Source organism: Paraburkholderia fungorum (assembly GCF_046027605.1).
GTDB lineage: Bacteria > Pseudomonadota > Gammaproteobacteria > Burkholderiales > Burkholderiaceae > Paraburkholderia > Paraburkholderia fungorum_F.
This window is the reverse complement of sequence record NZ_JAQQEF010000029.1, coordinates 1-57,671: the sequence shown is the minus strand read 5'-3', so window position 1 is coordinate 57,671 and position 57,671 is coordinate 1. Positions and strand designations below refer to the sequence as shown.

The window sequence follows — 57,671 nt, the reverse complement described above, 5'->3', positions numbered from 1 at the left end:
ATCCTTTACGCGCAGTCTGGCCGCCTGGTCGGACACGTCTTTTAAACGACGCCCACAATTCACCGGCAACGCTTATCCAGCCGCACTGCATCCGGAGGAACGGCGGTTGCTGGGTTCTCCGTACATCGAACCGGTAAAGGAGAAACATCATGCTCAACCAGACACAAAGCCAAGGCGGCATGCGCCAGGGCCAGGGTGCCCATATCATCGGCAAGGGCAGCGCGAGCGCCGACGGTCCCGGTCCGGACGTGATGGCGGCAGCCACGCTCGACGGCAACAAGGTGATCAGCAGCGATGGTGAGGACATCGGCAAGGTCAAGGACATCATGCTCGACGTCGGCTCGGGCCGCATTGCGTATGTGGTGTTGTCGAGCGGCGGCTTTCTCGGCATTGGCGACAAGCTGCTGGCGATCCCGTGGAGCGCCTTGACGCTCGATACGCAGCAGAAGTGCTTCGTTCTCGATATGACGGCCGAGCGCGTGAAGAACGCACCGGGGTTCGACAAGGACCACTGGCCTGCCATGGCGGACCAGACATGGGCCACGTCAGTCCATCAGTACTACGGCAGCGAGCCGTACTGGGGACGCGACCGGTATGATCGCCGCGATGACCTGGGCGTCGGCGACATTCCAGCGGGGTCGTCGGATGCGCCCGAAGCCGGCGGACTGAAGTTGTAATCCTGACCGCGCGCTGCACAGGCGAGGCGGGATATCCGCTTCGTTGCCTGCAGCGTCGAGCCGCGCCTGCGAAATGCGCCGGCAGACCGCTAAAGCGGCAGCCGGCGCATTTCGCTTTGAGCAGACGATTGAAGGAGCGATTGACCAGGCTACGCAAGGAAGCCTTGGAAGCCGAAGCGAACAGCCACGCGGCCGAGGCAAAGTCATCGCGAGCACGACGTCGAGCATGACGTAATAGGGAGGCGAAAGCATGGCCACCAGAAAAACCGGCAAATCGAAACGCCCTGCCACACGCGGCAAGTCGGGACGTCCACCGCGTCAACGGCATGCCCAGGCGCACGCCGCGCATCGCGCGAAGGCCACGAGCCAAAGCAACGCGAAGCGTCCAAAAAAGTGGTCTCATCACGTGATGGAAACCAGCGATGCGATGGACATCGAGCACGATATATTCAAAACTGGCAGCGCGGAGTCGATCGCGAAATCGCTCAAGCAGTCTTCGACGCATAGCCGCCGCCGCAAGGGCACGCCGTTCCAGTCTGCGATGTCGATGCTGAACTTCTACATCAATCGCGCCGGCAGGAATCTGCCGAAGACGCGCCGCGACACCTTGCAACAGGCCAAACGCAAGTTGCGCCAAGCGTTCGGACGCGCGCCCTGAAGGGGCGCGTGGGGTTGATAAATTCGGGCAAGCGCCCTCACCCGGCCGAGCATGCGTCGTCGTTCGCATGCAGGCCTTGACCGGACGTCCATGCACGAAACACTGTGGTTTCTCATCGTCGGCGCCGTGCTCGTTTTCATGGGCGTGGCGGCGACCACCCTCCGGCGGCTGCCCCTTAGCGCCGCGATGTTCTACCTCGCCATCGGCTATGCGCTCGGACCCCCCGGCCTCGACCTCTTGCGCCTCGATATCGTCGCCGAAGCACATCTGCTGCGAATCATCACCGAAGTCGCGCTGCTGGTCTCGCTGTTCGCCATCGGCCTGCGTTTGCGGCTCGGCGTATTCGAAAAGCTCTGGACCGTGCCCCTGCGTCTCGGTTTCCTCGCGATGCTAGCGACCATCCCGCTGCTCACGCTGTTCGGCGTGTACGTGTTGCATCTCGGCTGGGGGCCGTCCCTCGTGCTCGCGGCGATCCTCGCGCCGACCGATCCCGTGCTGGCCCACGACGTCCAGGTCCACAATCCCGGCGATCATGACCTGCTGCGCTTCGCGCTTTCCGGCGAAGGCGGCGTGAACGACGGCATCGCCCTTCCCTTCGCGATGCTCGGTCTCGCGATCTGCGCGGCGCCCGCCGCCCCGGTCGGCGAGGTGCTGACCTTCGGCCTCGCCGGCAGCATCGTCTGGGGCATGGCGGGCGCGATCGCGATCGGTAGCCTGCTCGGCTGGGCCACCACGCATGCGGTCGCCTGGTTGCGCACGCATCATGCGCAGGCGCTCGGACTCGAGGGCTTCTTCGCGCTGGGGCTGATCGAACTTTCGTTCGGCGCCGCGCAACTCGCGCATACCTATGGCTTTCTCGCGGTATTCGCCGCGGGCGTCGCGATGCGCCGCGTCGAGCATCGCGCGAGCGGCGGCGTATCGGCTCGCCAGGCGATCGGCACGGTCGATTCCGAAGACGTCGACGCGACCGCGGCGCACCCGGGCAAAGCGCACGCGTATATGACGGAATCGGTGATGGGCTTCACGATCGAACTCGAACGCATCGCCGAAGTCGCGGTCATGGCGATGGTCGGCAATGTGCTCGCCACGCTGCAAGTCCCGCTTTTCACGTGGCAAACGGTCGCGCTGACCGTTGCGCTGTTCGTGGTCGTGCGGCCGGTGTCGGTGGAATTGTCTCTGCTGGGTTCGAGCGCAACGTCCACGCAGCGGCGTTTGATGAGCTGGTTCGGGATTCGCGGCATCGGCTCGTTTTACTACCTGGCGTATGCGCTCGAACATGGGAAGGCGTCCGATATCACCCCATTGGTGCCGCTCACGCTGGCGGTCGTCGCGGCTTCAGTCGTGATTCATGGTGTCTCGGCGACGCCGCTGATGAACTGGTATCACCGGCTGCGTAGCGGCGAACGCTAGCGCCCGGCAGCCGATCGTGCCGGCTGGCGTCGCCACTCAATCGTAAATTGGAGCCGCTAGAATACGGGACCTTCATGCCGCAACAGCCCCCTTCCTCATTCGATGACCGCTCCCGACGATCCACGGCGCGCCGCCAGGACAAGCGCCGCTAACTCGCTATTTGGTTTTCTCAAGACGCTGCCGTTGCGCGACCGCCTGCTCGAAGGCAGCGTGATGGCCGCGCAGGCCGTGGCCGGCGGAAGCCTTGCATTCGTGATCGGCCGCTGGCTGCATACCGAACAAGCGTTCTGGGCGGCGATTACGGCGATCGCGGTCAGCCAGCATAGCTACATCGACACGCGCAACCTCTCGCGCGATCAGTTTATCGGCGCGATGGTCGGGGCCGTTTGCGGCCTCATCGGCGCGACGTTGGGCGGCGGCTATCTGGCGGCGTACGCGGCCACGGTCGGCGCGGCAATCCTGATTTGCTGGGTCGTGAACGTGGGTAGCGCGGCGCGGCTGGGCGGCATCACCGCGACGATCATGCTGCTGGTGCCGGACGTCGGTTCGCCGTGGGACCGGGCCCTGCTGCGCCTCGGTGAAGTGACGCTGGGCACCGTCTGCGCGTTGCTCGTGACCTTGATCATGTCGTGGATCGAGAAACGCTGGTTCGGCAGACCCGACGCGGCTTAACGGCATCGCTGATCGTTCGCTCGCGGTTGACGCCGGTAACGTCCAGGCGTCACCCCGACGCTCTGCTGAAACGCCTTGCCGAACGCGGCTTCCGATTGGTACCCCACGGCTTCCCCGATCTCCGCGGCGCTACGTTGCGTGCGCAACAACAGATCGCAAGCGATCGTCATGCGGATCTGCATGAGGAAATCCATCACCGTCATGCCCGCGCGCTCGTTGAAGTGGCGCGCGTACGTCGCGCGGGACATCGCCGCGAGTTCACCGAGTTCGGCGATGGTCCAGGCCCGCTCGGGGGCGCCCAGCATGCCTTGTACTGAAGCACCCAGACGCGCGTCGGCCAGCAGCGCCAACACGCCCGAGCCGGATGCATGCTGTTCGCCATGCACGCGCAAGGCCATCGCGAAGAGCGCCTGACTCAAGGCCGTGACGATTGCGAGCGCGCCGGGCTGACGGTGTTGCGCTTCGTCGCGCATCAATGCAATCAACGTCTGCAATGCACCGAGCGATTGCACGCCGCCGAGCGACACATGGAACGGATCAGGCAGCGCATTGAGCAGCAAAGCCGAGGAACCGGGTGCGTAGACAAAGCGGCCGCATAGGAGATCGAGATCGGGGCGCTCATCCGCGCGACTGTCATTGCGGCGCACAGGCAGCATGCCGTCATGATCTGACGCTAGCGGTGCGGTAACGGCCCCGCGGCCCACGTCGCGCACCCGATGCGCCGCGCCGCGCGGAAACAGCAGGAAATCTCCGGCGTTGAGCGTAAGACGCGCGCCGCCCGCGGGTTCGACGACACACGCACCGCCGAGCACCAGATGAAAAGGCGCAATACCCGCCTCCAGCCGCGCATGGTCGATATCGAAGCCGCCCATGAGCAGACAGCGCAGGTCGAGGCTCGCCTGCAGCCGGGCAACGTCGATCAATCGGCTAAGGGTATCCATGAGACGATCGCGCTAAAAGTTGAGCGAAGCGAGTATTCAGGATATCGCGGCACAGCGCAATACTTTGTCCAACGGCACCGGCACCCGCCGGGCCGCGGCAAACAAAGGAGCACTGTCATGTTGAACTGGATCGATTACCGCAAGGAACTGTTCGGCCGCATCGGCGAGATCGCCAAATTGTCGCCGGATACCGCGAGGGGCTATCAGGCGCTGTCGAACGCGGGCCAGAAGGCCGACCTGCTCGGCGCGAAAACGCGCGAGCTGATTTCGCTCGCGGTGGCCGTGACGTTGCGATGCGACGGCTGTATCACCGTGCACACCGCCGAAGCGCTGAAACACGGCGCGACACGCGAAGAGATCGCCGAAGCGCTGGGCGTGGCGGTCGCCGTGAACGCGGGCGCCACGATGGTCTACTCGGCCCGCACGATGGACGCTGTCGCCGCTTATCAGGCGGACAGCAAGCCGGCGGCGTGAAGGAAGTTAGTCTGGGCGAAGCGGCGCGGCGGCACACGGACCGCCCCGCTTGAACGCCGCACCACAGCGTACGCATCTAACCCGTCGCATGCCGCCCGCCATGGTAGTTGCCCTGCACGAGGCAGCCCACTGCGCAAGATCACTGCCCCATCCATTGCCGCTAGCTCCAAGGCAGATCGCGCTGGCGGCGATCTCAACCTAGCGCTGTACCGGATGACGCGCCTCTTCAAGCTGTTTACGGCGCCCCTCACCCTGACGCTCCAGCATCCAGCCCGGATACTCCGCAGGCAGCGTGCTGACCTTGTCGAGCTTCGCCAGCTCGTCGGCGGTGAACGCTACGCCGGTGGCAGCGATGTTGTCGTCGAGTTGCTCGACTTTCTTCGCCCCGACGATCACCGAGGTCACCACGCGTTGATGCAACAGCCACGCGAGCGCGATCTGCGCCACCGACACGTTCTTCGCCTCGGCAATGTCGCGCATCACGTCGATACAGTCATAAGCGCGCTCGCGATTGACCGGCGGAAAATCGAACGTCGTACGACGGCTGCCCGCCTCGCCCTGCTGCTCGCGCCCATATTTGCCGCTCAGCAAGCCGCCGGCGAGCGGACTCCACACCATCAGTCCAAGACCTTCGCTCTGCAGCATCGGCACGAGTTCGCGTTCGAGGTCGCGGCCCGCCAGCGTGTAATACGCCTGTAGGGTTTCAAAGCGCGCGAGGCCGAGGCGCTCCGCAATGCCTAGCGCCTTCACGATCTGCCACGCGGCCCAGTTCGACACGCCGACATAACGCACATGGCCATGCTGCACCAGCGTATCGAGCGCGCGCACGGTTTCTTCGATCGGCGTGGCCGGATCGAAACCGTGGATCTGATAGAGATCGACGTGATCGAGTTGCAGGCGCTTCAGGCTCGCCTTGACACCGTCGATGATGTGATAGCGCGAGGCGCCGCGCGCGTTCGGGAACGCGGCCGTCGGGCCGAATACCTTGGTTGCGACCACCACCTTGTCGCGCGGCACTTTGAGGTTCTTCAGCGCCTGTCCCGTGATCTGTTCCGACAGGCCCTCGGCATAGACGTCGGCCGTGTCGATGAAATTGATGCCTGCGTCGAGCGCCCGGCCGACCAGCCGCTCCGCGTCCGCCTGCTGCAGATCGCCGATCTGTTTCCACATGCCCTCGCCACCGCCGAAGGTCATCGTGCCCATACATAGTTCTGAAACAAACACACCGGTACGGCCTAGCTGGTTGTAACGCATCGTCGAGACTCCGTCATCGATTCGTGGGGGAATGAGCCCTACAGAGTACTGCAGTTGGCGAGATCAGGCAGGCCGCCGCTCGCGTCTGCACGAAGGACCTGACGAAGGTTTCAAGCTCCTTGCGATTCAGATAGTGAGCATAGCAATTTGCCGGCCCGGGGAAATCACCCGTTTCGATCGGAGAGCAAGGCGTTGTGCGGCTCTCCGCAAAGCGTCGTCCGTCCACCACAGATTCGTAAGATGCGTCCGTGCCCATTTGGAAAGTTTTCGTAAGACGTGTATAAGTCGGACCAGTCCGCTCGTATGGTGTAGTACCTTCATTAAGGACCACGCGTATGAAGAAGACGTTTGGAATCGGCTTGGGCAGCGTCGTGCTGTTGTCCAAAGCACTCACCCCTTCCGCAATGGCCGCGTGCAGCAATACCGCACCGCCGAGCAATACGACAGTCACGTGCACCGGCAGCGGTCTCGCCGCCGTCATCGCGCAGACCAGCAGTACCGGCGTGACGATCAATGCCGACAGCACCGCTTCAGGCACTTTCGTGCACAACGCCAATCCGGTCGTCTTCAGCGTGAATCAGAACAGCGCAATCAACAGCAGCGGCAACTTCACGCTGACGGGCGGCGGCGGTTCGGGCACGGTGCGCGGCGCGGTGCTGCTCGGCGTGGGCAACGCGAATCAGCTCACCAATGCGAGCGGCGGCGTCATCACCACGAGCGGCGCCTTCAACGACGGCATGGCCGCCAACGGCAGCGGCAACACCCTGACCAATCGCGGCTCGATTACCACCAGCGGCCCCAATGCGTACGGCATGACAGCGGCGTGGGGACAAACCAATGTCGGCCAGTCGAACAATGCGTTGATCAACAGCGGCACGGTGACGACCTCGGGCAGCAACGCGCGCGCGGCATCGATTCTGGGCGGCAACGGCAGCATCAACAACAGCGGCACGCTGTCCACCTCGGGCGCGGCCAGTCCAACCGCTTATATGCAAGGCAATAACGATCAGCTGATCAACAGCGGCACGATCAGCGCGAGCGGCAGCGGCTCGGATGCGGTGTTTTCGAACACGGCGGGATCGAGCTTCGTGGCGACGATCCAGAACCTCGCGGGCGGCAGCATCATCAGCCAGAACGGCTCCGGCATCCGCACGCTCAACGGCAACAGCACGATTATCAATGCGGGGCTCGTGCAGAGCGGCATCGGTACGGCCATCACCATGGGCAACGGCAACGATGCGTTGATTCTGCAAACCGGCTCCGTGATCAATGGCGCAGCCGACGGCGGAGCCGGATCGAATACGGTGACCTTGCAAGGCTCGGGCACGGCGTCGAACGCGTTCACCAACTTTCAGACCCTGCAGATGCAAGGTGCGCTGTGGAACTGGACCGGCAGCGGCACCTTCACGCTCGCGCATGTCCAGACCGGCACGCTCGATCTCACCGGCACGCTCGGCGCGAGCGCGGCGGCGCTGGTCGATAGCGGCGCGACCCTGCAGGCGAACGCGCAGAACCTGCCCGCCAACGTGACCGACAACGGACTCGTGCGGTTTGCTCAGGACAACGCGGGCACTTACACGGGATCGATCGGCGGCACGGGCGCAGTCGATAAAACCGGCGCCGGTGTGTTGACGCTTGCGCCGGCGGCGGCGAACGGCAACACCTACTCAGGTGGCACGACCATCGATCAAGGCACGATCGCCGTCGGCGCGGACAACGCGCTCGGTGCGAACACAGGCGGCCTGACGTTCAACGGCGGCGCGCTGCAATTAACGACGAGCTTCGACCTCGCCGGCACGCGTGCGATCACGTTGGCAGCGGGCGGCGGGACGATCGATACGCAATCGTTCGACACCGCGCTCGCCCAGGCAGTGAGCGGAACCGGCGCGTTGACGAAAGCTGGCAGCGGCAGCTTGCTGATGACCGGTGTGAGCAGTTATACCGGACCCACCACGGTCGCGGAGGGCACCCTCGCGATCGGCGATGCGGCCCATGCGAATGCCGCGCTGACGGGCGGCGGCGCCACCACGGTGGCGGCGGGCGCGACGTTCGGCGGCTATGGCAGCGTAACGGGCGCAGTGACGAACAACGGCACGCTCGCCGTAGCGAACGCGTTGCCGTCGTTTGCAAGCGAAGGGACCGGCGCGTTCTCGATCAACGGCTCGCTAGTGAATGCCGGACTCGTGCAGATCGGCGGGCCTGCCGCCGCGGGAGTGGGCAACCAGTTGAACGTGACGGGCAACTATGCCGGACAGAACGGCACCATCGGGCTGAACACCGTCGTCGCCGGCGACGGCGCGGCGTCCGATCGCCTCGTGCTGAGCGGCGGAACGGCCACCGGCTCGACGCGCCTGCAAGTCACGAACGTCGGCGGCCAGGGTGCGCAAACGGTAATGGACGGCATTCAGCTGATTCAGGCGACCAACGGCGCCACGACCGACTCCAGCGCCTTCACGCTCGCCGCACCCGTGAAAGCCGGCGCGTACTCCTACTATCTCGCCAAAGGCGGGGTCAGCAGCGGCACCACGGACAACTGGTATCTGCGCAATACGGTTGCGCCGCTGCCGCCCGGGGTGACGTCCACACCGCCCGGCACCCCGGGCTCGCCGGCCACTCCGCCGGGCACACCCGGCACACCCGGCACGCCCGGCACGACACCCGGCACGCCCGGCGAACCTCCCGCTGCCGTGGCGGGCGTCCCGCTCGCAGCGGCCGGCACGCCGCCCTTACCGGCCGCGCCGGCCGCCGGCTCGGCCGCTACGCCGCTCTATCGCGTCGAGGTGCCGGTCTACGCCGCGGCGCCTGGCGTCGCGCGTGAACTCGGCCTGATGCAGATCGACACGTTTCATGACCGGCAAGGCGACCAGGCTTTGCTGAGCGACAGCGGCACGCTGCCGGCAGCATGGGGTCGCGTGTGGGGCGGCCACAGCGTGCTGAGCCAGGACGGTGGGGCGAGTCCGCAATTCGACGGCTCCGTGTATGGCATTCAGGCCGGCCAGGATCTTTACGCCGATCACAGCGCGAGCGGCCAGCGCAATCACTACGGTTTGTTCGTCGGTTTCGCGCGGGCCACGGGCGACGTCGACGGTTTCGCGCTCGGCATGCCCAATCTCGCCGTGGGCCACCTCGCGATCAATGCGTATAGCCTCGGCGGCTACTGGACGCATATCGGTCCGAGCGGCTGGTACACGGACGCCGTGCTGATGGGCAGTTCGTTGACCGTCGATCCGGTCTCGCGCGACGGCATCGGCGCGACGACGCACGGCAACGCGGTGACCGGTTCGCTCGAAGGCGGCCTGCCGATTCCGCTCGGCGCGGGGCTCACGCTCGAACCGCAAGCGCAACTCGTGTGGCAGCATCTGGCGCTGTCCGATTTCAACGATGGCGTCTCGAGCGTCGGCTTCAATAGCGGCAATACTTTCGTCGGACGAATCGGCGCGCGTCTGCAAGGCCAGTTCGATGCGTTCGCGACGCAATGGCGGCCTTATGTGCGCGTCAGCTTCTTGCGCACATTCGGCTCCGACGACAAAGTCACCTTCGGCGGCGGGACCGTGATTCCGGGCAGCGTCGGACAAACCGCGGCGCAGCTCGGCGCGGGCGTGGTCGGTCAATTCAGCAGGTCGGGCAGCGTGTTCGCGACGCTCGGCTGGGTGACGAACCTCGGCGGTGCGCACCAGAGAACGGTGACGGGCGATGCGGGGGTGCGCTGGGTCTGGTAGTCTGGATATCGCTCGACGCGTCCCCATCTATGCAAGCATGACTCCGGCCTCGACATCCGCCACCGCCTTGGGGGCGCATCCAGATTCTTCGGCTTTCGATCCGGCATTGCCGGCTGCTCGCAATGCCGCTGTGAGCCCCCTCGCGGCCAACGCGCTGCGCGACTTCCATCCCGCGGTTGCCGGCTGGTTCCTGAAGACCTTCCCCGCTCCCACTGACGCACAGGCCGCCGCCTGGCCGCAGATTCGCAGCGGGCGCTCAACTCTTGTCGCCGCGCCGACCGGTTCGGGCAAGACGCTCACGGCCTTCCTCTCCGCGCTCGACGATCTGGTGCAGCAAGGCCTCGCCAAGGGTGGTGCGTTGCCCGACGAAACGCTGGTGGTCTACGTCTCGCCGCTGAAAGCGCTCTCCAACGACATCCGCCTCAATCTGCAGGTGCCATTGCAGGGCATCGCCGCGGAACTCGACGCGCGCGGCCTGCCGCCGCTCGACATCCGCACCGCCGTGCGCACCGGCGACACCTCACAGCAGGAGCGCAACGCGCTAAAAAAGCGCGCGCCGCATATTCTCGTCACCACGCCGGAATCGCTGTACGTATTGCTCGGTTCGGACTCCGGCCGCCGCATGCTGTCGACGGTGCGCACGGTGATCGTCGATGAAATTCATGCGCTCGCCGGCAGCAAGCGCGGCAGTCATCTGGCGCTCAGCCTCGAACGGCTCGACGCGCTGTGTCAGCGGCGCTTGCCACGAATCGGCCTCTCCGCCACGCAAAAACCCGTCAGCGCGGTCGCACGCTTTCTGGTGGGCGGCGCCAGCATCGAGAGCAGCGTGCCCGCGGACTGCGCGATCATCGACGTGGGTCACATCCGCGAGCGCGATCTCGCGCTGGAGATTCCGCCGGTGCCGCTCGAAGCGGTCATGCCCAACGAGGTGTGGGAGCGCGTCTACGACCGCCTCGCCGAACTGGTCGCGCTGCATCGCACCACGCTGATTTTCGTCAACACGCGCCGCATGGCCGAGCGCGCCGCACGCCATCTGACCGAACGGCTCGGCAAGGAAGCGGTCGCCGCGCATCACGGCAGTCTCGCCAAGGAACATCGTTTCAACGCTGAACAGCGTCTGAAACGCGGTGACCTGCGCGTGCTGATCGCCACTGCCTCGCTGGAACTGGGCATCGATATCGGTGACGTCGATCTGGTCTGCCAGATGGGTTCGCCGCGCGCGATCGCGCCGTTCCTGCAACGGGTGGGGCGCTCGGGCCACCAGGTCGGCGGCATGCCGAAGGGGCGATTGTTTCCGGCTTCGCGCGACGATCTGATCGAATGCGCGGCGCTGCTCGACTGCGTGAGGCGGGGCGAACTCGACGCGCTGCGGATTCCGCGCGCGCCGCTCGATGTGCTCGCGCAACAGATCGTCGCGGAAGTATCGAGCGCCGAGTGGGACGAAGAGGCGCTGTTCGAGATGATGCGACGCGCGGCACCCTACGCCGATCTGGAGCGCGAGCAATACGACAGTGTGCTGCGCATGCTCGCCGAAGGCTATACGAGCCGCAACGGTCCGCGCGGCGCCTATATTCATCGCGACGTGGTGAGCGGCACCTTGCGCGGGCGGCGCGGCGGCAAACTCGTTGCCGTCACTTCTGGCGGCACGATTCCCGAGAACGCCGACTACGCGGTGGTGCTCGAGCCGCAGGCGATCAATATCGGCACCGTCAACGAGGATTTCGCGGTCGAGAGTCTGGCCGGCGATGTGTTTCAACTGGGCAATGCGTCGTACCGGATTCTGCGTATCGAGAGCGGCCGCGTGCGGGTCGAGGACGCGCAGGGGCAGCCGCCGAATATTCCGTTCTGGCTTGGCGAGGCACCGGGGCGCAGCGATGAATTGTCGTTCGGCGTGGCGCGCTTGCGAGAGCAGATTGGGCGTCTGCTCAACGGGCAGGAGGCCGATACCGACACCGATACCGATGCCGATACCGATATCGACACCGGCACCGACACCGACACCGAAGTCATGCCCGCGCGTCTCCAACGCGCAATCGACTGGCTCATCGACACCCTGGGCCTGGACGAAGCCGCCGCCCGCCAGATCGTCGACTATCTCGCCCGCGCACGCGCCGCGCTGAGCGTACTGCCTTCGCAAAACACGCTCGTGATGGAGCGTTTCTTCGACGAATCGGGCGGCACGCAGCTGGTGATCCATGCGCCGTTCGGCAGCCGCGTGAACCGTGCATGGGGCCTCGCGTTGCGCAAGCGCTTTTGCCGGACCTTCAACTTCGAACTGCAAGCAGCCGCGACGGAAGACGCGATCGTGTTGTCGCTGACTGGCAGCCATTCGTTCGTCCTCGACGAAGTCTGGCGTTACCTGCATTCGAACAGCGCCGAACATGTGCTGATCCAGGCGCTGCTCGACGCGCCGCTGTTCGGCGTGCGCTGGCGCTGGAACGCGACTACCGCGCTCGGCCTGCCGCGTTATACCGGCGGGCGCAAGACGCCGCCGCAATTGCAGCGCATGCGCAGCGAGGATCTGCTGACGAGCGTGTTTCCCGAGCAGGCCGCGTGTCTGGAGAACGTCGTCGGCGAGCGCGAGTTGCCGCATCATCCGTTAGTGGACCAGACCGTCGACGACTGCCTGCACGAAGCGATGGACAGCGAAGGCTGGATTGCGTTGCTGCGCCGTGTCGAACAGGGCGACGTGCAACTGGTCGCCCGCGACCTGCCGGCGCCCTCGCCGCTTGCCGCCGAAATTCTCAACGCCAAGCCTTACGCCTATCTCGACGACGCCCCGATCGAAGAGCGCCGCACGCAAGCCGTGCTGAATCGCCGCTGGACCGATCCGTCCAGTGCCGACGACCTCGGCGCGCTCGATGCCGACGCGATCGACAGCGTGCGCGACGAAGCATGGCCGCAGGCGCGCGGCGTCGACGAGATGCATGAGGCGCTCACGGGCCTTGCCTGCATCACCGAGGCCGAAGCGCGCCATAGCGAAGGCTGGCCGGCATGGCTTGCGTCGCTCGCCGAATCGGGCCGTGCAACGCTTCTGCGGCTTGCGGCGGACGACGCGCTGTGGCTGCCCGTCGAGCGTCTGACCTGTTTCCAGGCGCTCTACCCCGACGCTGTGTTCGAACCGCCGCTGAACGCACCGAAGGGCTATACGGACACGTGGAGCACCGACGACGCACTGCTCGACGTGCTGCGCGCCCGGCTGACCGGCTTCGGCCCGCTGCCCGTGCGCGTGATCGCAGAGGCGCTGAAGTTGCCGGCAGCATCGATCGAACCCGCGCTGACGCGTCTCGAAGCGGAAGGCTACGTGATGCGCGGCCGCTTCTCGCCGGGCGCCACCGAGGAAGAATGGTGCGAGCGTCATTTGCTGGCGCGGATCCACCGTTACACGGTGAAACGCCTGCGGCGCGAAATCGAGCCGGTGGAACGGCACGACTTCATGCGCTTTCTGTTCGAGTGGCAGCATCTGACACCGGACACCCGCAGCGAAGGACGTGACGCGTTGGCCGCCGTACTCGAGCAAATGGAGGGTTTTCAGGCCGCGGCGGGTGCATGGGAAGAAGACATCCTGCCGGCGCGCGTGAAGGCGTACGCAAACGTTTCGCTGGACGAACTATGCCGCGCCGGCAAGATCGTCTGGACCCGTCTGACCGAGCGGGCACGCGGTGCCGCCGGACCGGTGCGCAGCACGCCGATCGTGCTTTTGCCGCGTGCTCAGGTGCGCGTATGGCGCGCGCTGCTCGACCCGTCGAAACAACCGGAGCTATCGGCTCGCGCACAAAGCGTCCATGACACATTAGCGCAACATGGCGCGATGTTCTTCGACGAATTGCTGACTGAAGTCGGCGGCTTGCGCATGGAACTGGAGAGCGCGCTGGGCGAACTGGTTGCCGCGGGCCTCGTGAATTCCGACAGTTTCGCAGGCTTGCGGGCGTTGCTGAAGCCGGTCGCCAAACGCAGTGCCTATTCGAGCAGCCGGCGCGTCAGGTCGAGTGCGTTGATCGGCGGCATGGACGACGCAGGACGCTGGGCGCTCATCAAACGGCCGGCGAAAGCAGAATCCGCTAGCCGCAACGGTGACGACAACGGCAGCGAAAACGGCGGCAGGCCCGCGCTCACCGTCAACGGACGGCGTGCGCCGCTCGCACCGGAGATACTCGAACACATCGCGATGACGCTGCTACGCCGCTACGGTGTGGTGTTCTGGCGCCTGCTCGAACGCGAAGCCGAATGGCTGCCGCCATGGCGCGATCTGTTGCGGGTCTTTCAGCGACTCGAAGCGCGGGGCCAGGTGCGTGGCGGGCGCTTCGTCAACGGGCTCGCTGGCGAGCAATTTGCGTTGTCCGAGGCGATCCCCTTGCTGCGCGAAGTGCGCCGGCATGCGCACGACAGTGTCTGGGTGTGTGTCTCGGCGACCGATCCGCTCAATCTCGCCGGCACCTTGCTGACCGGTGACAAGGTACCGTCGGTGGCCGGCAACCGCCTGCTGTTTCGCGACGGTATCGTGGTCGCCACACTCGTTGGCGGCGACTTTAATTTTCTGCCCACGCTCGGCACCGACACGGAAGCAAAGACCGAGGCCCGTTTGCGGCTCGCGAGACGTTATTGATCGAGCCACGCAGGCCCGTCAAAACGGGTTGGCCTTGTCAGCGATCTGATCGCCTGTGCTGAACGGCCTGTCGAATTTCAATCCCGTCGGCAAAAGCAAAAAAGCACGCTTGTGCTGTATCGAGTAAAACCCGCGTCATCCACCCGCAATATAAAAGCGGGCACAAGCCACACCTGGGTGAGCCCCCGAATAAATGCTTAAAGCCGGCGGCCATTGCAACCGTTAATGTTTACAGGCCCGAACGCCAGCCGCTTAGCTACAATGGGGGCAGTCTTTTAAGTATGATGAAGACTGTTTGCCGCCATCCCGCCTTCACGACGGACTCATCGGCACACACGCCCGGGGATCTCATGAACGACGACCAACACGATCAGGTGCTTTTTGCGCAGTTCGGCACAAGCAGCCCTTGCTGGCGTCTGTCGAACGACAGCAACGCACTGGAACTCACGCCCGTCACCGGCGAGGTGCCCGCCAATGTCGCCATTCCTCTGAATCCCCAACAGGCTTCGCAAATCCGTTGCCTGACCGGCGTCACCTCGCATCTCATCCTCGACGTGCGGCTGTTCGGCGAACCTCTGCGCCTGCATCTCGTCGGTAAAAAGCTCGCCAGCAATACGTGGGCCGGTACCGCCTCGGCTTATGACGACACCGAGTCCGTCGCGCGCGATCTGGTCCACGGTCTTTCGTTCGCCGAACAGGTTGTCTCCGAAGTCAATTCGGTCGTGGTCATCGTCGACAGGCACGGCCGTATACAGCGCTTCAACCGTCTCGCCGAGGAACTCACCGGCGTCAAGGAAGAAGACATCGTCGGCCGCAATGTGTGGGCGCTGTTCATGACCACCGAATCCGGCGCGGCGTCGAGCCAGAACATCACGGGGTTCTTCAATCGCGGCGTCTCGTACGAAGTCGAGCGGCGCGTCAAGACCATCCATGGCGAGCGGCTCTTCCTGTTTCGCAACAAGTTCGTTCACAGCGGCAGCGGCGTAGAAGAGCAATTTCTGATCTGCTCGGGCACCGACATTACCGAAGAGCGGCTCGCGCAGGAAAGGCTTACCGAACTGGCGAACACCGATTCGCTCACCGGCCTTGCCAATCGCAACGCGATCCAGGACAAGATCCGTACTGCAATCGAAGAAGCCGGCCCGGACGAATCGGTCGGCGTGCTGTTCCTCGATCTCGACAACTTCAAAAAGGTCAACGACCACTACGGCCACGTGTTCGGCGACCGGCTGATCCGCGATGTGTCGGCGGCCATCCGCACCTGCCTGAACGAAGACGATGCGCTCGCGCGCCTCGGCGGCGACGAATTCATCGTGCTCGCCGCCAAAGGCACCGCTCACGACCTCGAAGTCACCGCGCAGCGCATTCTCGAACGTTTGCGCACGCCGTTCAGCCTGGGGCTCGTCGAGGTCTACACCGGCTGCTCGATCGGCATCGCGCGCTATCCGGAACACGGCGACAGCCTCGAATCGCTGATCCGTTCCGCGGACACGGCCATGTACGTCGCCAAAGATGAAGGCAAGCGCACCTATCGCGTGTTCTCGCCCGACATGAACCGCAAGGTCGCCGAGTACATGTGGCTCGATACCAACCTGCGGCGCGGCCTCGAGGAAGGCCAGTTGACCCTGCACTATCAACCCAAGCTCGTACTCGCCACCGGTGCCGTGCAGGGCGCGGAGGCGCTGGTCCGCTGGAATTCGCCGGAGCGCGGCCAGATCATGCCGGCCGAATTCATCCGTTATGCCGAAGAATCCGGGCTGATCGGCGTGCTCGGCCGCTGGGTCATGGAAACGGCGGCGCGGCAGGCGGCCAAATGGAAAGCGGACGGCTACAACCTGCGCATCGCGATCAACGTGTCGGCACGGCAACTGGTCGATACCGCCGTGGTGCGGCATTTCAGCGAAGCGCTGCAGAGCGCGAACCTCGATCCGTGTCTGGTCGACCTCGAACTCACCGAGAGTTGCCTGATCGAGGACGAAGCGGCTGCGATCGATCTGATCAAGCAATTCCGCCAGCTGGGCGCTCAGGTTCATCTGGACGACTTCGGCACCGGCTACTCGTCGCTCTCGCAATTGGGCCGTATTCCGCTCGACGTCATCAAGCTCGACCGCAGTTTCGTCCGTTCGATCAATGCCGACACTAAAGCGCAAGCCCTGGTGCGCTCGATGGTGGCGGTCGCGCAGGAACTGGATTTCAAGGTGGTCGCCGAGGGGATCGAAACCGAGTCCGAAGAAGTGTTCATGAAGGGACTGGGCGTGGATTACGTGCAGGGCTTTCTGTACGGTCAGGCCATGCCGGCCGCCGAATTCGAGCGCTGGTTGCAGGATAGGCAGAAGCTCAGACTGATTGCCTGAGGTTTGACGCGCCGCGCAGGAAGGCCGCTCGGTGGGCGCCCCCGCGGGAAGTCTCCCAGGGAGCGCCGCTCACGCGCGATCGTGTTGGGCGCCGGAGCGATTCAGGCGAAATTGGCCGCGCTGGCGCTCGCCTGGCGCAGGTTCGACGTCCGGCGGTTTTGCAGCATCACCAGCCGCTCCATGAAGGCGAGGTCCTTTTCCTCGATCGTGAAGGCTGCGTCCACCCAGTCCTCGGTGATTTCCATCAATTCGGCCCGCGAGAGCTGCAGCACGCGCTGGCGCGCCCGCAGCATCGCGCGGATGCCGTTCATCTTCGGCCGGAGTGTGTCGATAAAGGTGCGCGTCGCCATATAGGCATCGCCCGGTTCGAACAGCTGGTCGACCAGCCCCTTGCCGAAGTGCCACTCTGCCGTATGCGATTCCCCCACGCCGATCAATTCCTCGGCCAGACGCATGCCCGCCTTGCGCGCGACCAGTGAATAACCGCCCATGCCCGGGAACAGGTTGAACGCGATTTCCGGAAAACCCATCCGCGCGTCGGTCTGCGCCAGCAGGAAATGATGTGCGAGCGCCGCCTCGAACCCGCCTCCCAGCGCCGTGCCCTCCACCATCGCGATCGAAATTGCCCCCGTATCGAAGCCGCGAGCCGCGCCATGCACACAATCGACACAGGCGCGCGCGTACGCCAGCAGCGCCTGGCGCTTACCGGAGCGGATCGTGTCGGCGAAGAAATCGAGGTCGCCGCCGACGTTGAACATGGTCGGGATCAACGAACCGGTCACCCAGAAGTCGATCGGCAAGCCTGACTCTCGCGCTGCCTGCGCGAGAGTCAGAATGTCGTGCACCAGATCGAGATTGAAACAGGGACGCGGCTGTGCCCGCAGCATCATCCACATGATGTTGCGGCCTTCTTCATAGTAAGCGGAGACTTGCGACAAATTGCCGGCTTCGAGAAACGGACGGCAGGCGTGGTGATTATGCAAGTTCATTTTGATCGGTCCTTTTAGGGTTAAACACTGGTATTGCAATGCGAGCCTAAAGCAGACCGGAATAGGATGGGAGCGGGGTAACCAACAGATGAATGCAACACGCGCGTGAAGCCCCGGCTGGCGGCGCTCTGCGGGGAGGAGAACGGCGTACGGAAAGATCCCGGCGGTGCAAACGGTTGCGCACCGGAGATGGGCGAAATTAACCCGCAAAAGGAACATACCGCCGCTATAAATTAGCGCACGAACAAAGCGGGAATTTCTTGCCGGATTGGAAAGAGAAAGAATAGCCCTGGATTAGGCAATGCAATCGAAATATGACTTGCAGATGATTGTTTTTCTATTTGTGGGCTAACAGACGGAATATGCAAATTGAATAATTAAATGCAGGCGCGGCAAAGCGCCCGCTATTCGCACGCAATGAAGGCTATTGCAACTTCGCGGACCATCGCTCGGCCTGCTCCGCGCTCATGCCGACGGCCAATGCCGCCGCGCGGATCTGCGCCCACGTAGCCGGGTCGACGGGAACGCCTTCGGCCTCGCGTTGCGCGCGCATCATCCGCTCGGGTTCGCCGGGCTCATAGATACGCTCCGCGCCGGCCGCAAGCGGCGAAGCCTTCACCCAGTCGATGAACGCATCGGCCTCGGCTTGCGCGGCGGGTGCGTCGAACGCGGCCGGGTCGACGATCACCGAGAGCATGCAGTTGATGATCGCGTTGGTCGTGCCGAGCGTGTCCGTATGCGTGGTGAAGCCACCGGAGAGCGCACCGGCGAAAATCTCGCACATTGCCGCGAGCCCGAAACCCTTGTGACCACCGAACGGCGTCAACGAGCCGAACGGCGCTTCGTGCATGACTTTAGGGTCGAGCGTCGGAAAGCCCTCGTGATCGATCAGCGCGCCGGGCGGCACATGCTTGCCCTGGTTATAGGCGACGCGCGTTTTGCCGTACGCCACGGTGCTGGTCGCGAAGTCGAGCACGAGCGGCGGCTTGCCGGGCCGCGGATACGCTGCGCAAAATGGATTCGTACCGATGCGGCGATCCGCGCCCCCAAACGGCGCGACCAGCGGATCGCCCGCCACATTGACGAAATGGAAGGAGACCAGGCCGGCGCGCGCGCATTGTTCGGCCCAGTGCCCGATGCGCCCGATATGGTGCGCGCTGCGCAAGCCGACCGCGCAGATGCCGAGGCGTTTCGCGCGCTCGATGCCCTGCTCCATCGCCTCGAACGCGACAACCTGACCGAAGCCTCTCGCGCCTTCGACGGTCAGGACGGCGCCCGCGTCTTTCACGATCTGCGCGTGCAGGTTCAGTTGCAGTTGCTCATCGGCCAACGACGCCACATAGCGCGGAATCATCCCCACGCCATGCGAATCGTGACCGGTCAGATTCGCCGCGACCAGATGATCGGCAACCAGGCCGGCTTCGCGCGGCGTGCTGCCCGCCTGCTCCCAGATCGCCCGTACGTAGGCATGCAGTTGATCGGCCGGAATCCGGGGCGAAGTGGGTTCAGCAGTCGGGTTGTCGGTCATTCACAGTGCCGGCGTGAGTGGAAAGGTCAAGGCGCGATCAACACGGGATCAAATCAGGATCAAGGCGCGGCGGCGATCACCTGGGCAACGGCTGCGGTCAGCTTCTTGCCGTACGGCACGTGCAGGAACTCGTTGGGTCCGTGCGCATTCGACTTCGGCCCGAGTACGCCGCACACCATGAACTGCGACTTCGGGAAGCCCGACTTCAGTACGTTCATCAACGGGATCGTGCCGCCCTGTCCCATGTAGGCAACGTCCGCGCCGTAATGCGCGCGCGACGCGTCGTTGAGCGCCGTGGCGAGCCACGGTGCGAGATCGGGCGCGCTCCAGCCGCTCGCCGCGCCGGCGTCCGGCTTGAACGTCACCCTGGCGTTATACGGCGGGTCGAGTTCGAGCAGCGCCTTCAGCTCGGCGACGGCCTTTTCCGCTTCGATCAGCGGTGGCAGGCGCAGCGACAGCTTGAACGCCGTGCGCGGACGCAGCACGTTGCCCGCGTCGGCGAGCGCGGGTAAGCCGGCCGCGCCGGTCACCGACAGCGACGGACGCCACGTCGAGTTGAGCAGCGCCTCCTGTGGATCGGTGGTGGTGGGCAGCACCTGACGGCCGTCCTGCCCGCAGGCCCACGGCAGCTTCTTCCAGACGTCGTCGCCGAGAATCTGGGCGGTGGCTTCCGCTTCGCGCAGACGTTCCGCCGGGATCTGGACGTGGAACCCCTTCGGCAGCAGCGTGCCATTGGCGGAATCTTCGAGACGGTCGAACAGTTGCCGCATGATGCGGAAACTCGACGGCGCAATTCCGCCGTAACCGCCCGAGTGAATACCTTCGTCGAGCACCTGGACTTCGAGGTCGCCGGCAACCAGACCGCGCAGCGAGGTGGTGAGCCAGAGTTGATCGTAATTGCCCGCACCCGAGTCGAGACATACGACGAGACCGACTTTGCCCAGCCGCTCGCGTAATGCGTCGACGTACGGCAGCAGATCGTAGCTGCCCGATTCCTCGCAGGTTTCGATCAGGCCGACACAACGCGGACGTTCGACACCTTGCGCGTCCAGCGCGGCCAGTGCCGTGAGGCTTGCGTAGATCGCGTAGCCGTCGTCGGCCCCGCCGCGGCCGTACAGCTTGTCGTTTTCGAGCTTCGGCGTCCAGGGGCCGAGGTCGTTGCGCCAGCCGTCGAACTCAGGCTGCTTGTCGAGGTGGCCGTACAGCACGATGGTTTCCTCGCTGCCCGAACGGGTCGCGGCCGTTTCGAAGAAAATCACCGGCGTGCGGCCCGGCAGACGAATCACTTCGAGTTTCAGGCCGCGCACCGGCTGCTGCTCGGCCCATTGCGCCGCGTCGGTGATCACGCGTTCGAGATAGCCGTGCTTGACCCACTCGGGATCGAACGCCGGACTCTTGGCCGGCACCGCGATGTAGTCCGTGAGCGCGGGCACGATCTCGTCGTTCCATTTGCGGTCTACGAACTCGCGTAGCGTGTCCTGGTTGATGCGCTGCGTCTGCTGGGTCGTATCGTCGGAGATCATGATGGCGGTCCGTGGCGGTTCTGTTCAGTCGAAACGTCCATGATAGTCCCGATGCGCGATCGGCTGAACCCCTTGCCGTGCATTGCGCGCCGAGCACGACGCTGGGCGCCGCGTCGTGAGGCGCGCAGCTGGAGGGTTGCGGGGTTTCGTTGCGGAGACTTCTCTGCACGATTTCAAAGCGATATCGCACATCGAATCTGCGCGAGAAAAACAATCGAGCGACAATCGCGGCATAGATCGCGTCCTGGGGAGCCGTACTATGAGTGGCGTCGTCATACTTCAGGCCATCGCCGCGGTGTTCGCGCTGGCACTGTATTTTCTGCCGAGCATTCTCGCGGACCGGCGCAAGCGCCATGACGTGCTGACGCTGGCACTCTTCAATGCGTGCCTCGGCTGGACGGGTTTTGGCTGGCTGCTCGCGCTCTACTGGTCGTTGCAGCCGAACCCGCCGAAGAACGTAGCCGGCGAAGTGGTAGAGACGCGGAAGATCGTGCGGATGCGAGCGTTTTCGTCAGCGCTTCTGGTGCGTGTGCAAAGGCGTGCAACGGCGCGTGAGCGCGGGGAGAAATAATCGGGCCGCAAATCGGGCCCCGGGTCGAGCCGCAAATCAGGCCGCGCGGCCCATTCTGCCCCACAGCACCGAGCCGGCGGGAATCGAGCGGGGCTCGGCCCGCACACTATCGTGCGCGAACATTTCGCGGCGCAATTCACCGTGTTCGTCAAACCATTCGCAAATCAGCCAATCGCCAGGATTGAGCGCTACCGGACCTGCGTAAGTCACGGTCATGCGCGAGCCGCCTTCCTTCAATGTGACGACGTCGCCGACATTGAAGTGTGCGGCTGGCGGTGTGTCGAATTCGTCAATGGTCGCGGTCAGCATATTCAACCCCCTACGGAACCCGTTGAACGGAATTAAGTTATCGCATCGTGCTTTGCAACATTGAACCAGCGAAGGAAAACTCTAAAAAGTTTGCCAAGATTAACAATCGAAATTAACCACCGCAAGCGCTTTTTATTGATACCGTTTTCATCGGCGATGGAATAAGTTTCCTTGCCGGGAAAGTGAGGGGTAAAACCGGATACGCCGCTCAGAATGGCGCCAATCCCCCGCCCAGCGGCCCTGCGCGCAAGCAAAATTTACGGTGGCAAGACTCATCCGCAAGTAGAAAATGCACTCCGCATTTGTCATACCAAAACTTGCCGAAGACAAAGTCGGATCAGGGTTTATTCTGACCGCTGGCAAAAGGAATTACCTGTGAACGGAAAACTCATCGGTAAATGCCGATCTCCAAAACCGGCTTTGTTTAAAGTGCATAATAATTTTCCGCAACCGCCGTTGAAAACGGGCCATTGAAAACGATTTCCAGGCCACTATTTTTCAAACCGGCTGTGCGGCCCGGCGCAATGCCAATTGTTGATGACGCACCAATAGCACGCTCAATCCGATACACACGAACATCAGACACGCGTTGATCGCGAGGCTGAACTGGAATGCGTGCGCGTACGCATCTGGCGTCACGCGGCCGCCAATCACGCCGAAGAACGCACCGCTGATGGCCGCCGTGCCGAACGCCGAGCCGATTTGCAAGGTCGACGACACGACGCCCGAGGCCAGCCCCGCCTTTTCCGGCACGACTTCCTGAAGCACGATGCGCATGATCGACGGTAGCAGCAGGCCGTGACCGACGCCCGCGCACACCAGTCCGCAATAGAACAGCAGGTCGGGCGAGACGGCATGGGTCGCGGACCAGCCGGTCACCGTGAAGCCGACCGTCATCATCGAGAAGCCCAACGCCAGCACATGGCTGCCGATGCGTTTGACCACCGCGGGCGAGCTCAGCGGCCCGATCACGAAGCCGATCGCGAACGGCATGATGGCCATGCCCGAGGCGAGCGGCGTCCAGTGCAAACCGGTTTGCAGGAAAATCCCGTAGGTCAGGAAAAACGCACTGTTGCAGTAGAACAGGAACGCGAGCACAAGGCCGAGCGCAAAAGCCGGATTGCGGAACAATTGCAGATCCACCAGCGGGTGGCCGCCGCCGCGCTCGACGCGCCGTTCGGTGGCCACGAACAGCGCGAACGCGGGAACGGCAAGCGCGAACATCACGAAGGTCCACACCGGCCAGCCGGCTTCGCGGCCATGTGTCATCGGATAGATGACGAGCATCAACACCATCGAGAGCAACGCGACGCCCTTCAGGTCGATGCCGGTGCTCGTGGCCGGCTGATTTTCCGGCACGAACTTCCAGGTGCCGATAAACGCCACGATGCCGATCGGAATATTGATCAGAAAGATGATGCGCCAGTCGAGCCCGAACGGATGGTAGGTGATCAGCGCGCCGCCGCCGAGCTGGCCGACGATCGACGAAAGCCCGAACACGAAACCGTACAGACTCATGACCTTGGTCTGCCGATGCAGCGGCACGACCGCGCGGATGGTCGCGAGCACTTGCGGCGCCATGACCGCGGCAGCGATGCCCTGCACGATCCGCGAGATCACCAGCATGTGGCCGCTGGTGGCGAAGCCGCACAACGCCGAGGCAACCACGAACGCCGCCATCCCCGTCATGAACATGCGACGCCGGCCGAACAGGTCGCCCAGGCGCCCGCCCGTGATCAGCAGCACGGCGTACGCGGATGCGTAGGCGGACACCACCAGTTGCAACTGCGCGTCTGTGGCGTTCAGCCCAGTGTGAATGGACGGCAACGCGAGGTTGACGATGAAATAGTCCAGCGGCGCAAGGAAGGCGCCCACGAACAGCACGGCGAGCGCCAACCCCGGGCGCTCGAAGCCGGCCGCAGCCTTCCCGGCAGCAGCGGCCGCGCCGGCGGCCACCGCACCGACGCCAGGGCAGACGGCCGCGCCCGCACTATGGGCCGCGGGCCGCGCCGCCGGTTCACCGAATGCCGCTGGAGCGGGCTTGATCACTTCGCTATTCATGACTGACCGTTCAAAAATTAGGCAAAAAAATTAGACGAGCGCGCGCATGGTGACGTCCACGATGCCGATCAGCGCATCTTCCTGATGCGCCACCCGCCCCAATACGCGCAGCCCTTGCATCACGCACAGCAGGAAATCGCCAACGGCTTTTTCGTCCAGCGTGGAACTGAAGGCGCCGCTCGCCTGCCCGCGAATCACCGATGCTGCCAGCAAAGTCGCCATGCGGCGCTGAATGGCCGCAACGCGGATGCGCAGTTCCTCGTCGTCGGGTTGCATTTCGAGCGTGGTGTTGGTGATGAAGCAGCTACGCTCGCCGGTCAGCGCGCAGGCAACCCGCGCGTAATGCAGCAACGCGTTGCGCAGTGCCTGTTCCACCGGCACCGGCGCGTTCAGCCGCTCGGCGAGCCGCGCGACCGAACCTTCGGCGTAGTGATCGAGCGCGGCGAGCATGATGCCGTGCTTGTCGCCGAATACGCCGTACAGGCTGCCGCGCAACAGGCCAGTGGCCTTGCAGAGGTCGTCGATCGAGGTGGCGTGGTAGCCGTGATTCCAGAAAACCTGGCTCGCGCTCGCCAATACCGTATCCGTGTCGAACTCGCGCGGGCGGCCCCGAGGGCACACCTCACCGGCTTTTTTCGCGGATTGCTTCGAATTGGCTGATTGCTTCATGTGACGGATATTATGACTAACCGTTCAATAAAGCAAGGCGGGATTTCGTCGACTACGCGTGGGAACCGTCTCGGCGCGGCTTCTGCCACTTGTGCGCGGCGCACGTGAAGCGCCGGCTGATCTCATTGCCGCCAGCGATTTCTTCGTCGCCGGTAGTTACTGAATAGAAAATGCGCGGCAAAAAATCGGGAACATGAATGGCGACGAATAGGACATGACAGCCGGCGGCCTGGCTACCCCTGCCAGCCGGCCCTGCATGGAGTCTGCAGTGGATGAATTGCTCGCTCAGCTTTCGAGCTTCGCATCCATCGTGATGGTGGCGTTCAACACCTTGGAAACCGGGCAGTTCGCCTTGGCGTCCGCAGTGGCCTTCTCAAACGCGGCCTTGTCGCCGCCGGGGATTTTCACGGCCACATCGAGATGCACCGCGGTGATCGCGAACCCCCCGCCGTCCTTATCGAGCGTGACGGCTGCCGTGGTGGCGATACGTTCCGGCGTGATGCCCGCCTTGCCCAGTTCGGCCGACAGCGCCATCGAGAAACAACCCGCGTGCGCAGCCGCAATCAGCTCTTCCGGATTCGTGCCGATGCCGTCCGCGAAGCGTGTCGCAAACGAGTACTGAGTGTCCTTGAGGACGCCGCTGTCGGTGGAAATCGAGCCCTTGCCGTCTTGCAGGCCGCCTTGCCAGACTGCTGATCCCTTGCGCTTCATCGCTCTCTCCTTGTTTGCCCTGCTTCGCGCCGCTGCACAACCGCCACACAACCGCCGCTCCACTCTGGTTAACGCTGATGACACCGTTGACGCTGATGACACTGTTGACGCCGCCCGCAACGGTCCAGCCCGGGTATTTGCGGTATCGGCATCGGTTGTGAGTCCCCTCAGAGGACTTCCTTCAGGACGTATCGCGCGGCGCTGCAGGCGCGGGATGAACCGAACCTCATCATAGGCGCTTCCGTGTGCCAGTGTCGTGACGATGCCGGGAGTCTTCGCAAAAGACACCGGCACCACCGGAAACCGCCAGCGCCGCCTGCTACTCGGCGAATGGCAGGCTCTGCTGCCCCACCGCCCGCATGTCAAACACGTTCAGCGTCATCGCGACCAGCGCGTAGTAGCCGAGCAAGCCCACCAGATTGATCACCACCTGATGACCGAAGCGCTCAACCGCCTTTGTATAGGTCACATCCGACACGCGCTTCGTGTCATACAGTTCGCTCGCGAAGGCATGGATCAACGCATCATCGGCATCTGCGAAGTTTGGGCGCTGACCCAGGCGGATCGCCTCGGCGTCAGCTTCAGTCACGCCGGCTTCCAACGCGATCGGATAGTGGATATACCACTCGGCCTGTGCCTGCCAGCGCGCCGCAGTCACCAGAATCGCCAGCTCCGACAAGCGCAGCGGCAAGCCCGTGCGATAGCGGCAAAACGCGCCGAGACGCTGCGCCTGCTGCGCCAATTCCGGGCTATGAATCCAGCCCAGAAACGGCCCGTTCAGGTTGCCGCGCGGGCCGGACAGGATCTCGTCGAGCACGGTCTTCTGTTCGGGCGTGGCGTCGGACAGTTCGAAGTGAGGCAGACGCTGGGTCATCGCAAATCTCGCAGGAATGGAAAGGGTCTCAGACGGCGGCGAACGCACCTTCGATCGCATCGGCAAGATCGGCGATCATGTGCTGCTGGCGCCGATCGGCTGGTAGCCGGCGCCGAGCCCCTTCGCAATCGTCAGCAGGTCCGGCGCGATGCCGTCTTCCTCGCAGGCGTGCAGATAGCCCGTGCGGCCCATGCCCGACATGATCTCGTCGAGAATCAGCAGCACGCCGTAGCGATCGCAGACCGCGCGGATCTTGCGGAAATACTCGCGTACCGGTGGCACCGCGCCGGCCGTTGCGCCCACCACCGTTTCCGCGACGAACGCGGCCACCGTGGCGGCGCCGAGTTCGAGGATCTTCTGTTCGAGTTCGTCGGCCAGACGCTGTGCGAACTGCTCCTCGGTTTCGTCGGCGCGCTGCTCGCGGTACGCGTAACAGGGGCTCACGTGATGCGCTTCGATCAGGATCGGCAGGAACGGCTCGCGCCGCCACGCATTGCCGCCGATCGCCAGCGCCCCCAGCGTGTTGCCGTGATCTCAAACAGTGCGCCATGAAGCAAACGGCACGTCGATACGCCGAAGCAAATATCTGCCCCGCTCAGACGACAAACATCAAGGCACGTACGCGCCCTTGTCATGCAGCGATTGCTCGGCGATGCCGAGTTGCTCGACGGCATCCGCCCCTTCCAGCGCGAGCAGATGTGCGACCAGTGATTCGGAAATCGCCGTGGCCGCCACCAACGAAGGAAAAAACGACGGGCTTTCGTGCGAAAAGATCAGCACCTTGTCGGCATTCAGCGCGATTGGAGAGACCGCGCTATCCGTGATCGCGATCAGCTTGCTGCCCTTTTCCAGAGCGGCTTCGGCCACGCGCGCGGCTTCGATCGAATACGGCGCGAAACTGATGACGATGGTGGCGCTGTCACGCTCGAGCGTGCGCAGCTGCATCTCCAGCGTGCCGGCCTCGCCGTTGAGCAACGACACCGACGAACGAAACAGCCGGTAACCGTAGACAAGACCGAACGCGACTGCATAACAGGAGCGAAAGCCTGCGACATGGACATGCGGCGAGCGCCGCAACAGGCGCGCGGCTTCCACGATCATGCGACCGTTATGCGCGGCAGTGACTTCGAGATTGTGTTGTTGCGCGACCAGCAGATCGTTGGCCAGCGCATCTTTCGATTTGACGAGCGAACGGGCGCGGCTGGTGAGCGGCTCGGGCCGCGTACGCACGCGCGCAACGAACAGATTGCGTAATTCATTCCAGCCGGGGAAGCCCAATTGCTGCGACAGACGCACCAGCGAGGCCGGCTGCACCTGCGCCCGCTCGGCTACTTTGCGCATGGACGAGACCGCGACTTCGTCGGGATGATCGAGCAGGAATCCTGCTCCCATCTGGAACTGCGGACTCAGTTCGGAGAAGCGCGCCCGGATCAGGGCGGCGAGCTGGTCAAAACTGTCTGGCATGCGATATACCGGGCGAACGGTCGATAAGGATGACAACAAATGTTACCACCCGGTGTATCGCATCCAACAGAACTTCCGGCATGTGGTGAGGCGTTCCGCAACCTGGCGCTCAAATGCAAAGTGCCTGAGAGAGAGCAGACGCCTTCGTTCGTCGGGGTGCGTCAGTAAGTCAGTACGCGGCAGTCACGACGCCGCTGCCGCCAATGCCACGACCACCGATGCGCGCACCTTCGCCGCCACCACCGATGTTCGCCAAAGAAGCGAGCGCGCCCGCAGCGCCGCCAAACTCGACCATCAACGCGACTTCGAACGGGCCACGGGCGCCCCGCCGTCGAAGAGGGCCGTACGCTGTATGATGTCGCGAACGAAAATGCACAGATTCGGGGCCGCTTCGACGAAGCAAACCTGCGAGCATTGACCGACCCCGCGAATTAGTTCGGCGCTGCTGCTCATATGGCGCGCTCGGTCACGAACGGGATAGTCGTATAAGGTCACCGCTGGCTGGGGCGGCCTCCCGTCGGACGGCAGCATGCCGGTGACGGCTTCGACGTGTCATGCCTCAGGACCAATATCAGGAACATCAATGAAGCTATACGGCAGACGTAGTTCTATAAACGTACAGAAGGTTTTGTGGTGTCTCGGCGAGCTGGGTGCAATTGAGGGACGCGACTACGAACGTATTGATGCGGGTCTCGACTTCGGGGTTGTCAACACCGCCGAGTACCTTGCGCTCAATCCGAATGGGCTGGTGCCAACTTTGGTCGACGGCGACTTTGTGCTGTGGGAGTCAAATGCCATCGTCCGATACCTCGCCAGCGCAGCTGGCAACGAAGCACTGCTTCCAGTCGAGCTTAAAAAGCGTGCAGGCGTCGAGCGCTGGATGGACTGGCAGCTTGCAACCCTGTGGGCGACGCTCCGCGTTGCTTTCCTGGGCCTCACGCGGACCCCCGAGCCCCAGCGCAACAATGACGTGATACGGAAAGCGCACTCGGACGCAGGGCGTATGCTGGCAATCCTGGATAAGGTCTTGAGTGCTCAGGCATACATTGCCGGCGCGGAGTTCACGGTGGCGGATATCGGAATCTGCCTTTCCGCCCACCGCTGGTTTTCGCTTGCGGACAACTTCGGACAAGTGTTGGAACCGGCCCCCCTGCCACCGTCCGTCATCGAATGGCACCGCAACCTCTCGTCACGCCAGGCGTTCAAAGATGCGGTAAGCAGTCAAAGGAAATAGCCAGGTTGGCATGTTGGGGTCGTTCCGCACGTGATTATCAAAGCGGTGGCGAAATTCAACACAATCGTGACGCAATGAGTTACGCCGCCAACCTGTGCTCGCAGTAAGGCCGGTCCCTGTCATCAAGTATCGCGTACATTGCCGCCAAGTCCGATGCATCCGGATTGAGCCAGGCATCTATGTTTTCCAGCTGGATGGGAACAATGCGGCGGTCGTGACCGGCCGCCGCGACTTTCGGTGGCGGCTCGTCGGTAATAGCCGGGGGGGTTCAAGGGTAAAACGCGGCGATCGTCTACTTTATCAAGGTCGGAAAGTCCGGCGAATGTGCGACCTTCTAAATCAGGCCCTGCACTGCTGGCGTCAATGCCTGCGCTGTTTGATTGCAGGCTGTTTCCAGCCAGTGCCGCAACCGCAACCAAACTCAAAAGCGATTTCATCTTTTTGTTTCCCCGTTTGTCATGTTTTTTCACCAACCGCATTTATCCGCAAATATCATTGCACCACGGCGACTTGCAACAAGTTATTCCCAAGGACCTGCCACCATTCCTTAAACCATCTATGGCGTCGACCGTTTCGCTAGACAACGGTCCGGTTTGTCTTGTCGAATAACCTCGCAGCTCGTCTTTGCGGCAGATGGAGATGAGACTTGAGGATTGCGGTGAGTGTTCGACACGATGAACGCTCGCGCCGAGACCATCCGTGAAAAGCGAAGTTTCAGCGGGGCATGGGATCGACTGCAGCTTTGCCTCATCCCATGCCGCACGTTCTTTGCGTTCCCGTTGCCACCAAGAGCACCGAAAACAAGACCCTCGGAAACGAAGTCTACTGAAGACGGGCAACAATCACTGCTTGAATAAGGGCAACACTGGCGGAGCATACGCAGTGAGTCGGCAAACCAAAGACGACGGCCCAAATTTGCAAGCATGCAGACTGGACGACCATATTTGGAACCGGTAGTCTGAGCCTACGGGATGACGTAGTTTGGCTATGCTGGTCCTTACCGACATCGTGGAGCCGCCGACATGGAAGTGAACACGGAAACGCTTGTTGAAATGCTACGAGAAGTTGAGGCCGACGACCCAATCGACTACGCCGACCTTCCGTTTGGAGAGCAGGAACTTAGACTCCTCGTCATGAGTTCGCTCGTCGAGCGTCACCATCTGGTAGAAGCTGGCATGTCTGGCTCCGACATCCATGCGCTGTACCTGCTGAGCACCGCCAAGCTCGTTCTGGAAAACACGGTGCTCCACGCGAGGCTGCTTTTACTTCAGGGACAACAGGTTGACGTACAGTCACTGCTAGCCCCGTTCACTCTCAAGGGCAAGCTTTAGGCCGTGTGTCTCCGGTGGCACCGGCATACCTGCCAGAATTCTCCGCGCCAAGATTTCTGCGTTACTAGGGTCGACTGCGTGCCGCCCCACGTGCGGCAAGGATGCCTCCCAGCGCGCCACCCAGATGGCTTTGCCAAGATACGCCTGGGTATATTGGCATCAGGCCGAAGAGCATGGTTAGCCCGTAACTCGCAGCTACGAATAGCGCCACTAGCATCGCGAGAATGTGCCGCGTGTAATAGCCTCGCGCGACGAGGTAGCCAGCGTAACCGAACACCAGCCCGCTCGCGCCGATGTGTACTGTGTAAGGAGCGCCGAGCAGCCACGCGCACAATCCTGCACCAAGCATCGCACCGGTTGTCGCCTGCCAAAAGTTCGCGATGCGCGGCCACATGCACAGCCAGCCCAAAATGAGTAGTCCACCCGTGTTGGCTACCAGGTGCATCAGGCTTGCGTGCAGCCATGGGGCGAGCAGAATACCCTGCAGCCCGCTGAGCGTGCGCGGCACCACCCCATGCCGATTTAATTGCAGGAACGGCAGCGCAGCGGACAAAAGAAAGACCACCCACATGGAGCCGACAAAGGCGGCGAGAAGGAGAACGCGTGCCTTGAGCTGCGCGAAGAGCGAGTCAGCGGTGGAAGTGGTGCCAGCGAGCCGTATCGAATCTTGCGGCATTACCAGTTGCTCCGTATACGATTTTGATATCGTGGCATGGTCGCGACGTGCGCGCCTTAGCCTTTACGCTGCCGCCGTTCGCCCCGGAGGCTCGTCTGACGATGGTGCGTAACGGTCGTGGCTGCCGATAATGACTCGATGCAGAAGTTAATGAACGCCTCGACTTTCGCAGCTCGATGGCGCCGGGATGGAAAGAGCGCATACAGCGGAAATCTTTCGTCCGACCAGTCCGGGAAGATATCCACGAGCAAGCCGTCGCGCATCATCTGCTCGACGCCAATCTCCATCACCTGCGCGATGCCAGCGCCGGCGATACACGCGCCCAGCATGGTTTCCACATCCGACACGAGGAGCCTCCCCTCTGCGGGTATCTCCGCGACCTTCTTGCCCCGATGAAACTCCCACTCAAAGGGCTTGGCCGTCACCGGGTTATAAAACATGATTCGTTGATGTTCTTTCACATCCTCCGGATTGCCGGGCTTCCCGTGCTCAGCCACATACCGTGGAGACGCGACCGTAATGATGCGTGTGTCGAGCAGCTTCCGCGCAATCAGTGTTCCCATGGGCGGGGGGCCAAAGCGCACCGCGAGGTCAAACCCATCTGCCACGAGGTCACCCACGTCGTCGCGCATGATGAGTTCGAGCGAAAGGTCGGGATGGTGTGCCAGAAAATCTGGCAATCCTGACGCCAGCACCGTCCTTGAAAAGAACGGGTCGACGTTAACACGAAGCTTTCCTTGCACAACGTTCGCTGAACCCGACGCCGCCGAAGCCGCCTCCTCGATACCTGTCAGATGCGGGCCAACTGCGTCATATAGACGCCTCCCTTCGTCGGTCAGCGTCTGCGAGCGCGTCGTACGGTCAAGCAGCCGCACGCCTACCCGCTTCTCGAGGCGTGAAACAGCGCGGCTAACGCCCGACGGCGACAATCCGAGAGCGTCTGCCGCGCGCACGAAACTGCCACTCTCCGCGACTGCGGCGAGTACGGTGATGCCAGAAAACAGCCGACCATCAAATGTCATTCTCTCTCCGAGGCGCGTGTCATTCAGATAGTTTAGTCACGAGTGATTTGAACAGCACGTACTTTATTCAACAATCAAAAAATGAGAGATTGTCTGCCTGAACGCTGCGGCGGCTTTCGCTGCAGACCTGAACCAGCTTGGGAGTGCATCAATGGAAGCTTTGAAGACACAGGGCATTGAACTGCCGCGCCTCGGATTCGGCACGTACCGTATGCCCGGTGGAGATTGCCAGCCGGTAGTTGAGAGCGCCCTGGAGCTCGGTTATCGGCACATCGACACTGCCGAGATGTATCAGAACGAGGAAGCTGTAGGCGCCGCAATTGCTGCCTCGGGCCTTGCGCGGAAACAACTGCATCTGACGACCAAGGTATGGCACGAGAACCTCAAGCCGGAGTCCCTCCGTCGCGCACTGGACGTCAGCCTTGGAAAGCTTGGTGTCGACTATGTCGACCTGTACATGGTGCATTGGCCGTCGCGTGACATGGACCTCGGCGCCGTCATGGAAACAATGCAGGGTTTTCTGCAGAACGGCACCGTTCGCTCAATCGGTGTGTGCAATTTCAACGTGACGATGCTGCGAAAAGCCATCGAGGAAATCGGCGCGCCCATCGCCTGCCACCAGATTGAATACCACGCGTTCCTGGACCAGTCGAAAATGCTGAGCTACCTGCGCGAGAAAGGCATCCCGCTCGTCGCCTATGCCCCGCTTGCACAAGGCAGGGCAGCAAGCGACCCTGTACTTCAGGGAATCGGCGTCAAGCATGGCGTGACCGCTGCCCACGTTGCTCTTGCGTGGCTTCTGGAACAGGACGGGGTCGCCGTTATTCCTAAGGCTCAACGCCGGGAAAGTCAAAAATCCAATCTCGACGCGCTGGCGGTGAAACTCGACGATGATGACCGGCACGCTATTGCGGTATTGCCGAAGAACCACCGTTTCGTCACTCCGCCGTTCGCGCCGGAATGGGACGCGTAACCATTGTCTTCGCGTAGCAGGTAGTCCATCTGCTAGTCATCACCGCAGCGCTAGCGCGCAATCGATGATGATTCGTCGACATCCGTTCAACAGAATTTCAGACCCTTTCGTGAACGGCCGTCTATTACGCGACTCAATTGCAACTCACGCGAAACACCCGGCACGTGCGTCGCTGGGTATCTGACTCGGACGTGAGGCGGAGAACGCGCCGGAGTCGCCGGCCAGTCGATGCCACCACAAGACCCTCGAAGCAGCTGCTTCGAGGGTCTTGTAGACATCAGGTTGCTTCGTCCGGTCGCCACTGAAATCAAGTAGCGTATAGCCGCACTATGCGCCGAGTCGTTTTCACGTGACAGAGATGTCGCCGATGCCAGCTTGACCCGCATGCCGAAATCCGGCTGACCAGCTAGATTGGCCTGCGAGGCGTCGATGCTGGAGCCTTGGCATGCTGGTCAAAATTATGTTGGCGTCGACACGAAAACAGAGCAAGTCAAGCCGTGCCCGTCGACTGCAAGCCATACGCGTAAAATCCTGGAACCGGCGAAATGCCGGCCGCAGTTGGCCAAAATCACTGTTTTCCACTCGCCTGCACATGTCGGGGAGTCCTGTGCCGGCGAACCGAACCCGCGAACCTAAATGCCTCCGGCACAAACGCCGCACGCTATATGCGACATGACCGACCTCTTTACTACCCAACCTCGCGCGCCGCTTGCCGAGCAGCTCCGCCCCGATTCGCTCAACGATGTCGTGGGACAGTCTCATCTGCTTGGCCCGGGCAAGCCCCTTCGGCTCGCGCTCGACTCCAAAAGGCTGCACTCTTTCATCCTATGGGGACCGCCCGGCGTCGGTAAGACGACGATTGCGCGGCTTGCCGCGAACGCGTTCGACTATGAATTCATCGCTGAATCCGCGGTCGCCGCCGGCGTCAAGGAACTAAGGGAGGCTGCCACGCGTGCCCAGCAGGTGCTGGACCAACATGGCCGCTCAACCGTCCTGTTCCTCGACGAAATTCATCGTCTCAACAAGAGCCAGCAGGACGCATTGCTGCCACACGTGGAGGTCGGCCGGCTGACCCTCATCGGTGCTACCACGGAAAATCCCAGTTTCGAGGTCAACAGCGCCCTGCTGTCTCGTGCGCAGGTGTATGTGTTAAAGCCGCTGTCCGACGGGGAGCTGCGGCAGTTGTTTGCGCGAGCCCGCCGTCTGTTGGGAGAGCTGGTGTTTGAGGAGCCCGCGCTCGAAGCTGTCATCGGATTTGCGGATGGCGACGGCCGAAAGTTCCTGAACCTCCTTGAGCAGCTCGCCAATGCTGCAGTGGCGGCGGGAGTAATGTGCATTGATAGTAGCTTCGTCAGCACCGCGTCTGCCGCGACCACCCGGCGTTTCGACAAAGGCGGCGAGGAATTCTACGACCAGATTTCGGCGCTTATCAAATCTGCCCGCGGCTCCGACCCGGATGCGGCCCTGTACTGGATGGCCCGGATGATTGACGGCGGCGTCGACGTTCGTTATCTCGCGCGCCGCATCATCGTACTGGCAAGCGAGGAGGTAGGTAACGCAGACCCAAGAGCGTTGCAGGTTGCGGTGAACGCGGCTGAGGCCTATGAGCGGCTTGGCTCACCCGAAGGCGAACTTGCACTGGCGCAAGCCCTTGTGTACGTCGCGGTCGCGCCCAAGTCGAACGCCGTCAGCATGGCGTGGCATCAGGCGTTGTCATTCGTGCGCAGCGACCGCACACGCCCGGTACCGCTGCACCTGCGCAATGCACCAACCCAGCTCATGAAGGAGCTCGGCTACAAGAAGGACTACCGCTACGCGCACGACGAACCGGATGCGTACGCAGCGGGAGAGAACTACTTCCCGGAAGATATACCTGAGCAGCGATGGTATCAGCCAGTGCCGCGTGGCCTCGAAATCAGAATTGGCGACAAGCTTGACCATTTGCGCGAGCTCAACGAGCAGGCGCGCAAGGCAGAAAAGGGCTAGACGCGGCTTCTTGGACCCACCAAATCCGCGGGGCTTAGATGCAGCGGCTGCTGTCTCGGACCCGTCACGGCTTCCGATTGACTGAAGTATTGCATTCAGAATGTTCATGCGTATGACTTGACGCCAAGAACGAACTCTATTGTTATTATGTTTGAGTGTGACGATGGAACCCAGCCTTCAACCCCGCGTACGTCCGGCAATATGCGTCGTTGAGGTGTGAGCATGCCATAACTGCTGAAGATGGAAATGGAATGGGAAAGAGTCCTTACATCCTCCAACGCATCGAAAGCGAAATCGTCCATCTCGAACTGGTTTTCAGCGCGAACGCGGCGGATTGGTTATTCTCTCGAACCTATTGGCACCGGCGCGTGCTCCAGGCATTAGCGACTCGTACCGGTGCAAGCGGAACGACTTCAGAGACTGCTTGACAGCATCCCCGGCTCGTAAGCTGTCAGCCCCCTACACCCCGGCTTTCGCTGCGGTTCGACGGGCCAGCCTCCTTGCGTTCATACACCCACGATGCCGTGTGTCTGTTGACCCCTGAGCGAACGTGAAATGGCACCGGCGTTATCACGATCGGCCTCGGCGCCGCAGCACGATGATGGGGCGCTGGCGGCGGGGCGAGCGACGCAAGGCTCGGGCACTACGCACGCGAGGTTTACGCTTGATTGTCTTCCGCATTGGAAATGGGCCTTCGCATTCCACCCCCTGCGTTTGGCATCACAGTAGAGATTGCGTGCTTGAATATCATCTGGTGACCGGAAACAGACTTCAGGAGAACTACGTACGAATCGAACGACGCGACCTGACCGCTCAATCTGATTCCGTTAATCAGGTAAACGCTTGCGGGAGTATTTTCCTTGAGTAGCGACTGCAGGAATTCGTCTTGAATTGAGGCTTGATTTGACATGTTGTTCTCCGCCGTCGGTCGCACCTTGGGACATTGTACGCTTACACCTTCAGTGAACGAGTGAGATGTTTTTGGCGATTTCGGCTGCTAGCAGCCCCCGGCACGTGCTCTCCGGTTTCACACCGGAAATCTGTGCGTGGACTCCGATGGCTCGGTACAACAGCCAATGTTGGCTATTGTCGTGTTCTGGCCGACGACGAATTGGCGTGGCAAGCCGCGGCGGCCAGTTGATAGACTAGGCGGCTGGAGCCGCATTCGCCGGCTGCAGCATGGGGGCGCCCGTCCCAATGCGTCTGCGCGACGAGCAGTGCAGTGCTCATAACGGCGCGAGATGGTTAGCGTCGGTCCGACACGCATCAGGTTCCGGCACATTCCGGTTCCGCTCGCGCTGGCAGCAACCGGGAGCAAGGTGAGGCACGACCGTTGCGTCAGACAAGTAAATGCGTGAGCCTGCTGAGCCATGTCCACTGTTCTACTCGTTGACGATGACCTCGATAACCTCTGGGCGCTTCAGTTGGCCCTGGAAAGCGGCGGGCATCACGTCGTGCTCGCGCAAAGCGGGGCGGAAGCGTTGCACAAAGTTCTGCACGAAATGCCACGGCTCATCGTCACCGACTGGCAGATGCCCGAAATGGACGGAGATGAATTGTGCCGACGCGTGAGATGTCAACCCGCACTCGCTCATCTGCCAATAGTCATGCTGTCGGCCATGCCCGAACCCCACGGGCCGCCCTGCTGGTCGGCGTTTTTTCGCAAGCCCGCAGACCTCGCCATGCTACTGCGCACGGTTGACGCGTTTGTAGCTGAGCGCCTGGCGGCGGTCTCTGCGCAGCCTTACGCCGAGGACCGAGCGGCTTCCCGGTGGCGGCCTGTCAATCCGCGCTGCTGGCCCTAGCGCTCTCCGTTCGACCGGTCCCGGAATTGCGAGCGCGCTTGAGGCCAGGGCCGGCCGCGCTCTCCAATTATTCTTCAACCGCTGCCGCCTGAACCCGGATTGGTGGCCGACGCCGGCATGGCGGCGCCGGACTTCTTATGCATCTTCTTGTGCGAAGTGGTCCCAGAGGGTGTCATGGTATTCGCCCCCGACGCACCCGACACCGTGTCAGTCGAACCACCTGCGTTCGGTTTGCTCATCCCCGTGCCTCCTTGTCCCCCAGCGGCCCCGCCACCCGCACCTTGTGCGTAGACACTCCCAGATATACCGACAAATAGTGCTGCAATCAAAAGTCCTTTCATAACTCTCATGGCAAGTCTCCTCAAGCCCGAAGCGTTCGCTGGCACCGGCAGGTGCCAGCCCGCGTCCTGCTTCGCGCAATTTCCATGCCTCGGCAACGTCGCCGTCGCACATGCAGCTCTTACTTCGGGTGACGTGGCGGGAGGGTCAACTACCGGCGTCAGAGTGAACGCGCGCGACCGCTGCTGAAGAGGCGCAAGATTGCAAGCAGGATGACAGCACCAATCAGGGCGGTAATCAGTGAGCCTATGATGCCGCTTCCTAGATGCAATCCAAGAACGCCCCCAAGCCATCCGCCGATGAAGGCGCCGACAATCCCTACGATGATGTCGACAAGAATGCCGAACCCGCCACCGTCAACAATCCGGCCGGCCAGAGCCCCAGCGATGCCGCCAATAATTAGCCAAAAAATAATGCCGTGCGAAACCGGATCCATATTCGTTACTCCCTTGGTTCAACCGCCTTAGCGGGTTATTGCCAGCAAGCGCGCTGTGACCGATGCCTTCGCAAGGAGCGTTCCTGCGGAGCTCGTAGCATCTAATCCGCAGAAGGCCAATGCGAGGAGGCAACGGCCGTGTGCCCCGGAATCAGCTAGCGGCCGAGCCAGGACGATGCTACGGAACTCTGTAGCTCATCCTTAAGACGGGCCAGTCGAGCGCCGCGGCGCCCGCCAAGGGCGGAATTCGTGTCCATCCGACGGCAGTGGCGAACATAGCGCCGCGCGTTGGCACAGCACGGTTGAATGTAGTGCCCGAGGAAATAGCTCTGAGCGCGGGCAGTTGGTCCCAAAAGGGGCATCCAGCTTGCAGAAAGATTGAACGGCACTGACGACTTCGCCATAAACGAAAGACGACGCGATAGCATCGTTGTTTATGGAAGCGCCGGCGATAGCAGTTGCACTGCAGTGCGCCTGGCTCGCTCCAGTCAGGGCTCCATGAGACGCGAGAGCCTCAGCTCTTCGAAGTCAAGTTCGGCTTCTATCCGATGCAGGACCGCATCGTCGATGCGACCTGCCTCCTTGAGCTTCAATAGTTCCCGGCGCGATACGCTCACCATGTCTAATTCCAGGCGAAGTTGTCGCGCTCTGACATTGACTTGCTCAGCCCCTTCGCGATGCGCTCGTTCATTGTTGCTTACCCGAACCTTGTATTCGTCCAGGAGCCGCTCGAGCGCGACATCCTCGGCCTCCTCACTGCCGGCCCTTCTCACTCTCAGTTCCTGTAACGCCGCATTGAATGTTTTTGATCTCGCCTCCAGCTCCGACATCGTCTGACGCCTCACCGGACGAATTCGAACGAGGCGAATCAAAAACGATAACGTCCCGCCCTGAATGACCAGGGTGGATATGATGAGCGCAAAGGAGCTGAAGATAATCAGGTCGCGCGCGGGAAAATTGTTGGGCAACGCGAGTGCTGCCACGAGGCTGACTACTCCGCGCATACCGGCCCACACGAGAATCACAGACTCGCGAAGCGACCAGGCCCGAACCATCCGTGTCTTCTTGAGGAGTTGCTCCAGAACGTACATCGCGACGGCGACCCATACCAGTCTCGCAACGAAGGCAGCGATGATGGTCGGTATGGCCATATTCAGACCAGCGACCAGCAACGAATCTTGCTGGTGCATGCGGACCATGATGCCGCGCAGTGCGAGGCCAATAAGGATGAACACCAGAGAGTTAAGAATGAACTCGACTGCTTCCCATGTGGCCTTCGCCTTCAGACGCATGCTGGCGCCGAAAATCCGATGCTGGCTAATCCCCAATATTAGTCCGCACGTCACAACCGAGAGGACACCAGAGCCGCCCATTTCCTCAGCTATGGCGTAGCTTGCCCACGCCATGATGAATGTCACCGTGATGCCGATTGCGACATCCTCAATCCTGGCTATCAACCAGGTCATCACCGTGCCACTCAGCGCTCCTACTGCGACTCCAATCACTATGAGCGCGAGAAAGAGATTGCCGCCTTTTGCCAGCGTAATGTTGGCCGTCGATGCAGACAGAATGGCTATCTGATAAAGCAGCAGGCCCGATGCGTCGTTGACCAGGCTTTCACCCTCGAGCGTGGTCACCAACCTGCTGGGCAGCGGATTACGTTGAAGTATCGCCTTCGCAGCGACTGCGTCAGGCGGCGAGACAATAGCGCCCAATGCAAAGCACGCGCTCCACGGCACCGAAGGGTTAACAGCGTGGACTACGGCCGCGACGACGACCGTAGTGAACATCACTGCCCCCAATGCCAGAGAAATGATGGGGCCGACCTCTCTTTGAAAGTCGTCCCACGCCGTATAAAACGCACTCGACATCAGGAGCGGCGGAAGGACCGCTGCAAGCACAAGACCGGGGTCGATTTCGGGCGAATGCCCGCCAAACAGGGCTGCGCAACACCCGCCGACCAGCAGCGCGAGCGCGGGAGGAAATGCCACACGGTCCGCGAGCCAGGTCAGAACGCACGCGCCCGCCATCAGCACTAGCAGGTAATGGAAAAACTGGAGATTATCCATGTGCAATTCCGGGAGCACGAGCGCTGCCTTGACAGGCAGCTGAAGTTTGTTTTTCTCTCGCATGATACGGCGCCCGGGCCTCGCCCGCGTGACGCTACCAGCCATACTTCAGCTCAAGCCCAACATAGTCGGAGTTGCTCCCGCCCAGCTCGCGGATGGAATCTCCGACCCGGAAATGAACGGCCTCAACGGATGCAATCAGGTTGGTCGCCACCGTCCAGTCAGCACGTATTTGAGCGTAGGCACCAGTCCATCGCGTGCCGTGGCCAGCCGTACCCGGGACGACAGCATTTCCCTGCTGATAAACGGCGTCGTTCGTGCTCATCCGCCATTGGAATCCAACGGCAAACAACAAGGCTAGCTTGCTGGACGGTTTGAGCGTAATCGAGGGTTTGACATGGATGAGGTTTGCATACCCCGTGTAGCCCGCCAACGTGAAGTAGTAACCGTTCGGGAAAAGCGGATTGAAGGTCTCGACGCGGCCGTCGTTCAAATGGCGGTCACCGGATGCCGCATCAACCTGCAAACCGAACCGCGGCTTCCAGGGAGAATCGAGCGTGTAGCCGAACAGCGAGCCAACCGCCCATGCAGCAATCGTCTTGTCGCCGACGTGGCCTGTTTGGTACATCGACTCCACGTCCCAATCTGTGGCAGCGATTTTCCCCGTATATCGCAGGTCAAATACATTGCGATGCTCATCGCCTTGCGCATCAAGAAACTGCGCACCGGCACGGGTATAAAGCGAATAATATCCAGACAGGTCTCCTGGCCCCGCGCCCTGACGTTCGAAACGCACGCCGCTAAAGGTCAAATGGCGATTCGACGTGTCGTCGAATGCCGAGATGTCGCGGTACTGAACCGGCCGCGTCGCGTAACCGATGAACCGCCACTTCTCGTACTCGTAGTCCGCCCATAGTGCATCGTATGCCTGCCGCACGTTTGGACCGTCACGCACAGAGATAAATCGCTGCAGGTCGAAGGCCATTTCCTGCCTCCCAATGCGCAACTTTATCGTTCCCGGGCCGAGCGGACTCACCCAGGCAACGAACGCCTGCTCCAGATCGAGCGGATTCTTGTCTGTCGTCTTTACCTGGTTCTTACCGAAGGCTCTTGCGTCCTCGAGTTGGACAAAAAATTGCAGATATTGCCCGATGCGGGCGTCAGCATGAACCTGCGCTCGCTGAATCACGTAGCTATCGGTGCCTGCCGAGCCGAGCCCGAAAAGCGGGGTCCCGCTGAACTCGAAGCGCTCGCGTAAATTGGCACCCAGCGACAGATACGAATAGGGGTCACCTCCGAGCGGGATATATTTCAGGCTGTCCAGTGGCTTGCGCGGTACACAAGGATTCGCGAGAACGGACCAATCTTCTTGCCAGCGATTGAACATCACGACCGGCCGCCTGGCGTCACACGTCTCAGTCGGTGTGCCGCTTTGCTCAGATGGTTGCCCTTCGTTATCCGCTCGCGTGTCTTCACAGAACCCGAGCGCAAGCCCAGCAACGGCAATCCCTATAAATGCCGCGAGTTGCATCCCACCTGGCCTCCCCCCCTGTCACAGTTCTTCCGGCCCCTATGGAGTGGGACCCTCCGCCATCGCATACCCCACGCACTCTTCAGATGCCATCAAGGCACCGTCGATGCCCCCGGTAACACGCCCCCAACGAGTGCGCGCGCAGGAGAGGAGGTATCAGGAGGCAAGCTTACCCATCGCGTTCCGGTGAATCCACGCATGCATTGCCAGCCAGGCGAGACCGATTACCGGCACCAATAGAGCCCAGAAGCCAAAGTTTCTGTACGCCAGAGCACCGGTGATGGCGCCGAGCCCGAACGCTGCGATTGCTGGAAGCATTCTGGCGACTCGCGTTCGTGCAGCTACCTTGGTGTCCGCTGTAACGCGTGGCGAACACAGGTCAAGCGTGTCAAGAATGACCTGCGTCACGTTCCCGGTCATGACGGTGTTCGGCACACCGGGCCTGGCAACAAGACGGCTGTGGGCGTTCTGGACACCCATCGCGGTCGCGCCAATCATCCCACACACGACGACTGCCCAATTTTCCGGGTTGAACCTGGGTCCGAGCTTGACACCTGCAAAGCAGAACGCCAGAAGCAAAAGCGCCTGCACAGCGTAGAGCATGCACGCGCCTCGCATAGGGGTCTCCGGGTTTCGGCCGCGAATGATGAAGCTGCTCAGCGCGACGCCGAGGATAAAAGCAGGAAACGCCATCAACTTAAGGAAGATCCCCTGCCCATACCCTGCGACGCCACCACCAATGAGCACGAAGTTCCCCGTCACGTGTGCGGTGAACAGGCCGAACAGCGCGAAAAAGCTGAGCGTGTCGACATAACCAGCAGTCGCGGACAGCAAAATATCGTCATTCATTGCTCACCCTAGGGAGAACCGTTAGCGAGGATTGGCCTCTCGAATATCGACTCTCCTTTTGTCGTGACGCTGTCCTATTTCGCAGCCGCGTGAATTTCCGCGATATATCCGCCCGGGAACTGGACGATTGCCGATTCTCTCCGGTCCGACGTAAAAGGCTGCACGAGAACCGAAACACCGGCGGCCTGAGCCTTCTTCATGGTGTCATCAAAGTCCTTCACTTCATACCCGGTCATCTCGCGCCCGTATGGGTACGGCAGATGTCCATCGGTCACAAAGACGGTCATGTTCCCGAATCCCGACGTCAGTCGAACGCGCCGGAAGGTATCGTTGGCCCGACCGATTTCAACACCGGGCGCGCTGTGATTGTCGGAAACCACCTTCCCGTGCGAGAACGCGACCCAGTTCTTGATGAATGCGTTCGCGCTTCCCGGCGAGACGTACACCCGGTTCTCCGGAACGGTCTCGAGCGCCTCGTAATTCGGAGTCTGCTTGTGCCAGTAGAGCTGCATGTGCACGCCGCCCGGCCACGAGATGACTGCATCACGCCCAATCGGGTCCGGGAAAGTATCGACCACGACATCAGCGCCGTGAGCCTTCGCCGATTTCATCGCGCCGTCCATGTCCGTGACGAGGTAGCCGGTACGCTCGTCACCAAACGGAAACGGAATCGGTGTCTTGAAGCCGAACACCGAAATCGTACCCACCGGCGTGAAGACCAGTTGGGACATCGTCTGGCTCGGTGTCGGCGTCACCTGGAAGACGCCTTGCTGCGATTTGTGGCCGCCAAACGTGGCGGCGAAGCTGTCCGCGAACTTGTCGAAGTCTTCCGGTGCCACATACACGTGAGTGGTGTCGTACTGCGGCCCGACAGAGAAGAACGCCGATTGCGGCGTCCCGATGTTTGCCTTTGCGAAAGAAGTCGACGGTGCACTTGCAACAAGGCCGAGAGCAAGAGCAACGGCGACACCGAGGGATTGAAAGCTGCGCATGATAGTGAGTTTCCTGTCCTGCTTTTTTAGACGCGAGAGCGTCGCTCACCGCTGACCAGATAGGTGACCATCACGAAGGCGGCAATCAACCCCAGGTGCTCGAAAAAACTGTTCAGCGCAACGAAGCGCGCCACGCCTTCCAGACGCCAGAAGTCGTTCGCCACGAGCATCGCCACTCCCGTCAATCCAGCCAGCGCTCCCGCTCCGAGCCACGTGAACCTGTTGAAGATGACGCACAGGGAGCCGGCAATCTCCACGAAAATCGCCAAGGTAGCCCAAAGCCACCCGGGATGGAGACCGAAGTGCACCTGCTCAGCGACCGCGGCGTCGAAATGCATCAGCTTGGCGACACCGCCAATGAGGTACGCTGAGACAAGACCGATGCGGACCAATGGCACCACCCACGGGTGACGAAGCAGCGCCGCTACCCAGGATGGACTGTCCACCATTGGCCCTCGCTCTAGACCGCCCAGCACGCGCATCCCAGCGCTCCCCAAAAACCCTTGTAGTCCGACGTCGGCGCACTGCCGAGCCACGCGTGCCGATGGTCGTGACCGTGAACGCCGCAAGCGCGCGCGCAGCTACATGCTGTGGACGCCACCTGCTGAAGCGGCGCGCCGGACTCTCCGCCCTGCTTCCACGCGGCAAATCCGCCATACTTTCGCACCGGTGACCAGTCAGGCATCGCCGGCGGTGGGGGACTATCGTCCAGCGAGGCGAATTCGCCAGTCGCGTACACAACCTTGCCGCCTACCACCGTAAGCAAAGACGAAGCGCCAGCGATGTCGTCCTCGGCGCAGGCAAAGAAGTCGCGGTCAGGGACGATAAGGTCCGCGAGCTGACCCACTGCAATCTGCCCTTTCTTGCCGACTTCATTCGAGAACCAGGTGACCTTCTCGGTCCACATGCGCAGGGCCGTCTCACGGTCCAGACAGTTGCGCTGGGGATAAATGCGCCGGCCGCCGACCGTCTTGCCGGTCACCAACCAGGACAGGGAGACCCACGGGTTGTAGGACGCAACTCGAGTCGCGTCGGTCCCCGCCGACGTGTGAATCCCCTTCTCGAGCATTCGCGCAACAGGAGGGGTGCCCTCAGCAGCTTTCTCACCATATCGCTCGACGAAATACTCGCCCTGGTACGCCATTCGGTGCTGGACCGCAATGCCCCCACCGAGAGCAGCGATGCGGTCCATCGACTTCTCGGTAATCGTTTCCGCGTGGTCAAAGAACCAGTTCAGCCCGGCAAGGGGTGTATCGCGGTTTACCTTTTCGAACACATCGAGCGCACGACTGATGGTCTCGTCGTACGTCGCATGCATGCGCCACGGCCAGCGATTCTCCACGAGCACGCGGATGACGCCTTCGAGGTCGCCCTCCATTTCCGGAGGCATGTCCGGGCGCGCCACCCTGAAGTCCTCGAAGTCCGCCGCCGAGAACGTGAGCATCTCGCCTGCGCCGTTGTGCCGGAAGTAGTCGTTCCCGTCCTTGTACTTCGAGGTCTTCGTCCAGTTGACGAAGTCTTCTTTCTCACCCTTGGGCTTTTGAGTGAACAGGTTGTAGGCCAGCCTGATGGTCAGCAGTCCTTCAGCGTCAAGCTTCTTGACGACCTCATAGTCCTCCGGGAAGTTCTGGAAGCCGCCGCCGGCATCAATGGCTCCGGTGACGCCCAATCTGTTCAGCTCACGCATGAAATGCCGCGTTGAGTTCAACTGATATTCGAGAGGAAGCTTGGGCCCCTTCGCCAACGTCGCATAGAGGATGGCCGCGTTGGGCTTCGCCAGGAGCAACCCTGTCGGATTGCCCGCGCTATCGCGCACAATCTCGCCACCGGGGGGCTTTGGCGTCTCCTTCGTGTAGCCCACCACTCGCAGCGCCGCGGCGTTCAGCAGCGCGCGGTCGTAGAGGTGCAGCATGAAAACCGGCGTGTCTGGTGCTGCAGCGTTCAACTCCTCGATGGTCGGCAAGCGACGCTCGTCGAACTGGTGCTCCGTGAATCCACCGACGACACGTACCCATTGAGGCGGCGGCGTGATAGCAACCTGCGCCTTGAGCATCTCCATGGCAGTCGCCAGTGAGCGCACACCATCCCACCTGAGCTCCATGTTGAAATTCAGCCCGCCACGGATGATGTGGAGATGGTTGTCGATTAGCCCCGGAAGAGCTGAGCGTCCCTTCAGGTCGACCGTGCGCGTCCCATCGGACTTGAGCTGACTTATCTCACTGTCGCCGCCGACCGCAGCGAATTTACTGTCCTTGATAGCAACTGCAGTGGCAGTTGGCTTCGCTTTATCTAATGTCGTAAACCGACCATTAAGAAGAATCAGGTCTGGCGCATCTTGATGAGACGTCATGAACGCTTCTCCTCAGACGATACTCCCGCCACGGGCCGAGGGCTTCCGGAGTTCCGGCCAGGCAAAGACCCAAAGAGGTGCTGATTGCAATGCTCCTCCTTCCAGGCCACACGAAAGTTGACTCCGGAAAGCATCTTCTTTGCAACCGGGAAAATTTGCTCGCCCGCGAGTATGCCTAAAAGGCCCACGAGGGCGACGATAGGAGGGGCCGGTGACGGCACGCCAATCAAGCTATAGACGACGCCTATCAGGATTCCAGCCAGCAGCGAGAGCACATACGCTTTCATCGACCAACCCTCCTTAAATACGCCGCAAGCAACCACTCGCGACGACGAATGACCAAGCCGAAAAAAAGCATTCCTACACGTATTCGCAACTGGCTTAGAAAGGTGCCGCCCACCTTGCAACGACTGAGGGACGCGTTCCAGCGAGACACGGCAATCGAAGGAAACGAGTCTTGCGCTTTCCTCGAAGCTTATGTGAAAAGCACCTTACTGGCATCATACATAAACCTGTTATATCGCCATCGGAAGCTTCACACTATGCTTCTTTCGGACCACGTAATGGAATTGCTCATGTCTTTTTTCTCCAGCCAGAGACACGTCGTTATTGGCTTCATTAGAGCAGCGCAAAGCTTTTCCGGCGCTCAAATCTGGCGCGACGTTTTGTTAAAACCTCATACGAACGGATGGCATCATGAGCACAGAGAAACTGGAAGTACTTACACCGACCAACAGCCAGATCATCTTCATCGACCAACAGCCTCAGATGGCCTTTGGCGTCCAGTCAATCGACCGGCAAGTATTGAAGAACAACGTCGTCGGACTGGCGAAGGCGGCGAAGACATTCAACATCCCGACGACTATCACGACGGTCGAGAGCGAAAGCTTCTCCGGCTTCACGTACCCGGAGCTGCTCGACGTGTTCCCGGACCAGCCCACTCTCGAGCGAACCTCGATGAACTCCTGGGACGACCAGAAGGTCCGCGACGCACTCAAGAAAAACGGCCGGAACAAGGTCGTCGTCGCCGGCCTGTGGACGGAGGTCTGCAACACGACGTTCGCGCTCTGCGCGATGCTCGAAGGCGGCTACGAGATTTACATGGTCGCCGATGCGTCCGGCGGCACGTCGAAGGACGCGCACGACTTCGCGATGCAGCGAATGGTCCAGGCCGGCGCCGTCCCTGTCACGTGGCAACAGGTCCTGCTCGAGTGGCAGCGCGACTGGGCGCGCAAAGAAACCTACGATGACGTTATGAAAATCGTGAAGGAACATTCTGGTGCATACGGAATGGGCGTCGACTACGCCTACACGAGGGTTCATAACGCCCCCCAGCGTACCGAGACAAAGCACGAGTCTCTCGCTCCAGTCCCGGCGAAGACCTGACGGGGCGACGCATGCTGAGCAGCTGACATGGGAGGCTCGTCTCCGGAATAATCATTCCGGCGCAGCCTCTCAGCGCAATGTCCATGGCTATTACTTGAATGCAAATAATTCGCGACAACCATGGAGCACGCTGATACGCGAGTCCGAGGAATCTTCTGCCAATGAAAGCTTATATTCTCTCGCTCCTTGGTGGCATTCTCGCCGGCGCGATATACAGCCTGATTCGTGTACGCTCGCCGGCGCCCCCAATGGTGGCCCTCGTGGGGTTACTGGGGATGGTTATTGGAACTCAAATTTTTCCAACTGGACGTCACCTTCTGGCGAGCACTACGCTTCAGTTTGCAAAAACAGAGGTAACGCAGACGCATACTACGCATTCGCCCGTTCGAATAACGTCAAACTGATTTCGGGCGTGCCCGCCAACGTCTCACAGAATTGAATCCAGCACCCTCTGAGTCGACGCGGCCGAGCGCCGCTTTGAGTGGAACAGATAGGCGTTTCAAAGAGCAAATTTGCTTCAAGGCTCGCCGTCGACTCTGACTGTTATGGCTCGGCCTTCGCCGGCTGCGCTTCGGTGGTCAACATTTGTTCTGCCGAACTCGGAGTTGTCATTCGCGGGTTCGTCGATAATCGAAGGTAAGCTGCAGAGCGGCGACGTAGTTCCGCTTCTAAAGCATCCTCTATTCCGATAAGCCGATTGCTCGCCGAGCGGTGCGGGGAGAGCAGTTCGTTCAGCTTTAGATGCAGAGCTACACTGTCCTTGTTCTGACTTTGTCGAATCAAAAAATCGATTAGGAACGTGACGATGGCGGTACCGGTGTTGATGACCCGTTACCAGCCATCCGAGTAGTGAAATATTGGTCCAGTCGCCCGCTCCGCACCAATAGCATCGGTTCCGGTGAGTTGCTCCGCAAGCGCAAACCATTCCTCCGCTTGCTTGTCCCGACTCGTCCGATTTCGCGGTGCCGAGTCGAGGAACGCGACATCACCCCGAATAGGTGCGACCTCGAAGTCGAGCAGGTCCTGGCCGGAGGCGGCGTCCCGTTGGGCTTGTCCTGACCTGACCGCCACGGTCTCGCCCCACCGATGTTATTCAGATAACGGCGCCGCAATGGCTGCCGGAGCGTATGCTGCTTGAATAATCGGGAGACGACCATGAGCCTCGCTGGCAAGCCCCCCCTTATATCCGGCGGCAGTCGCGGCATCAGACTCCTGCGGCAAGGAAATCAAACCCTGGAAGAGATGGGTGCGTTATTCCCTGGTCATGTTTGGACTGCTTTCCCTGACGGCTCGCCCGAATATCTTAGCCAGAGCATCCGCGAATACACGGGAATCCAGGTAAGTAACAATTGTGCTAATTATGACGATGTCATCCATCCGGACGACGTCGCAGCAAACGAACATTACTGGGAGGCGTTGGCTGCAGGCCGGGACCCCGGCGAACTTGAACTCCGAATTCGCCGCGCAGACGGCATCTACCGATGGTTCCTGTGCCGGACGCGGGCCGTCCGAGGTACGAACGGCGCACTTGTCCGTTGGGTGTGTCTGAACTGGGACATTAACGACCGCAAGATTGCGGAGACGCGTCTTCGGAGCGAAGGGCAAAACTACAGGCGAATAGTTGATGGCGTCCCAGCTTGCGTATGCGTGGCAGACCCCGCCGGCAAACTCGTTTACGTCAACAAGGCCGGGCTTGCCGCATTGGGCCGTCCAAGCGAAGAGGTTGTCGGTGACCTATGGATGAACTGCATCCATCCCTCCGAGGTAGAAGCTGCCCGTGTCCAATGGGCGCAGTGTATTGAAGCAGGTCGCCCCGTCGATGTCGTGGTCCGGATGCAGCATTACGATGGTGCGTACAGATGGCAACACCTCGTCGCTGAACCGTTTTACGACGATGGGGTCGTAGTCAACTGGTACCTCGTCGGTATCGAAGTCGACGACACAGTAAAGGCTCAGGAAGCCGTGAAGAAAAGTGAGAGGGAAGCTCGGGAACTGCTCGATCGCCTTCCAGGCCGCTGCGCCACAAGAACGACAGCTGATTTCGACTTCGTTAACCGCCGCATCCTTGAGGAAACCGGTACTACGCCGGAGGAGCTACAAAGACTCGGATTTCTGCATTTCATCCACCCCGACGACAAAGAGCGAATTAGACAAGGTTATCTCCGGTCGGTCGAACAGAAGGCAGCTTACGAGGACACTTACCGCTGGAAAAATGCGGACGGCGAGTATCACTGGCATCATGCCCGTTCCGTTCCTTATTTCAACGAGGACGGAAGCGTATACAAATGGTATGTGATGAGCCTCGATATCGATGACCTATACAAAACGAAAGAGGTCATCCGCGAGCGTGAAGCGCAGCTCAACTGGCTCACCGACGCAGTGCCAGGCTTCCTATGGCGCACTGACGCCGCTGGTTCAATAGAGTATGTGAACAAACGAGCTGAAGCCTACACCGGCAGAAGCCTGCATGAACTGACCAGCAAGGGCTGGTTTGACCTTGTTCATCCGGACGACTACGCGACAGTTACTGAGACATGGAACCACTCGATGAAAAGCGGGGCGACGTACGATACGGTACATCGCCTTCGCGCTGCTGACGGGTCCTATCGATGGTTTCAGTGCCAGGCCAATGCAATGCGTAACGCCCGGAGCGATATCACTAACTGGTACGGCCTGCTCACCGATATCCACGAGCGCAAAATTGGAGACGAACGATTGAGACGCGAGGAGTTACATCTTCGCAGGCTCATAGACGCAATGCCTGCCATGATTTGGCGCGCCACCTCAGGCGGGGAAATCGACCGATGGAATCACCGCATGCTTTCTTTCATCGGAAAGACCTGGGAGCAAATTGACGGAAAGCCCTTATTCAGTCTCGTTCCGCCTGACGAGCGGGCACGTGTCCGCAAACATTGGCAACAATGCGTCCTCGAGGGCTCATCTTACCAGGACACTTACCAGATTACGGGGGCTGATGGGAAACTACATTGGTATCTCGTCCGCAGTGAACCGTTCCGCGATGAGACGGGTGAAATCCTTCATTGGTATGGCGTGTGCACGGACATTGACGACCTGAAAGAAACGGAAGTCGCACTCCAGCAGCGCGAGCACCAATTGCGGGAGATTACGGAAACAATCCCAGGAATGATTTGGTGCACCGATGCTGACGGGCAACCGACCTACTACAATCGGAGACTCGCAGAATACGCCGGGGTGGACATATCGGAGACTCGTGACCTCGGATATAAGAAGACCATCCACCCAGATGACTGGGAGGGTCTCATTCAAAGATGGACACACTCAGTTCAGACCGGTGAACCCTACACCAATGTCATCCGTATGCGCCATATGCACTGCGAGGACGGGCCATACCGCTGGTATCAGGTACGCGCCGAAGCAATGCGCGATGCGGATGGCAACATCGTTCAATGGTACGGACTGAACATCGACATCGACGAACAAAAATGTGCTGAAGACAGCTTGCGAGAAGTACAAACTCAACTCGCTCGCGCGACCCAGATTGCAATGGTCGCTGAATTATCGGCCTCGATAGCGCACGAACTCAATCAGCCACTTACGTCTGTTATCGCCAATGCTCACGCCTGTCGTCGCTGGCTTGCGGCCGACCCGCCAAATCTCGACGGGGCGCGCTCTTCTGTGGAGGGCATACTCCGAGATGGCCATGCTGCCGACGAAACGATGCAGAGCATCCGTACCCTGTTCAAACGAGAGACCCTCAAGAAGTCTCAATACGGTATTCCTGACATGGTCCGGGACGCAGTGAGATTGTTGAAAGAGGACCCCAGTATGCGAGACGCCGCCATAACGCTGGAATTTCCCAACAATCTTCCAGACATGAACGTCGACCGGATACAGATTCAGCAGGTCCTTATCAACCTGATGTCGAACGCAATCGAGGCAGCAGAAAATACCGGCCGCACACCAAAAGTCCGCATCACCGGCGCTTTCCTCAATGAACTATTAGTTACCATCGAAATATCTGACAACGGGGATGGTATCGCTGAGCTCGATACTCTTTTCCAGCCGTTTGTCACCTCAAAGGCGAAAGGCATGGGTATAGGTCTGGCAATTTCACGCTCAATTGTCGAAGCCCATGACGGTACACTGACAGCCAGGAACAACCTCGACCAAGGTGCGACGTTTTCTCTAACGCTACCAATTTTTGCCCTTGCTGGTGAACCACGAACTGTAGCCCCCCGAGCTTAAGCTAACTTCAGGTGACCTCGCAGGTTGCCTGACTCGTCTCGCTGTCAATAGCTCTCTCCAGCTTTTTGCACCTTCCACACATACACCCCCACACCTCCAGCTTTCATGTAAATAGACGAACGCATATATCCCTTCCTATTGAAACCACTGATTCCCTCGGTCGAAACCGTCGACGAGGGAACCTTCACATTGAAGCTCCCGTTCCTCCCGCTTGCACAAGCCCAGCAACCTGAGGCAACGGCTTAGGCTGGACAAGAGGGCGACTGCAGTGGTCGCCCTCTGGCTTGGCACAATCTGGGTTCCGTTGCGTCCGTGTATCATGCTTTGACGTGACTGACTCCAGCTTTATGTAATAGGCGAGACTCCACAAGCTTCCTATCATCAACACCAAGGTCCGCGAACCAGTGCCCCGGTGCGAAAGACTGCCAATCACGGTGCCCTCCGGGCAATCCTGCCTTGACGATGATGATTATGATTGCCATGCCCGGATTGACCCATTCCGACCGGCCCTGGTCGCACGTCACCTCCCTGCTGTCGGGGAACGCAACGCAATGGTGGATTATGAACAGAAAAAAAATCGTTGCCTCTATGCTCGTAGGCGTCTGCTACGCCAACAGTGCGTTTGCGCAGAGCCTTGCCCCAAGCGGCGTGCAAAGAAGCGACGAGTCAGCCACGGCCCCGTCGATTTCAAACCCCGAGCCCAGTCCCTCACCTACCAACAATAATAATAAGCATCATCGGTCGCATTTTGGCACCCGAAAGAGTAGCGCTTCTCAACCGAAGCCCAAGCTCAAGCCAGACTATCCCTGTCAGAACTTGCATGTTAAGTCAGAAAATTGCCCGCCAAGATAGAGGGACTCCCGGAGTAGCCGTCCGAAGAAGCGACCGCCGTGGTCGCCATCCTCCGCTTAGTTGACATCCCTGGTTATTTTGATACAGAGGAGCAAGCCCAGCAGGCCGGGCTGGACTGGGCACGAGCGTGGATAGCCACGGCTAAGGTTCTTATTGACCGGCTTCGCGATAGCTCTCAAATTTTGACGTCTGTCCGATGCCCGGGTTGAAGCAGTTGCACGGGTCCAGGCTCCCATAAAACGACTTTAAAGAAGGCTTTGCCTGATACAGATGACCGACATTGTGTTCAGCTGGATACTCAACGCCACGCGCATCCGGCAGCTTCCAGAGCTGACGCTCCAGTTTCAGGCAGCCGTAACCCTTCTTCAGACGTAGTCTTGGTGAAACACGTGACACAGGCACGGTCCATAGTAAAGCTTCAGTGAAATTAGCTCATTGAACTCATCCGGGAGGCGCTCCATCCACTCCTCATCATTGCGTCGCAGCGCGATATCGAGGGCGACGATGTCCTCGACATCGGCACTGTGCACCGCGCGATACCGCACGGCCGCGCCGGTCGCTACAAACGATTAAGAAACGCAGCTTGCCGCAATTGCTCTCAGCGAGCCATACGGCTGGCAGAACTCAAACTACAAATCGAGGAAGCGACGTAATCGTAGTTTCGAAAAGAGGACCGCCCAGTTGGGCGGTCCTCTTTTTTCGTGTCGCTATATAAAAAGGCTCGGAGCAACTCTTCAACTTCACCGAACCTGGAGTGCGCCCGCGTGCCACGCGCGCCTCCTCAGGACAACATTGATTGCAATTCGCAGGACAGATTTCATTTGCAACAGCGAATTTTTCGTTGACGCACCGCAGGCCAGATTTGTTTGACAAACCAACCCGTGAAATTTTTAGAATCATCAAACTATCAATCGCTTAGAGGGCACACGTGGACAACTATCGTTTGCGGAATACCAATGTGGCGGCTCGCAAACGGTACCTGTCCGTGAATGCGCGCTTCACCAGCGAAATGGAACTCGACGGGTCAAGCACCATGGTCCAGTGTTGCCCGGTCAGTGCTGACGATTCAAACCCCGCTAGAAACGCGACCGTGTTGGCAACGTCGGCTACGCTGGTAAATTCGCCGTCGACGATTTCCTTTAGCATCACGTCCTTGACAACCTGAGCTTCCGAAATACCGAGCGCTTTTGCCTGTTCCGGGATCTGCCTGTCAACTAATGGCGTACGGACAAAGCCCGGACATACCACATTCGCTCTCACGCCGCGCGCGCCACCCTCCTTCGCAACGACGCGAGCAAAGGCCCAGCAAACCGTGTTTGGCGGTGACGTAAGCCGACTTCAGCTTCGACGCTTCGTGTGAATGAACCGAACCCATGTAGATGATGGCGCCGCCCTTTCCCGATGCATACATGTGCCTGATAGCCTTCGTGGTTAGAAATGCGCCATCCAGGTGAATGGCGAGCATCTTTTTCCAGTCTGAATAGGCGTAGTCTTCAATCGGGTTGACAATCTGAACTCCCGCGTTCGACACCAGTACATCGATACCGCCAAGTTTGCCGACTGCTTCTTCAATACCTTGCGTCGACCGCTTCTTCGCTTGTGACATCCATCGACACGGCAAGTGCTTGCCCGCCTGTGGCGACGATACTGTCAGCGACCCGCCGCGCGTTCGCCTGATTCAGGTCCGCAATGACGACGGCCGCGCCGTCCAAAGCCATTTTGCGTGCGCATTGTTCACCGATACCGCTTGCGGCGCCCGTCACGAGCGCGACCTTTCCTTGCAACGACATAACGTTCTTCCTTGCTGAATTACTGGTTCACGGCAAGCTTCAGTGCTTCCGCCGGGGCGAGATAGTCGTAAGCGACTTCGCCCACATCGGTTCGCGACAGGCAGTCGTTTCGTATCGCTGAGGAATCCAACATGAATCTTTTCGCCACCGGCGGTTTTTCCGGCAATAACTGGCTCGCCCAGTCCGAGAGACTATTAGACAGCTAACTGAAATGCGTACATGTCAACTTATGAGGTTGGCATCAGCGTCATCCTGGGTCCCCACTTGTTCAGGGATCGTGCAGATGTTAGATGCTGCTGCCTACTTGTCTGCCGCCCACACCGCTATCTGCACCGGGGCGTCACCTCGTGACGGCGTAATTTCACCGGAGTTATCGAGGACGATGGTGTAGTCCGAAGCGGGATACTCGGCCCAGTCCGACTCGAATTCGCCATAAGCGCCCTTCTTGGCTCCAGGCCACAAGAAAAGATCCGCCTCGGAGAAATCCTTCGTTGATGGCTTTCCGTAAACGCTGTCATTGCCAAACATCTCGTACAGAGATTTCTGCGCCTCGTGGAACGCAACACCGTTAAGGAGGTTGTCATAACCGGCGTCGGTCACCTTGAAGGGAACGATGACCAGGTCGATGGGTACCTGCTGGTCGATTCTTAGGGAAATCTTGACGTTCACGTCCTTGCTGATGTGCAGCGGGATGAGCACGCGTTGCTTCTCCGGGACATACTGCGATTGCTGGAGAAGGAGATGAACTGCAGGCTCGGCCGCACCAGGGGCCGGTGCCGCCTGCGCCTGTGCCTGTGCCTGCGCCTGTGCCTTCACCTGCGGCGCTGACGCTTTCGCTTGCTGACTAACCAACGGCTTGTCGTCTTCGGTCGCAATCTGGGTGACACGCTCGTAAACGCTCGGAGGTTCCTTGGGGTCACTATCGGTCAATGTGAGCGAGGTCTTGCTCAGCGAAGTAATGGCTTCGTCATCGTGATTGCCCTTGAACTCGACTTCAGGCGCGGCGAGCATATCAATCAGCAACCGTCCTTTGTCTACCTTCCAGGTTCCTCGCAAGACCAGGCTGGTTTCATTGCTGACGACCGTCATTTTGAAGTCGGACGACGGCGTCAAATCCATGTAGTAGCTCTCGCCGTCTTTTTTCGAATGCCAAAGCCCGGTGATACGCTCGCGCAGCAACGTGTCGCTAGCGGTCGCGCCGCTTAACGGCTCGTCGGATTTTGAGCAGGCCATGAGCGAGAGCGTGGCCATGGCAGTGACAGCTATTAATCTTGTCTTCACGGCCGGCCCCTCGTGTCGCAGGAAAGACATCGTGTCCACGCCTTGAATCCGACGTGTTTCCGAGGAAAGTCTTTCAACAGGCTATCAGCCCTCGCGCCCGCGATGTTGCGGTTTTCCGGGGTGCACTGTTACCTATCGCACGGACCACGGCAAAATCGGTGTCGCTTCGGAGAACTGGCCAATGGCGTCTCTTCGCGAGGAAGATCACCGCGCCAGGTAAATGTAATCAAGCGTCGCCGGACGCTTGAACCTGTTCCTGTCGGGGTAATTCGCCGCGCTCAAAGAAGACCCGAGCCATCTGAAGGTGCGCCGTCGCCACGCCCTGGCCGGCAAGGGTTGCGCGCAGGGGTAGCCCAGAGTCATCGAAGACTGGTCCTCGCACTGATTTGGGCCAACTCCCGTTGGCGAGCCACCCCATGCCTATGCCTCGCGAAAGCGCGTAGCTAGAGAAGCGCGACCACCCGCACGTCGCCCTGCTCGGCCGACGCGACCACCTTCTCGCCGATCCGCCGGAACGTGATCGACACTGATGAATCGCCCACCTTCAGATCGCCGACTTCGAGCCAGTCGATGCCTTCCGGCAGCATGGGTTGTTCGATGACCACTTCGCGCCGGGCCGCATCGATCGTGATGCCCAGACACGCTTCGAGCATCATGAACGGCGAGCCCGCGGCCCAGGCTTGCGGCAGACACGCGACCGGATAGGCGGTGGGCGGCTCGCCGCGCCGACGCGGGAAACCACAGAACAGTTCCGGCAGCCGCATGTCGAAATTGACTGCCGCCTGGAATAGCGCCTGCAACAGCCGCACCGCCGCCGCCTTGCCGCCGTAATGCGACAGGCCGCGCGCACAGAGTGCGTTGTCATGCGGCCAGACCGAGCCGTTGTGATACGCCATGGGGTTAAAGCGCGCCTGACTCGCGGCCAGCGTGCGCACGCCCCAGCCGGTGTGAAACAGCGTGGAGTCGAGCGCGCGCACTACCGCTTCGCCCCGCTCACGCGAGGGCAGACCGAAGGCCAGCAAATGGCCCGCATTCGACGCCATCACGCGGCACAATTCACCGTGACCGTCGAGCGCGATGCCGTAGAAGCCGGACTCTTCCATCCAGTACTTTTCTTCGACGCACTGACGGATTTTCTTCGCGCGCTCGCTGTATTGCTTCGTCTGATCGTGCAGGCCGCGCAGCTTGGCGAAGTGAGCCATTGTGTCGAAGGCGGCGCTCGCATACGCCTGTACTTCGACGAGCGCGATCGGGCCGTCGGGGAAACGGCCGTCGGCGTGGAAGACCGAATCGTGGCTGTCTTTCCAGCCTTGATTCGCGAGACCACCATCGGACTCGCGCTGATAGTCCAGCAGACCGTAACGGTTCTTGTCGCAGACACCCGCCACCCACTGCGCCGCGCGTTCCAACGCGGGCCACAATTCGTCAATCAGCGCGAGGTCGTCCGTGCGTGTCGCATAGGCGCCGGCCAGCACGATAAACAGCGGCGTGGTGTCCACGCCGCCGTAGTACAGCGCGAACGGCACTTCGCCGGTGGCGGCCATTTCGCCCTTGCGCATCTCATGCATGATCTTGCCGGGCGCGGCGTCACGAAACGGTGAATTTTCGCGTGCCTGATGCTCGGCGAGAAAGCGCACCACGCCTGCGGCCAACTGCGGCTGCAACCAGAGTGTCTGCAACGACGTGATGACCGCATCGCGCCCGAACGGCGTTGAGAACCACGGGATGCCGGCATAGGGATAGGGGCCGGTGGCGAGATCGGTAGTCAGCAGACCCAGGTCGGCAAGCGAACGATCGATCCACGCGTTGAAGAGCGGATTGCTCGAACGCACCCTGGCGGTAACGCGGCGGCGTTCACGCATCACGAGGTGGGCGTCGACCAGTGCGGCGCGCACGGCGGCACGGCCAACGCGTGGACGCTCAGCATCGATTTGCGACAGATGGGCTTCGCTCACCGCGTGAGTGGGCTGCGCGACGCCCGCGGCCGGCTTGTCGGCTTGCGCGACCACTTGCACGGAGACGGACAGATAGATCGACACGCAGGCTTGCGCGGGCAGTTTGACGGTGTAGTCGGCGCGATCGGCGAAGAGCTTGTCCGGCTCGGGCGAGAAGGCGATCTGCACATTGCGCGCCACGTCGTCGAGACCGATATAGCCGAGCAGGACCTCGCGATTCTCGACGCGCGCCGGTTCGATGCGGCCTTGTTTGTTGCGCTTGAGGCCGCGCACTTCGAACATGTCGCGGAAGTCGCTGGCGAAGGAAATGGACAGCGGCACGACGGCGTCGCTCGTGCCGTAGTTGGTGAGTTCGATGGCTTCGTTGAGGACGGTTCCCGAGAGCACGCGCACGCGTTCGACGTGGATCACGCCTTCGGGCGTGCTGTCGCCGCCGAGCGGCGGCAGGGGGCGATTGGTCAGATGCGCGGTGAAGGAGGTGTTGTCGCTGCTGACGCTGCCCGACAGCAACGAGGGCGCGCGTCCGCCGAAGGTGAGGCGCAGGCTCGACAGGACGCGGGTGTCGTTGACGAACAGACCGTCGTCGTGGCCGGTGATATCGCCGAGGGGATCGTTGACAATGAAGGTGTCGCCAGACTTCAGCACGTGCTGGGTGGCGCTCGCGACGTTAAGGTTTTCCGTCGGGATGAATGCACCGTCCGGCTCGGGTTCGCGGTGGTCGATTCCGCCCGAGTGGGACAGGCCGCCGAGGGCTTCTGGCTGCTGCATCAGGGTCGCTCCTATGGTGTTCGCTTTCGGTTTCGGTTCGCTTTTCGCGTGCCGCTGGGTGGTGCCCGGTCGCTTCCGATTGTAGAGGGTCTGTCCGCGTCAGACGAACTTATCGTGGGGGAGTTTCGGGTTTTTTGGTGGCACGGGACATGCAGAGGGGTTTTGAGGGTTTGTCTGTTTGCCTGCGGCGTTGGCCTTTCCTTGATCCGGTTGCCTGCGGCGGTGGGTTTGTCTGTTTGCCTGCGGCGTTGGCCTTTCCTTGATCCGGCTGCCTGCGGCGGTGGGCTTGTCTGTTTGCCTACGGCGTTGGCCTTTCCTTGATCCGGCTGCCTGCGGCGGTGGGCTTGTCTGTTTG

At 61.1% G+C, this 57,671-nt stretch carries 44 protein-coding genes and 5 pseudogenes; 18 read left to right on the top strand and 31 right to left on the bottom strand.

What is annotated here, in order from left to right; all coding sequences use genetic code 11:
* Nucleotides 1–149 precede the first annotated feature (149 nt).
* The 4 genes from PQR53_RS32515 to PQR53_RS32500 all read left to right on the top strand — a co-directional run bounded on the left by PQR53_RS32515 (nt 150) and on the right by PQR53_RS32500 (nt 3,417).
* A complete protein-coding gene (locus PQR53_RS32515; RefSeq protein ID WP_408463509.1) occupies nt 150–677 on the top strand; it encodes a PRC-barrel domain-containing protein in 528 nt (175 codons plus the stop codon).
* A 250-nt stretch (nt 678–927) separates the two neighbouring features.
* Nucleotides 928–1,335 (top strand): DUF3175 domain-containing protein, encoded by a 408-nt coding sequence (locus PQR53_RS32510; RefSeq protein WP_408463506.1) that lies wholly within the window; start codon nt 928–930, stop codon nt 1,333–1,335.
* Nucleotides 1,336–1,425: 90 nt separating this feature from the next.
* Nucleotides 1,426–2,745: a cation:proton antiporter gene (locus PQR53_RS32505; protein WP_408463504.1), complete on the top strand. Its 1,320-nt coding sequence runs from the start codon at nt 1,426–1,428 to the stop codon at nt 2,743–2,745.
* A gap of 102 nt (nt 2,746–2,847) precedes the next feature.
* Nucleotides 2,848–3,417, top strand: coding sequence for an FUSC family protein (locus PQR53_RS32500; RefSeq protein WP_408463501.1), 570 nt, complete (start codon nt 2,848–2,850; stop codon nt 3,415–3,417).
* Here PQR53_RS32500 and PQR53_RS32495 read toward each other — a convergent pair.
* Nucleotides 3,414–4,358, bottom strand: a complete 945-nt coding sequence (locus PQR53_RS32495; RefSeq protein WP_408463498.1) for a cupin domain-containing protein — start codon at nt 4,356–4,358, stop codon at nt 3,414–3,416. The genes PQR53_RS32500 and PQR53_RS32495 overlap by 4 nt on opposite strands.
* Nucleotides 4,359–4,475: 117 nt before the next feature.
* On the opposite strand from PQR53_RS32495, the gene PQR53_RS32490 reads away from it, so the two are divergent.
* Complete coding sequence (locus PQR53_RS32490) at nt 4,476–4,832, top strand: carboxymuconolactone decarboxylase family protein (RefSeq protein ID WP_408463496.1); 357 nt, start codon at nt 4,476–4,478, stop codon at nt 4,830–4,832.
* 198 nt (nt 4,833–5,030) lie between these two features.
* Here PQR53_RS32490 and PQR53_RS32485 read toward each other — a convergent pair whose 3' ends face one another.
* Nucleotides 5,031–6,086, bottom strand: a complete 1,056-nt coding sequence (locus tag PQR53_RS32485; protein ID WP_408463493.1) for an aldo/keto reductase — start codon at nt 6,084–6,086, stop codon at nt 5,031–5,033.
* A gap of 335 nt (nt 6,087–6,421) precedes the next feature.
* Here PQR53_RS32485 and PQR53_RS32480 point away from each other — a divergent pair, with 335 nt between their 5' ends.
* The 3 genes from PQR53_RS32480 to pdeR all read left to right on the top strand — a co-directional run bounded on the left by PQR53_RS32480 (nt 6,422) and on the right by pdeR (nt 16,765).
* Nucleotides 6,422–9,805, top strand: a complete 3,384-nt coding sequence (locus PQR53_RS32480; protein WP_408463490.1) for an autotransporter outer membrane beta-barrel domain-containing protein — start codon at nt 6,422–6,424, stop codon at nt 9,803–9,805.
* Between the two features lie 37 nt (nt 9,806–9,842).
* Nucleotides 9,843–14,411, top strand: coding sequence for a DEAD/DEAH box helicase (locus tag PQR53_RS32475; protein WP_408463487.1), 4,569 nt, complete (start codon nt 9,843–9,845; stop codon nt 14,409–14,411).
* A 350-nt stretch (nt 14,412–14,761) separates the two neighbouring features.
* Complete coding sequence (gene pdeR / locus PQR53_RS32470; protein WP_408463484.1) at nt 14,762–16,765, top strand: cyclic di-GMP phosphodiesterase; 2,004 nt, start codon at nt 14,762–14,764, stop codon at nt 16,763–16,765.
* A 101-nt stretch (nt 16,766–16,866) separates the two neighbouring features.
* On the opposite strand, the gene PQR53_RS32465 is transcribed toward pdeR, so the two are convergent.
* The 3 genes from PQR53_RS32465 to PQR53_RS32455 form a co-directional block, all read right to left on the bottom strand.
* Entirely contained in the window at nt 16,867–17,754 is an 888-nt protein-coding gene (locus PQR53_RS32465) for a crotonase/enoyl-CoA hydratase family protein (protein WP_408463481.1), read from the bottom strand.
* A gap of 424 nt (nt 17,755–18,178) precedes the next feature.
* Nucleotides 18,179–19,282: a malate/lactate/ureidoglycolate dehydrogenase gene (locus PQR53_RS32460; protein WP_408463478.1), complete on the bottom strand. Its 1,104-nt coding sequence runs from the start codon at nt 19,280–19,282 to the stop codon at nt 18,179–18,181.
* A 59-nt stretch (nt 19,283–19,341) separates the two neighbouring features.
* Nucleotides 19,342–20,805 (bottom strand): M20 family metallopeptidase, encoded by a 1,464-nt coding sequence (locus PQR53_RS32455; protein ID WP_408463475.1) that lies wholly within the window; start codon nt 20,803–20,805, stop codon nt 19,342–19,344.
* A 259-nt stretch (nt 20,806–21,064) separates the two neighbouring features.
* Here PQR53_RS32455 and PQR53_RS32450 point away from each other — a divergent pair, with 259 nt between their 5' ends.
* Nucleotides 21,065–21,376: a superinfection immunity protein gene (locus tag PQR53_RS32450; RefSeq protein ID WP_408463472.1), complete on the top strand. Its 312-nt coding sequence runs from the start codon at nt 21,065–21,067 to the stop codon at nt 21,374–21,376.
* Between the two features lie 36 nt (nt 21,377–21,412).
* Here the strand turns inward: PQR53_RS32450 and PQR53_RS32445 are convergent, their stop codons facing one another.
* The 8 genes and pseudogenes from PQR53_RS32445 to PQR53_RS32410 form a co-directional block, all read right to left on the bottom strand.
* Nucleotides 21,413–21,685 (bottom strand): YodC family protein, encoded by a 273-nt coding sequence (locus PQR53_RS32445; protein ID WP_408463469.1) that lies wholly within the window; start codon nt 21,683–21,685, stop codon nt 21,413–21,415.
* Nucleotides 21,686–22,183: 498 nt separating this feature from the next.
* Nucleotides 22,184–23,746: an MFS transporter gene (locus tag PQR53_RS32440; RefSeq protein ID WP_408463466.1), complete on the bottom strand. Its 1,563-nt coding sequence runs from the start codon at nt 23,744–23,746 to the stop codon at nt 22,184–22,186.
* A gap of 30 nt (nt 23,747–23,776) precedes the next feature.
* Entirely contained in the window at nt 23,777–24,415 is a 639-nt protein-coding gene (locus PQR53_RS32435; protein ID WP_408463463.1) for a TetR/AcrR family transcriptional regulator, read from the bottom strand.
* A 285-nt stretch (nt 24,416–24,700) separates the two neighbouring features.
* Complete coding sequence (locus PQR53_RS32430) at nt 24,701–25,126, bottom strand: OsmC family protein (protein ID WP_323046594.1); 426 nt, start codon at nt 25,124–25,126, stop codon at nt 24,701–24,703.
* Nucleotides 25,127–25,445: 319 nt separating this feature from the next.
* Entirely contained in the window at nt 25,446–26,000 is a 555-nt protein-coding gene (locus tag PQR53_RS32425) for a carboxymuconolactone decarboxylase family protein (RefSeq protein ID WP_408463460.1), read from the bottom strand.
* An 84-nt stretch (nt 26,001–26,084) separates the two neighbouring features.
* A pseudogene (locus PQR53_RS32420) lies at nt 26,085–26,531 on the bottom strand (aminotransferase class III-fold pyridoxal phosphate-dependent enzyme); the annotation flags it as partial.
* Between the two features lie 78 nt (nt 26,532–26,609).
* Nucleotides 26,610–27,464, bottom strand: a complete 855-nt coding sequence (locus PQR53_RS32415; protein ID WP_408463458.1) for a MurR/RpiR family transcriptional regulator — start codon at nt 27,462–27,464, stop codon at nt 26,610–26,612.
* Nucleotides 27,465–27,633: 169 nt separating this feature from the next.
* Complete coding sequence (locus PQR53_RS32410; RefSeq protein ID WP_408463455.1) at nt 27,634–27,759, bottom strand: hypothetical protein; 126 nt, start codon at nt 27,757–27,759, stop codon at nt 27,634–27,636.
* A gap of 288 nt (nt 27,760–28,047) precedes the next feature.
* On the opposite strand from PQR53_RS32410, the gene PQR53_RS32405 reads away from it, so the two are divergent.
* A complete protein-coding gene (locus PQR53_RS32405; protein WP_408463452.1) occupies nt 28,048–28,698 on the top strand; it encodes a glutathione S-transferase family protein in 651 nt (216 codons plus the stop codon).
* 79 nt (nt 28,699–28,777) lie between these two features.
* On the opposite strand, the pseudogene PQR53_RS32400 reads toward PQR53_RS32405, so the two are convergent.
* Nucleotides 28,778–28,957 (bottom strand): annotated as a pseudogene (locus tag PQR53_RS32400) (SOS response-associated peptidase family protein); the annotation flags it as partial.
* A gap of 415 nt (nt 28,958–29,372) precedes the next feature.
* Between PQR53_RS32400 and PQR53_RS32395 the strand changes: the two are divergent.
* Both PQR53_RS32395 and PQR53_RS32390 read left to right on the top strand, forming a co-directional pair.
* On the top strand, nt 29,373–29,555 hold the full coding sequence (locus PQR53_RS32395) for a hypothetical protein (protein ID WP_408463615.1): 183 nt from the start codon (nt 29,373–29,375) through the stop codon (nt 29,553–29,555).
* A gap of 165 nt (nt 29,556–29,720) precedes the next feature.
* On the top strand, nt 29,721–30,029 hold the full coding sequence (locus tag PQR53_RS32390; RefSeq protein ID WP_408463449.1) for a hypothetical protein: 309 nt from the start codon (nt 29,721–29,723) through the stop codon (nt 30,027–30,029).
* A 64-nt stretch (nt 30,030–30,093) separates the two neighbouring features.
* Here PQR53_RS32390 and PQR53_RS32385 read toward each other — a convergent pair whose 3' ends face one another.
* Together PQR53_RS32385 and PQR53_RS32380 are read right to left on the bottom strand one after the other, a co-directional pair.
* Nucleotides 30,094–30,705, bottom strand: a complete 612-nt coding sequence (locus PQR53_RS32385) for a rhomboid family intramembrane serine protease (protein WP_408463446.1) — start codon at nt 30,703–30,705, stop codon at nt 30,094–30,096.
* A gap of 56 nt (nt 30,706–30,761) precedes the next feature.
* Nucleotides 30,762–31,727, bottom strand: a complete 966-nt coding sequence (locus PQR53_RS32380) for a LysR family transcriptional regulator (RefSeq protein WP_408463443.1) — start codon at nt 31,725–31,727, stop codon at nt 30,762–30,764.
* Nucleotides 31,728–31,878: 151 nt separating this feature from the next.
* Between PQR53_RS32380 and PQR53_RS32375 the strand changes: the two genes are divergently transcribed.
* Nucleotides 31,879–32,700: an aldo/keto reductase gene (locus PQR53_RS32375; RefSeq protein WP_408463440.1), complete on the top strand. Its 822-nt coding sequence runs from the start codon at nt 31,879–31,881 to the stop codon at nt 32,698–32,700.
* Between the two features lie 672 nt (nt 32,701–33,372).
* Nucleotides 33,373–34,686, top strand: coding sequence for a replication-associated recombination protein A (locus PQR53_RS32370; protein ID WP_408463437.1), 1,314 nt, complete (start codon nt 33,373–33,375; stop codon nt 34,684–34,686).
* Between the two features lie 658 nt (nt 34,687–35,344).
* Here PQR53_RS32370 and hfq read toward each other — a convergent pair.
* Nucleotides 35,345–35,596 (bottom strand): RNA chaperone Hfq, encoded by a 252-nt coding sequence (hfq, locus tag PQR53_RS32365; RefSeq protein WP_408463434.1) that lies wholly within the window; start codon nt 35,594–35,596, stop codon nt 35,345–35,347.
* A gap of 460 nt (nt 35,597–36,056) precedes the next feature.
* Here hfq and PQR53_RS32360 point away from each other — a divergent pair, with 460 nt between their 5' ends.
* A complete protein-coding gene (locus tag PQR53_RS32360; protein WP_408463431.1) occupies nt 36,057–36,491 on the top strand; it encodes a response regulator in 435 nt (144 codons plus the stop codon).
* Between the two features lie 74 nt (nt 36,492–36,565).
* Here the strand turns inward: PQR53_RS32360 and PQR53_RS32355 are convergent, their stop codons facing one another.
* From PQR53_RS32355 to PQR53_RS32315, 9 genes are all read right to left on the bottom strand, one after another.
* Complete coding sequence (locus PQR53_RS32355; protein ID WP_408463428.1) at nt 36,566–36,730, bottom strand: hypothetical protein; 165 nt, start codon at nt 36,728–36,730, stop codon at nt 36,566–36,568.
* 260 nt (nt 36,731–36,990) lie between these two features.
* Nucleotides 36,991–37,266, bottom strand: coding sequence for a GlsB/YeaQ/YmgE family stress response membrane protein (locus PQR53_RS32350; RefSeq protein WP_408463425.1), 276 nt, complete (start codon nt 37,264–37,266; stop codon nt 36,991–36,993).
* Nucleotides 37,267–37,754: 488 nt separating this feature from the next.
* On the bottom strand, nt 37,755–39,335 hold the full coding sequence (locus tag PQR53_RS32345; RefSeq protein ID WP_408463612.1) for a cation:proton antiporter: 1,581 nt from the start codon (nt 39,333–39,335) through the stop codon (nt 37,755–37,757).
* 94 nt (nt 39,336–39,429) lie between these two features.
* Nucleotides 39,430–40,866, bottom strand: a complete 1,437-nt coding sequence (locus PQR53_RS32340) for an alginate export family protein (RefSeq protein ID WP_408463422.1) — start codon at nt 40,864–40,866, stop codon at nt 39,430–39,432.
* A 156-nt stretch (nt 40,867–41,022) separates the two neighbouring features.
* Nucleotides 41,023–41,715 (bottom strand): YoaK family protein, encoded by a 693-nt coding sequence (locus PQR53_RS32335; protein WP_408463419.1) that lies wholly within the window; start codon nt 41,713–41,715, stop codon nt 41,023–41,025.
* Between the two features lie 74 nt (nt 41,716–41,789).
* On the bottom strand, nt 41,790–42,707 hold the full coding sequence (locus PQR53_RS32330; protein ID WP_408463416.1) for a glyoxalase: 918 nt from the start codon (nt 42,705–42,707) through the stop codon (nt 41,790–41,792).
* A gap of 26 nt (nt 42,708–42,733) precedes the next feature.
* Complete coding sequence (locus PQR53_RS32325) at nt 42,734–43,156, bottom strand: DoxX family protein (protein WP_408463413.1); 423 nt, start codon at nt 43,154–43,156, stop codon at nt 42,734–42,736.
* 11 nt (nt 43,157–43,167) lie between these two features.
* Nucleotides 43,168–45,057 carry an amidohydrolase gene (locus PQR53_RS32320; RefSeq protein ID WP_408463410.1) on the bottom strand — a complete coding sequence of 630 codons (1,890 nt, stop codon included), beginning with the start codon at nt 45,055–45,057 and terminating at the stop codon, nt 43,168–43,170.
* Nucleotides 45,054–45,344, bottom strand: coding sequence for a XapX domain-containing protein (locus PQR53_RS32315; RefSeq protein WP_408463407.1), 291 nt, complete (start codon nt 45,342–45,344; stop codon nt 45,054–45,056). The genes PQR53_RS32320 and PQR53_RS32315 overlap by 4 nt, the downstream gene beginning before the upstream one ends.
* Nucleotides 45,345–45,753: 409 nt before the next feature.
* On the opposite strand from PQR53_RS32315, the gene PQR53_RS32310 reads away from it, so the two are divergent.
* Together PQR53_RS32310 and PQR53_RS32305 are read left to right on the top strand one after the other, a co-directional pair.
* The gene (locus tag PQR53_RS32310; RefSeq protein WP_408463405.1) at nt 45,754–46,443 is read left to right on the top strand and encodes a hydrolase; all 690 of its coding nucleotides are present in this window, start codon (nt 45,754–45,756) and stop codon (nt 46,441–46,443) included.
* Nucleotides 46,444–46,604: 161 nt separating this feature from the next.
* The gene (locus PQR53_RS32305) at nt 46,605–46,847 is read left to right on the top strand and encodes a DUF1427 family protein (RefSeq protein WP_408463402.1); all 243 of its coding nucleotides are present in this window, start codon (nt 46,605–46,607) and stop codon (nt 46,845–46,847) included.
* 139 nt (nt 46,848–46,986) lie between these two features.
* Here the strand turns inward: PQR53_RS32305 and PQR53_RS32300 are convergent.
* Nucleotides 46,987–47,310, bottom strand: a pseudogene (locus PQR53_RS32300) (low affinity iron permease family protein); the annotation flags it as partial.
* A 288-nt stretch (nt 47,311–47,598) separates the two neighbouring features.
* Between PQR53_RS32300 and PQR53_RS32295 the strand changes: the two are divergent.
* A complete protein-coding gene (locus tag PQR53_RS32295; RefSeq protein ID WP_408463399.1) occupies nt 47,599–50,670 on the top strand; it encodes a PAS domain-containing protein in 3,072 nt (1,023 codons plus the stop codon).
* A 1,002-nt stretch (nt 50,671–51,672) separates the two neighbouring features.
* On the opposite strand, the pseudogene PQR53_RS32290 reads toward PQR53_RS32295, so the two are convergent.
* From PQR53_RS32290 to PQR53_RS32275, 4 genes and pseudogenes are all read right to left on the bottom strand, one after another.
* A pseudogene (locus PQR53_RS32290) lies at nt 51,673–52,088 on the bottom strand (D-lactate dehydrogenase); the annotation flags it as partial.
* A 478-nt stretch (nt 52,089–52,566) separates the two neighbouring features.
* Nucleotides 52,567–53,312, bottom strand: a pseudogene (locus PQR53_RS32285) (3-hydroxybutyrate dehydrogenase); the annotation flags it as partial.
* Between the two features lie 300 nt (nt 53,313–53,612).
* The gene (locus PQR53_RS32280) at nt 53,613–54,563 is read right to left on the bottom strand and encodes a hypothetical protein (protein ID WP_408463396.1); all 951 of its coding nucleotides are present in this window, start codon (nt 54,561–54,563) and stop codon (nt 53,613–53,615) included.
* A 473-nt stretch (nt 54,564–55,036) separates the two neighbouring features.
* Nucleotides 55,037–57,316, bottom strand: a complete 2,280-nt coding sequence (locus PQR53_RS32275; protein ID WP_408463393.1) for an amylo-alpha-1,6-glucosidase — start codon at nt 57,314–57,316, stop codon at nt 55,037–55,039.
* Nucleotides 57,317–57,671: the final 355 nt, after the last annotated feature.

Bases quoted from the DNA above. Each gene is read 5' to 3' on its own strand.
- PQR53_RS32515 (WP_408463509.1), top strand. From the start codon at position 150: ATGCTCAACCAGACACAAAGCCAAGGCGGCATGCGCCAGGGCCAGGGT.
- PQR53_RS32510 (WP_408463506.1), top strand. From the start codon at position 928: ATGGCCACCAGAAAAACCGGCAAATCGAAACGCCCTGCCACACGCGGC.
- PQR53_RS32505 (WP_408463504.1), top strand. From the start codon at position 1,426: ATGCACGAAACACTGTGGTTTCTCATCGTCGGCGCCGTGCTCGTTTTC.
- PQR53_RS32500 (WP_408463501.1), top strand. From the start codon at position 2,848: ATGACCGCTCCCGACGATCCACGGCGCGCCGCCAGGACAAGCGCCGCT.
- PQR53_RS32495 (WP_408463498.1), bottom strand. From the start codon at position 4,358: ATGGATACCCTTAGCCGATTGATCGACGTTGCCCGGCTGCAGGCGAGC.
- PQR53_RS32490 (WP_408463496.1), top strand. From the start codon at position 4,476: ATGTTGAACTGGATCGATTACCGCAAGGAACTGTTCGGCCGCATCGGC.
- PQR53_RS32485 (WP_408463493.1), bottom strand. From the start codon at position 6,086: ATGCGTTACAACCAGCTAGGCCGTACCGGTGTGTTTGTTTCAGAACTA.
- PQR53_RS32480 (WP_408463490.1), top strand. From the start codon at position 6,422: ATGAAGAAGACGTTTGGAATCGGCTTGGGCAGCGTCGTGCTGTTGTCC.
- PQR53_RS32475 (WP_408463487.1), top strand. From the start codon at position 9,843: ATGACTCCGGCCTCGACATCCGCCACCGCCTTGGGGGCGCATCCAGAT.
- pdeR (WP_408463484.1), top strand. From the start codon at position 14,762: ATGAACGACGACCAACACGATCAGGTGCTTTTTGCGCAGTTCGGCACA.
- PQR53_RS32465 (WP_408463481.1), bottom strand. From the start codon at position 17,754: ATGAACTTGCATAATCACCACGCCTGCCGTCCGTTTCTCGAAGCCGGC.
- PQR53_RS32460 (WP_408463478.1), bottom strand. From the start codon at position 19,282: ATGACCGACAACCCGACTGCTGAACCCACTTCGCCCCGGATTCCGGCC.
- PQR53_RS32455 (WP_408463475.1), bottom strand. From the start codon at position 20,805: ATGATCTCCGACGATACGACCCAGCAGACGCAGCGCATCAACCAGGAC.
- PQR53_RS32450 (WP_408463472.1), top strand. From the start codon at position 21,065: ATGAGTGGCGTCGTCATACTTCAGGCCATCGCCGCGGTGTTCGCGCTG.
- PQR53_RS32445 (WP_408463469.1), bottom strand. From the start codon at position 21,685: ATGCTGACCGCGACCATTGACGAATTCGACACACCGCCAGCCGCACAC.
- PQR53_RS32440 (WP_408463466.1), bottom strand. From the start codon at position 23,746: ATGAATAGCGAAGTGATCAAGCCCGCTCCAGCGGCATTCGGTGAACCG.
- PQR53_RS32435 (WP_408463463.1), bottom strand. From the start codon at position 24,415: ATGAAGCAATCAGCCAATTCGAAGCAATCCGCGAAAAAAGCCGGTGAG.
- PQR53_RS32430 (WP_323046594.1), bottom strand. From the start codon at position 25,126: ATGAAGCGCAAGGGATCAGCAGTCTGGCAAGGCGGCCTGCAAGACGGC.
- PQR53_RS32425 (WP_408463460.1), bottom strand. From the start codon at position 26,000: ATGACCCAGCGTCTGCCTCACTTCGAACTGTCCGACGCCACGCCCGAA.
- PQR53_RS32415 (WP_408463458.1), bottom strand. From the start codon at position 27,464: ATGCCAGACAGTTTTGACCAGCTCGCCGCCCTGATCCGGGCGCGCTTC.
- PQR53_RS32410 (WP_408463455.1), bottom strand. From the start codon at position 27,759: ATGGTCGAGTTTGGCGGCGCTGCGGGCGCGCTCGCTTCTTTGGCGAAC.
- PQR53_RS32405 (WP_408463452.1), top strand. From the start codon at position 28,048: ATGAAGCTATACGGCAGACGTAGTTCTATAAACGTACAGAAGGTTTTG.
- PQR53_RS32395 (WP_408463615.1), top strand. From the start codon at position 29,373: ATGAACGCTCGCGCCGAGACCATCCGTGAAAAGCGAAGTTTCAGCGGG.
- PQR53_RS32390 (WP_408463449.1), top strand. From the start codon at position 29,721: ATGGAAGTGAACACGGAAACGCTTGTTGAAATGCTACGAGAAGTTGAG.
- PQR53_RS32385 (WP_408463446.1), bottom strand. From the start codon at position 30,705: ATGCCGCAAGATTCGATACGGCTCGCTGGCACCACTTCCACCGCTGAC.
- PQR53_RS32380 (WP_408463443.1), bottom strand. From the start codon at position 31,727: ATGACATTTGATGGTCGGCTGTTTTCTGGCATCACCGTACTCGCCGCA.
- PQR53_RS32375 (WP_408463440.1), top strand. From the start codon at position 31,879: ATGGAAGCTTTGAAGACACAGGGCATTGAACTGCCGCGCCTCGGATTC.
- PQR53_RS32370 (WP_408463437.1), top strand. From the start codon at position 33,373: ATGACCGACCTCTTTACTACCCAACCTCGCGCGCCGCTTGCCGAGCAG.
- hfq (WP_408463434.1), bottom strand. From the start codon at position 35,596: ATGTCAAATCAAGCCTCAATTCAAGACGAATTCCTGCAGTCGCTACTC.
- PQR53_RS32360 (WP_408463431.1), top strand. From the start codon at position 36,057: ATGTCCACTGTTCTACTCGTTGACGATGACCTCGATAACCTCTGGGCG.
- PQR53_RS32355 (WP_408463428.1), bottom strand. From the start codon at position 36,730: ATGAGCAAACCGAACGCAGGTGGTTCGACTGACACGGTGTCGGGTGCG.
- PQR53_RS32350 (WP_408463425.1), bottom strand. From the start codon at position 37,266: ATGGATCCGGTTTCGCACGGCATTATTTTTTGGCTAATTATTGGCGGC.
- PQR53_RS32345 (WP_408463612.1), bottom strand. From the start codon at position 39,335: ATGGATAATCTCCAGTTTTTCCATTACCTGCTAGTGCTGATGGCGGGC.
- PQR53_RS32340 (WP_408463422.1), bottom strand. From the start codon at position 40,866: ATGCAACTCGCGGCATTTATAGGGATTGCCGTTGCTGGGCTTGCGCTC.
- PQR53_RS32335 (WP_408463419.1), bottom strand. From the start codon at position 41,715: ATGAATGACGATATTTTGCTGTCCGCGACTGCTGGTTATGTCGACACG.
- PQR53_RS32330 (WP_408463416.1), bottom strand. From the start codon at position 42,707: ATGCGCAGCTTTCAATCCCTCGGTGTCGCCGTTGCTCTTGCTCTCGGC.
- PQR53_RS32325 (WP_408463413.1), bottom strand. From the start codon at position 43,156: ATGGTGGACAGTCCATCCTGGGTAGCGGCGCTGCTTCGTCACCCGTGG.
- PQR53_RS32320 (WP_408463410.1), bottom strand. From the start codon at position 45,057: ATGACGTCTCATCAAGATGCGCCAGACCTGATTCTTCTTAATGGTCGG.
- PQR53_RS32315 (WP_408463407.1), bottom strand. From the start codon at position 45,344: ATGAAAGCGTATGTGCTCTCGCTGCTGGCTGGAATCCTGATAGGCGTC.
- PQR53_RS32310 (WP_408463405.1), top strand. From the start codon at position 45,754: ATGAGCACAGAGAAACTGGAAGTACTTACACCGACCAACAGCCAGATC.
- PQR53_RS32305 (WP_408463402.1), top strand. From the start codon at position 46,605: ATGAAAGCTTATATTCTCTCGCTCCTTGGTGGCATTCTCGCCGGCGCG.
- PQR53_RS32295 (WP_408463399.1), top strand. From the start codon at position 47,599: ATGAGCCTCGCTGGCAAGCCCCCCCTTATATCCGGCGGCAGTCGCGGC.
- PQR53_RS32280 (WP_408463396.1), bottom strand. From the start codon at position 54,563: ATGGCCACGCTCTCGCTCATGGCCTGCTCAAAATCCGACGAGCCGTTA.
- PQR53_RS32275 (WP_408463393.1), bottom strand. From the start codon at position 57,316: ATGCAGCAGCCAGAAGCCCTCGGCGGCCTGTCCCACTCGGGCGGAATC.